Source organism: Streptomyces sp. NPDC050085 (genome assembly GCF_044460595.1).
Classification (GTDB): Bacteria; Actinomycetota; Actinomycetes; order Streptomycetales; family Streptomycetaceae; genus Streptomyces.
Window position 1 is genome coordinate 1,728,226 of sequence record NZ_JBITJZ010000001.1, and the last position, 57,671, is coordinate 1,785,896.

At 69.7% G+C, this 57,671-nt stretch carries 36 protein-coding genes and 1 pseudogene (2 of these 37 only partly in view); 12 read left to right on the plus strand and 25 right to left on the minus strand.

The window, feature by feature from the left end; genetic code table 11:
• Positions 1-577, plus strand: partial view of an ATP-binding cassette domain-containing protein gene (locus ACIBUY_RS07500; protein WP_365580425.1) — the 3' portion only. Its footprint begins 236 nt before the window's first position; 577 of the gene's 813 nt are visible here — the last part of the coding sequence; its start codon lies beyond the left edge, outside the window; it ends in the stop codon at positions 575-577.
• On the plus strand, positions 574-1,026 hold the full coding sequence (locus ACIBUY_RS07505; RefSeq protein WP_399152063.1) for a DUF3237 domain-containing protein: 453 nt from the start codon (positions 574-576) through the stop codon (positions 1,024-1,026). Before ACIBUY_RS07500 ends, ACIBUY_RS07505 begins: the two co-directional genes overlap by 4 nt.
• A 19-nt stretch (positions 1,027-1,045) precedes the next feature.
• On the opposite strand, the gene ACIBUY_RS07510 is transcribed toward ACIBUY_RS07505, so the two are convergent.
• The 4 genes from ACIBUY_RS07510 to ACIBUY_RS07525 all read right to left on the minus strand — a co-directional run bounded on the left by ACIBUY_RS07510 (position 1,046) and on the right by ACIBUY_RS07525 (position 5,040).
• Positions 1,046-3,454, minus strand: a complete 2,409-nt coding sequence (locus ACIBUY_RS07510; protein WP_365580429.1) for an excinuclease ABC subunit UvrA — start codon at positions 3,452-3,454, stop codon at positions 1,046-1,048.
• A gap of 137 nt (positions 3,455-3,591) precedes the next feature.
• The gene (locus ACIBUY_RS07515) at positions 3,592-4,002 is read right to left on the minus strand and encodes a VOC family protein (RefSeq protein ID WP_399152064.1); all 411 of its coding nucleotides are present in this window, start codon (positions 4,000-4,002) and stop codon (positions 3,592-3,594) included.
• Positions 4,003-4,098: 96 nt separating this feature from the next.
• The gene (locus ACIBUY_RS07520; protein ID WP_399152065.1) at positions 4,099-4,368 is read right to left on the minus strand and encodes a GlsB/YeaQ/YmgE family stress response membrane protein; all 270 of its coding nucleotides are present in this window, start codon (positions 4,366-4,368) and stop codon (positions 4,099-4,101) included.
• Positions 4,369-4,674: 306 nt separating this feature from the next.
• A complete protein-coding gene (locus tag ACIBUY_RS07525; protein ID WP_365566453.1) occupies positions 4,675-5,040 on the minus strand; it encodes a metalloregulator ArsR/SmtB family transcription factor in 366 nt (121 codons plus the stop codon).
• Positions 5,041-5,169: 129 nt separating this feature from the next.
• On the opposite strand from ACIBUY_RS07525, the gene ACIBUY_RS07530 reads away from it, so the two are divergent.
• Positions 5,170-6,453 carry an MFS transporter gene (locus ACIBUY_RS07530; RefSeq protein WP_399152066.1) on the plus strand — a complete coding sequence of 428 codons (1,284 nt, stop codon included), beginning with the start codon at positions 5,170-5,172 and terminating at the stop codon, positions 6,451-6,453.
• Here the strand turns inward: ACIBUY_RS07530 and ACIBUY_RS07535 are convergent.
• The 8 genes from ACIBUY_RS07535 to ACIBUY_RS07570 form a co-directional block, all read right to left on the minus strand.
• Positions 6,429-7,685, minus strand: a complete 1,257-nt coding sequence (locus ACIBUY_RS07535; RefSeq protein WP_365566455.1) for an MFS transporter — start codon at positions 7,683-7,685, stop codon at positions 6,429-6,431. The two genes, ACIBUY_RS07530 and ACIBUY_RS07535, sit on opposite strands and share 25 nt — an antisense overlap.
• A complete protein-coding gene (locus ACIBUY_RS07540; protein ID WP_399152067.1) occupies positions 7,682-8,818 on the minus strand; it encodes a PLP-dependent cysteine synthase family protein in 1,137 nt (378 codons plus the stop codon). The genes ACIBUY_RS07535 and ACIBUY_RS07540 overlap by 4 nt, the downstream gene beginning before the upstream one ends.
• Before the next feature lie 105 nt (positions 8,819-8,923).
• A complete protein-coding gene (locus tag ACIBUY_RS07545) occupies positions 8,924-9,364 on the minus strand; it encodes a hypothetical protein (RefSeq protein WP_365566457.1) in 441 nt (146 codons plus the stop codon).
• Between the two features lie 36 nt (positions 9,365-9,400).
• Positions 9,401-10,198 carry a methyltransferase domain-containing protein gene (locus ACIBUY_RS07550; protein ID WP_365566458.1) on the minus strand — a complete coding sequence of 266 codons (798 nt, stop codon included), beginning with the start codon at positions 10,196-10,198 and terminating at the stop codon, positions 9,401-9,403.
• A gap of 141 nt (positions 10,199-10,339) precedes the next feature.
• Positions 10,340-10,867, minus strand: coding sequence for a hypothetical protein (locus tag ACIBUY_RS07555; protein WP_365566459.1), 528 nt, complete (start codon positions 10,865-10,867; stop codon positions 10,340-10,342).
• A gap of 410 nt (positions 10,868-11,277) precedes the next feature.
• Positions 11,278-12,624, minus strand: a complete 1,347-nt coding sequence (locus tag ACIBUY_RS07560; RefSeq protein ID WP_399152068.1) for an MFS transporter — start codon at positions 12,622-12,624, stop codon at positions 11,278-11,280.
• Between the two features lie 130 nt (positions 12,625-12,754).
• The gene (locus ACIBUY_RS07565) at positions 12,755-14,518 is read right to left on the minus strand and encodes a sulfatase-like hydrolase/transferase (protein WP_399152069.1); all 1,764 of its coding nucleotides are present in this window, start codon (positions 14,516-14,518) and stop codon (positions 12,755-12,757) included.
• A complete protein-coding gene (locus ACIBUY_RS07570; RefSeq protein ID WP_399152070.1) occupies positions 14,515-16,110 on the minus strand; it encodes a sulfatase in 1,596 nt (531 codons plus the stop codon). Before ACIBUY_RS07570 ends, ACIBUY_RS07565 begins: the two co-directional genes overlap by 4 nt.
• Positions 16,111-16,386: 276 nt before the next feature.
• Here ACIBUY_RS07570 and ACIBUY_RS07575 point away from each other — a divergent pair, with 276 nt between their 5' ends.
• Positions 16,387-17,379 carry a formylglycine-generating enzyme family protein gene (locus ACIBUY_RS07575; RefSeq protein WP_399152071.1) on the plus strand — a complete coding sequence of 331 codons (993 nt, stop codon included), beginning with the start codon at positions 16,387-16,389 and terminating at the stop codon, positions 17,377-17,379.
• Between the two features lie 50 nt (positions 17,380-17,429).
• Positions 17,430-18,053, plus strand: coding sequence for a PadR family transcriptional regulator (locus tag ACIBUY_RS07580; RefSeq protein WP_365566464.1), 624 nt, complete (start codon positions 17,430-17,432; stop codon positions 18,051-18,053).
• A 126-nt stretch (positions 18,054-18,179) separates the two neighbouring features.
• Here ACIBUY_RS07580 and ACIBUY_RS07585 read toward each other — a convergent pair whose 3' ends face one another.
• The 7 genes and pseudogenes from ACIBUY_RS07585 to ACIBUY_RS07615 form a co-directional block, all read right to left on the minus strand.
• Entirely contained in the window at positions 18,180-20,369 is a 2,190-nt protein-coding gene (locus tag ACIBUY_RS07585; RefSeq protein WP_399152072.1) for a carbohydrate-binding protein, read from the minus strand.
• Between the two features lie 50 nt (positions 20,370-20,419).
• On the minus strand, positions 20,420-22,801 hold the full coding sequence (locus ACIBUY_RS07590) for a non-reducing end alpha-L-arabinofuranosidase family hydrolase (protein WP_399152073.1): 2,382 nt from the start codon (positions 22,799-22,801) through the stop codon (positions 20,420-20,422).
• Between the two features lie 179 nt (positions 22,802-22,980).
• Positions 22,981-24,492 (minus strand): sigma-70 family RNA polymerase sigma factor, encoded by a 1,512-nt coding sequence (locus ACIBUY_RS07595; RefSeq protein WP_365566467.1) that lies wholly within the window; start codon positions 24,490-24,492, stop codon positions 22,981-22,983.
• A 551-nt stretch (positions 24,493-25,043) separates the two neighbouring features.
• Entirely contained in the window at positions 25,044-26,528 is a 1,485-nt protein-coding gene (locus ACIBUY_RS07600) for an amidase (protein ID WP_399152074.1), read from the minus strand.
• A gap of 75 nt (positions 26,529-26,603) precedes the next feature.
• Positions 26,604-27,266, minus strand: a pseudogene (locus ACIBUY_RS07605) (alpha/beta hydrolase); the annotation flags it as partial.
• Between the two features lie 207 nt (positions 27,267-27,473).
• On the minus strand, positions 27,474-28,781 hold the full coding sequence (locus tag ACIBUY_RS07610; RefSeq protein WP_399152075.1) for an amidohydrolase: 1,308 nt from the start codon (positions 28,779-28,781) through the stop codon (positions 27,474-27,476).
• A complete protein-coding gene (locus ACIBUY_RS07615; RefSeq protein ID WP_365566470.1) occupies positions 28,778-30,028 on the minus strand; it encodes an MFS transporter in 1,251 nt (416 codons plus the stop codon). The genes ACIBUY_RS07610 and ACIBUY_RS07615 overlap by 4 nt, the downstream gene beginning before the upstream one ends.
• A gap of 68 nt (positions 30,029-30,096) precedes the next feature.
• Between ACIBUY_RS07615 and ACIBUY_RS07620 the strand changes: the two genes are divergently transcribed.
• Positions 30,097-31,188, plus strand: a complete 1,092-nt coding sequence (locus tag ACIBUY_RS07620) for an Lrp/AsnC family transcriptional regulator (protein WP_365566471.1) — start codon at positions 30,097-30,099, stop codon at positions 31,186-31,188.
• A gap of 940 nt (positions 31,189-32,128) precedes the next feature.
• On the opposite strand, the gene ACIBUY_RS07625 is transcribed toward ACIBUY_RS07620, so the two are convergent.
• The 4 genes from ACIBUY_RS07625 to ACIBUY_RS07640 all read right to left on the minus strand — a co-directional run bounded on the left by ACIBUY_RS07625 (position 32,129) and on the right by ACIBUY_RS07640 (position 35,665).
• Positions 32,129-33,271: a hypothetical protein gene (locus ACIBUY_RS07625; protein WP_399152076.1), complete on the minus strand. Its 1,143-nt coding sequence runs from the start codon at positions 33,269-33,271 to the stop codon at positions 32,129-32,131.
• 180 nt (positions 33,272-33,451) lie between these two features.
• A complete protein-coding gene (locus tag ACIBUY_RS07630) occupies positions 33,452-34,438 on the minus strand; it encodes a tyrosine-type recombinase/integrase (RefSeq protein ID WP_399152077.1) in 987 nt (328 codons plus the stop codon).
• Between the two features lie 162 nt (positions 34,439-34,600).
• A complete protein-coding gene (locus ACIBUY_RS07635; RefSeq protein WP_399152078.1) occupies positions 34,601-34,807 on the minus strand; it encodes a helix-turn-helix domain-containing protein in 207 nt (68 codons plus the stop codon).
• Between the two features lie 228 nt (positions 34,808-35,035).
• Positions 35,036-35,665, minus strand: coding sequence for a tyrosine-type recombinase/integrase (locus ACIBUY_RS07640; RefSeq protein ID WP_399152079.1), 630 nt, complete (start codon positions 35,663-35,665; stop codon positions 35,036-35,038).
• A gap of 857 nt (positions 35,666-36,522) precedes the next feature.
• On the opposite strand from ACIBUY_RS07640, the gene pglW reads away from it, so the two are divergent.
• From pglW to ACIBUY_RS07670, 6 genes are all read left to right on the plus strand, one after another.
• Positions 36,523-41,259 (plus strand): BREX system serine/threonine kinase PglW, encoded by a 4,737-nt coding sequence (gene pglW / locus ACIBUY_RS07645; protein ID WP_399152080.1) that lies wholly within the window; start codon positions 36,523-36,525, stop codon positions 41,257-41,259.
• A gap of 109 nt (positions 41,260-41,368) precedes the next feature.
• The gene (gene pglX / locus ACIBUY_RS07650) at positions 41,369-45,103 is read left to right on the plus strand and encodes a BREX-2 system adenine-specific DNA-methyltransferase PglX (RefSeq protein ID WP_399152081.1); all 3,735 of its coding nucleotides are present in this window, start codon (positions 41,369-41,371) and stop codon (positions 45,101-45,103) included.
• 27 nt (positions 45,104-45,130) lie between these two features.
• Entirely contained in the window at positions 45,131-49,033 is a 3,903-nt protein-coding gene (locus ACIBUY_RS07655; RefSeq protein WP_399152082.1) for a phage resistance protein, read from the plus strand.
• Positions 49,033-51,924 carry a BREX-2 system phosphatase PglZ gene (gene pglZ / locus ACIBUY_RS07660; protein ID WP_399152083.1) on the plus strand — a complete coding sequence of 964 codons (2,892 nt, stop codon included), beginning with the start codon at positions 49,033-49,035 and terminating at the stop codon, positions 51,922-51,924. The genes ACIBUY_RS07655 and pglZ overlap by 1 nt, the downstream gene beginning before the upstream one ends.
• A 121-nt stretch (positions 51,925-52,045) precedes the next feature.
• A complete protein-coding gene (gene brxD / locus ACIBUY_RS07665) occupies positions 52,046-53,398 on the plus strand; it encodes a BREX system ATP-binding protein BrxD (RefSeq protein WP_399152084.1) in 1,353 nt (450 codons plus the stop codon).
• A gap of 94 nt (positions 53,399-53,492) precedes the next feature.
• Positions 53,493-55,649, plus strand: a complete 2,157-nt coding sequence (locus ACIBUY_RS07670) for a DEAD/DEAH box helicase (RefSeq protein ID WP_399152085.1) — start codon at positions 53,493-53,495, stop codon at positions 55,647-55,649.
• Positions 55,650-55,698: 49 nt separating this feature from the next.
• On the opposite strand, the gene ACIBUY_RS07675 is transcribed toward ACIBUY_RS07670, so the two are convergent.
• On the minus strand, positions 55,699-57,018 hold the full coding sequence (locus tag ACIBUY_RS07675) for a hypothetical protein (RefSeq protein ID WP_399152086.1): 1,320 nt from the start codon (positions 57,016-57,018) through the stop codon (positions 55,699-55,701).
• A protein-coding gene (locus tag ACIBUY_RS07680; RefSeq protein WP_399152087.1) for a hypothetical protein crosses the window boundary here: on the minus strand, positions 57,015-57,671 show its 3' portion. The gene runs 132 nt beyond the window's last position; the window shows 657 of its 789 coding nt (coding positions 133-789); its start codon lies off the right edge, out of view — the gene reads right to left on this strand; the stop codon is at positions 57,015-57,017. The genes ACIBUY_RS07675 and ACIBUY_RS07680 overlap by 4 nt, the downstream gene beginning before the upstream one ends.

The window sequence follows — 57,671 nt, forward strand, 5'->3', positions numbered from 1 at the left end:
CCGCACCGCGGAGCGGCGCCGCGCCGCCCGCGAGATCCAGCTGGTCTTCCAGGACCCGTACGCCTCCCTGGACCGCCGCCAGCGGGTGCGCGACTGCCTCGCCGAGGTCGTCGCGCTCCATACGGACCTGCGCGGCCCCGACCTGGACCGGCGCGTGGCCGAACTCTGCGACCAGGTGGGCCTGGACGAGCGCCAGGCGGCCGCGCTGCCCCGCTCCCTGTCCGGCGGCCAACGTCAACGGGTCGCTCTGGCAAGGGCGTTGGCGGTGCGCCCCAAGGTCCTCGTCCTCGACGAGGCCGTCGCGGCGCTCGACGTGTCCGTCCAGGCGCAGATCCTCACGCTGCTGCGCGAGATCCGCGAACGGACGCCGGTGGCCTATCTGTTCATCACGCACGACCTGGGCGTGGTCCGGCACGTCTGCGACGACATCGTGGTCATGCGCGGCGGCAGGATCGTCGAACGCGGGCCGGTACGCGCCGTGTTGACCGAGCCGACGGCCGCGTACACGAGACAACTGCTCGACTCCGTGCCACGCCCGGGCTGGAAGCCCACCCGCCACCTGAAAGGAACCCCATGAACGACGCTCCCACCCTGACCTTCGCCTTCGAGATCCGGGCGGAGGTGGCCCCGCCGCTGCACATCGGCCACGGCAGCGGCGAACGCACCGAGTTCACCCCCATCACCGGCGGCACGGTGCGGGGCCCACGGCTGAACGGCACCGTCATCGCGGGCGGCGGCGACTGGTCCGAAACCCGGGGCGACGTCTGCCAGTTGGAGGCCCGCTACCTGCTGCGCGCGGACGACGGCACCGTGATCGACATCGTCAACCGGGGCTACTACGTGGAGTCCGAGGCGGGCGTGTACTTCCGCACCGCCCCGGTCTTCCGCACGGACGCCCCCGCCCACCGCTGGCTCACCTCGACCGTCTTCGTCGGCCTGGCGCACGCCGAGGGGGATGAAGACGGTGATGCTGATGGTGGCGGTGACGGGGTCGCCATCGTGATCCGCTGCTACAGCCTGGACTGAGCCGGGCTGGGGACGGGCCTCAGGCGCCCACGTACTGCGCCAGGTGCTGACCGGTGAGGGTCTTCTTGCGGGCGGCGATCAGCTCGGCCGGGGTGCCCTCGAAGACGACGGTGCCGCCGTCGTGTCCGGCGCCCGGGCCGAGGTCGATGATCCAGTCGGCGTGCGCCATGACGGCCTGGTGGTGCTCGACCACGATCACCGACTTGCCGGAGTCGACGAGCCGGTCGAGCAGCCCGAGCAGCTGCTCGACGTCGGCGAGGTGCAGCCCGGCGGTCGGCTCGTCGAGGACGAAGACGGCACGGTTGCCGCCCTTGTCCGCCATGTGCGTGGCCAGCTTGAGCCGCTGGCGCTCGCCGCCGGAGAGCGTGGTGAGCGGCTGGCCGAGGGTGAGGTAGCCGAGCCCGACGTCACGCAGCCGCTCGAGGATCTTGTGCGCGGCGGGCGTGCGCGCATCGCCCGTACCGAAGAACTCCTCGGCCTCGGCGACCGACATCGCGAGCACCTCGCTGATGTCGCGCCCGCCCAGGTGGTAGTCGAGCACGGAGGCGTCGAACCGCTTCCCGTCACAGTCCTCGCACGTCGTCGAGACACCGGCCATCATCGCCAGGTCGGTGTAGACGACGCCGACGCCCTTGCACGTGGGGCACGCGCCCTCGGAGTTGGCGCTGAACAGGGCCGGCTTCACCCCGTTCTCCTTGGCGAACGCCTTGCGGATCGGCTCGAGCAGCCCGGTGTACGTCGCCGGGTTGCTGCGCCGCGAACCGCGGATCGCGCCCTGGTCGACAAAGACGACGCCCTCCCCTGCCGGGATCGACCCGTGCACCAGCGAGCTCTTGCCGGAGCCTGCGACGCCGGTGACGACGGTCAGGACGCCGAGGGGGATGTCGACGTCGACCTTCTTGAGGTTGTGCGCCGAGGCACCGCGGATCTGCAGCGCGCCGCTGGGCTCGCGCACGCTGGACTTGACCGAGGCCCGGTCGTCGAAGTGCCGCCCGGTGACGGTGTCGGCGCCACGCAGCCCCTCGACGGTCCCCTCGAAGCAGACCGTGCCGCCGCCCGCACCGGCGCCGGGCCCGAGGTCGACGACATGGTCCGCGATGGCGATCATCTCGGGCTTGTGCTCGACGACGAGCACGGTGTTGCCCTTGTCGCGCAGGCGCAGCAGCAGCTCGTTCATCCGCTGGATGTCGTGCGGGTGCAGTCCGGTGGTCGGCTCGTCGAAGACGTACGTCGTGTCGGTGAGCGACGACCCGAGGTGGCGGATCATCTTGACGCGCTGCGCCTCACCGCCGGACAGGGTCCCGGACGGCCGGTCGAGCGAGAGGTAGCCGAGCCCGATCTCGACGAACGACTCCAGGGTGGCGAGCAGCGTCTCCAGGAGAGGAGCCACGGACGGCTCCTTCAGCCCGCGCACCCACTCCGCCAGGTCCCTGATCTCCATCGAACAGGCGTCGGCGATGTTGATCCGTTTGATCTTCGAGGACCGGGCGCCCTCGTTCAGGCGGGTGCCCGCGCACTCGGGGCAGGTGTCGAAGGTGACCGCGCGCTCCACGAAGGCCCGGATGTGCGGCTGAAGTGCGTCGACGTCCTTGGAGAGCATGGACTTCTGGATGCGCGGGATCAGCCCCTCGTACGTGAGGTTGATGCCGTCGACCTTGATCTTGGTCGGCTCCTTGTACAGCAGGTCGTGCAGCTGCTTCTTCGTGTACTTGGCGATCGGCTTGTCCGGGTCGAAGAAGCCGCAGCCGGTGAAGATGCGGCCGTACCAGCCGTCCATGCTGTAGCCGGGGATGGTCAGCGCACCCTCGTTCAGCGACTTGCTGTCGTCGTACAGGGCGGTCAGATCGATGTCGGTGACCGCGCCACGGCCCTCGCAGCGCGGGCACATGCCGCCGGTGATGCTGAAGCTGCGCCGCTCCTTGACGTCCTGCCCGCCGCGCTTGACGGTGACCGCGCCCGCGCCGCTGATCGAGGCGACGTTGAAGGAGAACGCCTTGGGCGAGCCGATGTGCGGCTTGCCGAGGCGGCTGAACAGGATCCGCAGCATGGCATTGGCGTCGGTGGCCGTGCCGACGGTGGAGCGGGGGTCGGCGCCGAGCCGCTGTTGATCAACGGTGATCACGGTCGTCAACCCGTCGAGCACATCGACCTCGGGCCGGGCGAGCGTCGGCATGAAGCCCTGCACGAAGGCGCTGTACGTCTCGTTGATCAGCCGCTGCGACTCGGCGGCGATCGTGTTGAACACCAGGGAGCTCTTGCCCGACCCCGACACCCCGGTGAACACGGAGAGGCGGCGCTTGGGGAGCTCGACGCTGACGTCCTTCAGGTTGTTCTCCCGCGCCCCGTACACCCGGATCAGGTCGTGGCTGTCGGCAACGTGCTGCGCAGGCGACTGCGGGGCGGCGGTCTTCCTGGCCTTGCTGGTCATCGTCTCTCCCTGGATCCCTGGGTCACGCGCGGTCTTGCGGTGGTCCATCCGCAGTATCACCGGCAGCCGCCCGTCGCCGCAGGCGGACGACGGACGGCCGTGGTGGTGCGGCCCTGCTCAGCTCAGCTCAGCTCGGTTCAGCTCAGTTCGTTGATGCGGATCATGTTGCCCGCGGGGTCGCGGAAGGCGCAGTCGCGGACGCCGTAGGGCTGCTTGATCGGCTCCTGCACGACCTCGGCGCCGCTGGCGAGCACCCGCTCGAAGGTGGCGTCGAGGTCGCGGGTGGCGAGCACGATCCGGGCGTAGTTGCCCTTCGCCATCAGCTCGACGATGGTGCGCCGCTCGTCCTCGGTGAGGCCCGGGTCGGCGGCCGGCGGCTCGAGCACGATCGACGTGCCGGGCTGGTCGACGGGCCCGACGGTGAGCCAGCACTTGTCGTCGTAGCGGACGTCGTTGCGCACCTCGAAGCCCAGGCCGTCGCGGTAGAAGGCCAGGGAGGCGTCCGGGTCGTCGTGCGGAAGGAAGGTCCAGTGAATGGTGAGGTCCATGCCGTCGACGCTAGGACGGGCACGGGTCCGGTGGCTTCTCCATTCCTGACCGCTTCCTGACCGCTTCCTGACCGGTGTGGGGCCCGGGGCCCGATGTCACCGGCGGCCGCGCACCGTGAGCCGCTCCATGCCCGCGACGCCCACCGCGGCGAGGCCGATCTGCAGGGCCAGTTCGACCCAGTCGACGCCCCGGGTGTCCGCGACGCCGAGGGCCCCCGCGACGGCCGTGCCGACGAGCGCGGCGACGATGCCGACCAGGATCGTCCAGAGCACCCCGATGCGCTGGCGCCCGGGGATGACGAGCCGGCCCAGGGTGCCGAGCACGATGCCGATCAGGATCGCGGTGAAGATGCCGGAGATCTCCATGCCTGCATGCCTCTCGTCGATGCGCCTCGTCGAGCAGATGTCGGTGACGTGGCCCCTGGCAAGAGGACGCGGCCACGCGCCCCGCCGGTTGAGAGCAGCGCGAGCCCTAGGGCGTGTCTTCAAACTCCCTCCCCCAGCCTTCGGCCGGGGGGACCCCCACGCCCGCAGGGCGGCCGCGCGGCGTCTGGTGCGTGCTCTCGGCGTGCCGGGTGCAAGGCCTCGTACTGGATGTACTTGGCCTTACGCCCGGTGCGGCGAGAGTGCGTGCCAGGCGTCGTGAGGCAGACGGGAGTTTGAAGACACGCCCTAGTCGTGCGACGCCTGTCCGCTGACCCGGTGGTCGGCATGGCTCAGCGCCTCCATGACCAGGCGGCGCAGATGGCCGTCGGTCAGGCGGTAGTGCACGTGGCGGCCCTCGCGGCGCGTCTCGACGAGTCCGGCGAGGCGGAGCTTGGCCAGGTGCTGGCTGACCGCGGTGCGGGAGGCGTCGCACCGCTCGGCGAGCGAGCCGACGTCGGACTCGCCCTGCGCCCCCGCGAGCAGCCAGAGCACGTGCAGCCGTGTCGTGTCCGAGAGCAGGGCGAACACCCGCGTCGCCGCGGCCAGTCGGGCCGTGTCGGGTTCCCGCAGGTGCGCATGGGGCGCAGCTGGGACGGGCTCGCGTTCAGGCATGGGGCCAGCGTACGGCTCGGGATGCACGCGAGCGCACATTCGTCATGTGCGCAGATGCGCACATGACGACTACACTCACCGGAACCCGAAGTCGTTCAGGAGCCCCGCCCCGCGCACGGGAGCCGCCGCATGCCCATCACCCGGCCGACCACCCGGCCGACCACCCTGCCGACCGTCCTGCGTCACCGGACGTACCGCCGCCTGTTCACCGCCCAGGTCGTCGCCCTGACCGGCACCGGCCTCGCGACGGTGGCGCTGAGCCTGCTCGCGTACGACCTCGCGGGCGCCCGCGCCGGAGAAGTGCTCGGCACCGCGCTGGCGATCAAGATGGCGGCGTACGTGCTCATCGCCCCCGCCGTCGGCGCGCTCGCCGGCCGGCTGCCGCGCCGCACCCTCATGGTGGGCGCCGATCTGACCCGGGCGGCGGTGGCGCTGTGTCTGCCGTTCGTCGGGCAGATCTGGCAGGTGTACGTGCTGATCTTCCTGTTGCAGTCCGCGTCGGCGGCGTTCACCCCGGCCTTCCAGGCGGTCCTTCCCGACGTGCTGCCCCAAGAGCGCGACTACACGCGGGCGTTGTCGCTGTCCCGTCTCGCCTACGACCTGGAGAGCCTGTTCAGCCCGGCCCTCGCGGGACTGCTGCTGACCGTGATGACGTACGGCTGGCTCTTCACCGGCACGGTGCTCGGCTTCCTCGCCTCGGCCGCGCTCGTGGTGTCCGTCGCTCTGCCCGCGCGAGTGACGGCCGCACCGGTCCGCGCCAGGGCCACGGCGGGCAGCCGCCGCTTCTTCCAAGTTCCGCAGCTGCGCGCGCTGTTGGCGCTGAACGCGGCCGTCGCGGCGGCCGGCGCGATGGTGACCGTGAACTCCGTCGTGTACGTCCGGAGCGTCCTCGGGCTCTCCCCCGGATCGGTGACGGTCGCGCTCGCCGCGTACGGAGGCGGGTCCATGGCCGTCGCGCTGGTACTGCCGCGCGTCCTGGACCACGTACGCGACCGCACGGTGATGCTCGGCGGGGCGCTCCTGATCGTGGTCGTGTTCGCCGGGCTCGGGGTCGACACGGCTGCGCAGAGCGGGAGTTGGCGGCTCCCCGCGCTGCTCGTGGCGTGGGCGGTGTTCGGGGCGGCGTGCTCGATGGTGCTCACGCCGACCGGTCGGCTCATCCGGAGCTCGACTCCCGCCGAGGAGCGGACGGCGGCGTTCGCGGCGCAGTTCTCGCTGTCCCACGCGTGCTGGTTGCTGACGTATCCGCTCGCCGGATGGCTGGGCGGGGCGGCCGGACTCGGCTGGGCCGTGGCCGCCCTCGGGGTCGTCGCGCTGGTCGCGGCGGTGGCGGCGACGCGACTGTGGCCCGCGCGGGAAGCCGGACGCCTCCCGCACGGTCCCGCCCCTCAGCCCACGGGCACGGCGGCCTGACGCGCCGCGGTCCCGGGCTCCAGGTGTCCGCCGCGGTGCAGCCACGTCACGGCCGCGGCGCAGCCGAGCCCGGTCGCCGCCAGCGTCAGCCACGGCAGCCAGGGCACCCCGGTGTCGAACAGCGCGCCCACGGCCAGGTTCCCGGCCGAGATCGCGATCCCCGAGGCGGTGTTGTAGGCGCCGTAGTACGTGGCGACGAGCCGGTCCCCCGACAGGCGCACCACGGTGTCCATCTCGAAGGGGTAGAGCAGCGCCCCGCCCCACGCGAGCAGCGCCGCGCACGCGGTCAGCGCGAGGACGCCGAGCGCCGGGGAGTCGAGGCTCGGCAGCAGCGGCAGGAACGCGGCGCCCATCACCGCGAGCCCGCAGGCGATGGCCCGCGGCCCCGGCATCGTCCGCTTCGCCCACGCCGTGAGCTTCAACTGCCCCGACAGCGCGGCCAGTGCGGACACCGCGAAGATCGCGCCGGTCACCGTTCCCGTACGGTCGCCGAACAGGTCGCGGGCGCGCAGCGGCAGCGCCAGATAGACCTGGAAGGCGAGGACGTACGAACCGGTCATCGCGACGGCGAACAGCACGAAGGGACGGTTCGCGGCGACGGTCCGCCAGTCACGGGCGACGGCCCGCCAGGCCGGCTCACCGCTCCGGTCCCGCGGCGGACGGGCGGGCAGGGCCCGCCACTGCAGCAGGGCGAGCGCCCCGAAGATGACGGCGGCGGCCCCGCACACGGCCCTGAAGTCCCAGGCCAGCAGGGCGAGTCCGGCGAGCGGGCCGACGAGGATGCCTGCCTGGTAGAAGACGTTGAACGTCGCGAACGCCTCGACGCGGCGCTCCTCCCCCGCCTGCGCCGCGAGGTACGCGCGCACGGCCGGGTTGAACAGCGCCCCCGCGAGGCCGGTGGCCGCCGACGCCGCGATCAGTGCGGGCAGCGAGTCGACGAGGCCGAGCAGCGCGAAGGCGACGGTCCGCAGCGCGCAGCCCGCCAGGATCATCGGCTTGCAGCCGTACCGGTCGGCGAGGGTGCCGCCGACGAGGAACATGCCCTGCTGGGAGAGGTTGCGCACGCCGAGCACGAGGCCGACCGTCCACGCGGCGAGGCCGAGGCCGTGGGCGAGGTGGTCGGCGAGGTACGGCATCAGCAGGTAGAAGCCGAGGTTGATGGCGAACTGATTCACCATCAACAGCCGGGCGGGCCGGTCGAAGGACGCGAACTGGGCGCGGAAGTTCCTCATCGGACGGCGCCCTTCACGGTGTCGGCGGGCCGGCCGAGCGGGTCGCGGACCTTGTCGCAGCGGGTCCAGGACGTGAACTCGTACGCGTCCTGCGCGGCGGCCTCGTCCGGCGCGCGGGGCGGCTCGTGCCCCTGGCCGTCGGGCCCGAGCAGGCCCCTCTCCCGGCACCAGGCGTCGTTGTAGACGGTCTCCAGGTAGCGGTGCGGCCCGTCGGGGAAGACCGCGGCGACGCGGGTGCCGGGCGGGTACGTCCGGGCCGCCCACCCCGCGACGAGCGCCACCGCGCCCACGCTCCAGCCCCCGGAGGCGTAGTGCCGGCGGGCGAGTTCGCGGCAGGCCCACACCGCCTCGCCCGGGGCCACCCAGTGCACCTGGTCGAAGGCCCCGTGGGCGACGTTCGCGGGGTGGATGCTGGAGCCGAGCCCGCGCATCAGCCGGGGCCGTGCGGGCTGCCCGAAGATGGCGGAGCCGATGGAATCGACCCCGATCAGCGCCATCCCGGGGAACGTCTCGCGCAGCACCCGGGCCGTGCCCGCCGAGTGCCCACCGGTGCCGACGGCGGCCACCAGGACGTCGATGCGGCCGAGTTGGGCGATCAGCTCGGTGGCCAGGGGCGCGTACGCGGCCGCGTTGTCGGGGTTGTGGTACTGGTCCGGGCAGTACGCGCCCGGGGAGGCGGCCAGCAGTTCGGCGACCCTGTCGCGGCGGGCCCGCTGCCAGCCGCCTTCGGGATGCGGGGCGTCGACGTGCTCGACGCGGGCGCCGTACGCGGTCAGCAGCCGGACCACGGCCGGTTCCATGCCGGGGTCGGACACGACGGTCACCGGATGCCCGTACGTCAGCCCGGCCAGGGCCAGGCCGAGGCCGAGGGTGCCGCTGGAGGACTCGACGACCGGGGCGCCGGGCGCGAGGTCGCCGCGGCGCCGCGCTTCCCGGACCATGTGCAGCCCCGGCCGGTCCTTGATGCCGCCGGGGTTGGCGCCCTCCAGCTTGGCGTGGAAGCCGAGCCCGGACGGGGCGAAGGGTTCGTCGATCCACAACACCGGGGTGTTGCCCACCAGTTGGGCCGGGCGACGGGCGGTGAAGGGGGCCGGGGCGAGCGCTCCGACCGGGTTGAGCAGGGACAGTTCCATGGGGGTACGGCTCCTTCGCGCCCCGGCCCGCGAGAGGGCGCGGAGCGGCGGGTCGATCCTGGTGTGGGGGCACGCGGGCACGCGCGAAGGCGTGCGGGATCGGCCCTATTGGCGCCAGACGCCGAGGAGCGAACGGGCGGCCGCGGGGTGCGCCGCGCGGGGCGGGTCGAGCCCCGGGAGGAGCAGGTGACGGGAGCCGGGGACGGCGGCCGGGGCGACGGGCACCGGCGGCGGTGCGTCGGGCCCGGGCACGGACGGACCGTCGGGTCCTGTCGCGCGGGGCCGGTCGGCCAGGTGCTCGGCGTGCCCGTCACCGCTGGAGTGGTGGTGAGCGGGGAGCGGCCCGGCGACCCGGTGCGGCGACGGCTGCTGCTGCGCCTCGTGCCCGCACGCCGTGACCGTGACGTCCAGATGGCTGCCGGCGGGCGTGGACGCGTGCACCGTACCGGCGAGATGCGCGATGACCAGCACGACGAGACCGATCACGGACGCGAGACGGCCCCACCGCCCGGAGGGGGTGGCGGGGCCGACGCGGAATCCGATCACTGACCCACCGTATGCGATCACTCACGCCGGGTCACATCACCGTGCGGCTGCTCCCTGTCCCTGGCCCTTGCTGAAGACGAGCACCTCGGTGGAGGCGACGCCCATGGGCGCCACGAAGCTGGCCTCGAGGCTGCAGCCGAGTGTCTCGAAGAGGTCCACGCAGGTCCGGCGGGGCATGGCGGCCGGGTAGGAGTCGTGGCCGACGCCGCCCTGCGTCGCCCAGGTGCGCATCGTGGCCGGGTCAAGGCAGGTCTCCGTCATGACGTCGAAGACGATCCGGCCGCCGGGCCGCGTGACGCGCGCCATCTCGAAGAAGTAGCGGGAGGCGCCGAGAAAGGTCAGCGTGTTGAAGACCTTGTGGGCCTGGACGAGATCGATGCTGCCGTCGGGTGTCGCGGCGAGGCTGGCGCCCTCGGTGGGCTGGGCGACCACGCCGAAGGTGTCCACGAGGTAGTCGGCCCAGGGCGCGGCCGTCTCGTAGATCTCGTACCGGTCCGGCGAGCACTCCTTCAGCGTCTTCTCGAGGTACCGCCCGGACCCGGGGCCGATCTCGAGGACCCTGTTCGGCTCGGCGGCGAAGACGCCGATGGCGCGCAGTTCGTCGATGGTGGACCGGGTGGCGCCCGGCGTACCGTTCATCACCTCGTCGATGTAGTCGCCGACCGACAGCCCGGCCGCTCGCGCGGCGCGCATCGTGGCCTCGAACGGGATGAAGTCGTCCACTCCCCCACGGGAGTTGGTGCTGCGCACGATGTCGAACCCGGCGCGTCCCAGGAGCCGCTTGACCCCCGACTTCCAAACTGACGTCCCTTTGTTGCGGAACGTACGAGACATGTGGAATTCCCCCCTGGCGCGGCGCTCGCGCAGAACCCGCGCTCCGGCATGGACGTAAGGCGTACGGATCGAAGACCGCCGCGCGTCGAACTGCCGTCCCCCGAGCCTGGTCGGACCCGGACTGCGAGAACGGACTCGGACTCAGACGGCGAGCGGCGGCGGAGGAAGCGGAGGCCCGCGCCGAACGACCGTGCCCACGAGGACAGTTCGGGTGGGCGGCGCGCGACCTGGCCCCGGGCTCGCCCGCCACACGGCACCGACGGCGGTCAGGTCCAGCGGGGTACGGACGGGCCCGAGCAGACACCGCAGCAGGGCGCGCAGCACCTCCCACTGCCGGCCGGCGGCGACGAGGACTCCACGCCGCCCGGCGTCGATGCCGTGCAGCAACACGGCGCACAGCACGGTCAGCACGAGATGCGCGACCACGACGGGCCATCCCGCGTGCACGGCCGACGGCCACATCGCGGGCACGGACACCCCGCCGTCCAGCCGCAGGAACCCGTAGCCGACGACGGCCTGACACCCGACGGCCAGCACCAACTGCCGCCCCAGCGGCTTGTCGTGGCCCGCGCCCGGCAGCGCGGCGCCGAACAACACGAGCGCGGCGAGCGCCCGCGATCCCCACGAGGGGCTGGAGCCGAACGCCAGATGGTGGACGGTGACGGACACGGACGTCCCGAGGACGGAGAACAGCCCCGCACGAGCAGCCGCGACCGGCACCGGCCGCGGCAACCCCCTGCGCCGGCACAAACGGGACGCACGCCTCGTTCCCCCCATGACCCCACCATGATGGGGCGTATGCCGCCCGATGTCACCACCGCCGGGTGGGGGCGGGCACCATCTCCGGCTCCTCGTGGAAGTCCAGGTCGACGCCCGCCGCCGTGGGAGACCTCCGCGACAGGGGTCCTCGGCGCAGCGCGCGCCGGCCACGGCGGGCCCGGGGGTAGACGGGCCATCCGGCCACCCGGCGTACGGCGAGGTCGACCGAGCGCTCCGGCCCGGCCGGAGGTGCGTACGGGACAGGCCGCGGACAACGGGCGCGGACCTGTGCCCGGACGGACTCCACCGAGCGGGCCGGTCTATCCGGCGAGAGCCGCCTGCCGCCGGTCCTCCAGGGCGCTCTGGACGCGGGCCACGTCCGTGGCATAGGTGCGGTGGAGGAGCGTGAGGAAGATGCCGTTGACGAGCACGAGGACGACAAGCACCCACAGGAACACCGGGCGCAGCCCGAAGACGTCGCCGAGGAAACCGGCGCCGAGGCTGAACGCGGCGATGGCGACGGCCTCGAAGAGGCTGAGGTAGATGGCGAAGGCCGCGCCACGGAGTTCGGGAAGGGTCACAGCCATGATCATGGGCCGGTTGACGACCGGGTTGATGCCCTGAGCGAGGCCCATGAGGGCGAAGAAGACGGCGAAGACACCGATGCCGCCCCAGTCGCATTGGGTGCCGAAGAAGGCCATGGTCGCGAAGGCGAGCTGAGCGGCCTGGAGAACGACCACGAGACCGTGGCGCGGGTTGCGGCGGACGGCCCAGTCGGCGAGGAAGCCGCCGAGCACGGTGCCGGTGAAGAAGCCGATGCCCATGGGGAAGAGGACGACGGAGGCGACCTGGGTACTGAATCCGTAGACGTCCACCAGGAAGATCACGCCGAACGACGCGGCGAGGAGCTGCCCGGACAGGAGCCGGGAGACGAGCAGGATCACCAGGCTCGGGATCCGGAAGAGAGCGGTCACCTGGTGGAGGGTGACCTTGGAGTGGGCCTCGCGTGTCGTGCGGTCGAGGCCGGCGAGCTGCTGCTCGGACGCGCCCCGGCCCGGGTCGCGCATCCAGAGCAACAGGGCGAGCCCGAAGAGGACGTTGACCGTACCGATGGCCCACAGGCCCCAGCGCCAGCCGTCGTCGAACCCGGCGAGCTGACCCTTCAGGGTGGCGAAGAGGGAGGCGGCGAGGTTGATGACGCCGTACAGCATGCCGACGGCGCGGCCCCGGGACTCGTGGTCGAAGAGGTCGCCCAGGATCTCGGTGGTGAGCGGTCCGGAAGCGGCGTACCCGGCGGCGAGGACGGTGATCAGGACGACGAGTTGGGCGAAGTTCTGGGCGAAGCCGGCTGCTATCCCCCACACTCCCCAGAATCCGGTGGCCAGGACGAGGACGCCCTTGCGGGACCAGCGTTGAGCGACCCACACCCAGAACGGTCCCGCGAACACGCCGACGATCCGGCCCGCGGCGGTCAGGACGCCGAGGGCACCGAGCGAGACCCCGAGCGACTGGCGGATCACCGGGAACAGGCCGCTGATCAGGCTGGCCTCGGTGTTCTCGACGAGCATGGTGCCGCCGAGCAGGGACAGTTGGCGCCAGCGGCCCCGCACGGGAGGCGGCTTCACGTCCTTCGTGATGCCGACGGGTTCCTCGGTAAGCTCTGGCACGACGCCACCTCTCGTCTTCGCTTCGTTCTTCGCTGGATGGGTGCGAGGAGAGGAAGGCGGGCCGGTGACGGGGTAGCCGCCCCGTCACCGGCATTCACCTGGCCTCCCAGTGGGTTCCGGCAGCCGGGTCTCAGAGCTCCGCGAGTTCCTCGGCGACCAGGCGCAGCCCGTCGGGCGGGATCCTGCCGCCGGACATCGCGGCGATGTCGATGAGCGGTGTGGGCCCCAGGAACTGCAGGAGTTCGGAGTCGGCGACCCCGGGCAGGTGGCGCTTCAGCACCTCAAGGGCCACCGGGTCGCCGATGAGCGTGGCGAACGGCGTACGCAGGGACAGCCGGCCCTCCGGATAGTCCTCGGCGCGGGGCAGCGGTGTCGCGGCCCGTCGGGCCTGGTCGCGTTGGGCCCGGACGAGGAGGTGCGCGTCGGTCACCGGCCCCTCGGCGGGCAGCCCGAGACGTTCGTACTGGCTCGGCGGGGCCTCGGTGCGCCGCATCAACTCCACGAGCAGGGTGGCGAGTTGCCGTTCCACCGCGTCGTCGACGAGCGGGTGGAGCTGCCCGGGGTCGTTCTCCAGGTCGAACAGCAGGGTGCCGTGGTGGTGCGGGTTGACGAAGGTCCTGCCCGGCATCCGCAGGGTGCGCACCCCCTTGGTGAAGCCGAACGGTTCGGCCAGTTCCACGTCGGCGAGTTCGGCAGGGCTGAACCGCCCCCGCATGTGCGTCGGCATCAACGTGTGTTCCTCCAAAGGTGAGTTGGAGGCGTCGACGGGCGCGCGCATGTAGACGTAGCGGCCGTCGGTGACGTTCACGTGTCCGCCGTGGATGCCGAACAGCCCGGCCTCGCGTACGGAGGTGTCCACGGCGACGGGCAGCGGCACGCCCTGCATGTCGTCCGGTCGCTCGACGCCGAAGTACTCCAGGAGCGTGGGCGCCAGGTCGATGGTCTGCACGAGGGCGTCCCGCCGCTCGCCCGCGCGGCCGGTCCGCGGATCCCAGACGAACAGCGGCAGATGGACCAGCTCGTTGTACCAGGGCTGGACGGACTTGCCCCACCAGCCCCGCTCGCCGAGCAGCAGGCCGTGGTCGGTGTTGACGATGAGGAGGGTGTCGTCCCACATCCCGTACTCGTCCATGGCGTCGAGGACCCGGCCCAGTGAGTGGTCGCACATGGACAGCAGAGCGGCGTACTCGTACCCGGCGTGCGCCACCTGTTCGTCGGTCTCCACCACCTGCTTGTAGTCGGGCCAGTCGAAGTGCGGCCCGGCGTAGGCGTGCGGGTACAGGTCCTTGTACTTCTGGTGGCTGAAGAACGGCTCGTGCGGGTCGAAGGTCTCGATCTGCACGAACCAGCGGTCCTCGGCCCGGTTGGTGCGGAGGAACTCAAGGCCGGCGTCGAAGGTGAGGGTCTGCGGGTGCCGGTCCTCCGTCGCCATGTGCGCGCGGTTCACCCAGTCCTGCCGGTACGCGACCGAGCGCATCCGCTTCAGGTCCTCGGGCATCTCCGGATCGGCGACCTGTCCCTTCCACGGGTCGCCCTCCTGGCCGCGGAAGAACTCCCAGGAGTTGTAGCGGCCGTGGTAGGTGGCGCCGCCGTCCTCCCAGTAGTGCGGGTGGTCGCTGGCCAGGTGCGTGTACACGCCGTTCTGCTTGAGCAGTTCGGGCATCGAGTCGTCGAACGGTTCGAGCGGGCCCCAGCTGCGGTGCAGGAAGTTGTGGCGTCCCGTGTGCAGTTCACGGCGGGCCGGCATGCAGGGCATCGACCCCGCGTACGCGTTGTCGAAGGTGACGGCCTTCTCCGCGAGCCGCGCGAAGTTCGGGGCGTGCGTCCAGTCGGCGCCGTACGGCGGCAGCATGCGCCGGTTGAGACTGTCGAACATCACCATGATGGCCCTCACCGGACCGCCTCCTCTTCGTTCGTCTGCCGCGCGGCACGTTCCTGGAAGATCTCCATCCACCGCCCGAAGACGTCCGCGGAGCGCGGTGGTGCCGTCGCGTGCCAGGGGACCGGCACCGCCGCCCGGGGCGTGTTCAGCCGCTGTTCCAGGTCCTTGGCCAGGTGGGCGCGTCCGGTGTCGCGCAGGTGCTGGGCGTAGCGGGTGGGGTCCGCGTAATAGACGGGCCCGGCCTGGAGGTTGCTCTGCATCGGGTCGGGCAGACAGCCGGGCCGGCCGGCGTGCTCGTGCCACCACTCGGCCAGCCGGGAGCGCATCGTGGCGGCGAGAGCGGGCTCCGCGTCGAGGAGGTCGCGGGTCAGGTACGGGTCGTCGGTGACGTCGTAGAGCTGCTCCCACTCCGTCTTGAAGCTGCCCGGGTGGTAGGTGCGGATGTAGAGGTGGTCGCGGGTACGGACGGCCCGTTGGTAGGTGTGCGCGCCGTGGCCGAGGACCAGGTACGGGCGCGAGCCGGTCTCCTCGCCGCGCACCGCGTCCGCGAAGGAGGCGCCCTGCCATCCCTCGGGTACGTCGAGGCCGAGCAGGTCGCACAGGGTGGGCGCCAGGTCGATGTTGTAGAGCAGGGCGTCGTTGCGGCGGGCCTCGTCCGGGAGGGTGTCGGTGAGTCCGGGCCAGTACACGACGAGGGGGATCCGCTGGACGGACTCGGTGGCCAGTCCGTGTTCCGCGTACATGCCGTGCTCGCCGAACGCCTCGCCGTGGTCGGCACTGACGACGATCGCCGTGTCGTCCGCGATGCCCAACTCCTCCAGGGCGGCGAGGAGTTGACCGAAGTGGTGGTCCCAGTAGGCGACGGCGCCGTCGAAGCCGTTGATCAGGTGCTCGAAGTCGGCGCGGGAGCGGATCGCGTCGGGCATGTTGTGCGGCACGGGCGAGGCGCCGCCGCCGCCCGTGAGCGAGTAGTGCAGGTCCAGGGCGCTGCGCGGGCCGTATATCTCGGCGTGCTCCTGGATCGTCTGCTCGTCCGGCCAGGACCGTACGGGGCCCGAGGCCGCCATGCGGTCGGTCCATTCGGCGGGCTGGGTGTAGTCGGTGTGCGGGTCCCAGTAGGTGAGGTGGAGGTACCAGTCGTCGTCCTCGGCGTGCCGGCGGATCCAGTCGAGGGCGGCGCGGTTGACGTCGGCGGCGTCCTCGTCGCCCCAGTTCCCCGTGGCGCGGACGGACTCGCGGAAGTTGCCGTGGAACCAGTACGCGCGGTGGCGCTCGGCGAAGACGGAGACGGCCGCGGTGTAGTAGCCGTCGAGCTGGAGGCGCTGGCCGAGGAGCGGCCGGTCGGGCTCGGGCCCGTGCCCGGAGTCGAGCCGGAACTGCGCGTCGGCGCCGTAGTGGCCGATCACCCCGTTGGTGATCCCGAACTGGCCGCTGGTCAGGGCCGTCCGGGACGGCAGGCAGGGCGAGTCGGAGCAGTAGTAGCGGTCGAAGACGACCGACTTGTCGGCGAGCTTCTGAAGGTGGGGCGTGGTGGGCCGGTGGTAGCCGTACGGGGTCGTGTGGTCGGCCCGCAGGGTGTCGACGTCCACATAGATGATGCGCAAGGAGAACTCCGGGGGAAGGCGGGAGCCGCAGACGGCCGGCATCCATCGAGCGCTCCGACGCATATGTGCGTCAGCAGCTATACATCTCAGGTTTCAGGGACGTTGCCGACAGTGTCAAGACGTCGCACCACAGTTCTCATACTTGCAATACCTCAGCATCAGTTCGCCGCCTGCGACCGCCGACGCCCAGCCTTCCACTCTCTGACGCTTGTCAGGTTCATAAGTTCTGGCGTACATATGGAGTGGAGTGCACACGGCGACGAGGAGTGGCCCATCATGGACGATTGCTGCGCCCCGGGCCGCCCGGCCGGGCACGAGCGCACGGCGCTCCTGCCGGTGCCGTCCGTGCCGGCCCCGGTCCACGCACACCCCGCCGGGCGGCCGGAGCTCGTGGACCTTCCCGGCGGGGAGTTCCTCATGGGCGACTCCTTCGGTGAGGGCTACCCCTCGGACGGGGAACAGCCCGTGCACCGCGTGGAGCTCTCCCCCTTCGCCATCGCCGCCACCGCGGTCACCAACGCCCAGTTCGCCGCCTTCGCCGCCGCGACCGGCCATCGCACGGACGCCGAGCGCTACGGCTCGTCCGCGGTCTTCCACCTCGCGCTGCGCGCCCGCGCCCGGGACGTCCTGGGGCGCGCTCCCCGCACCCCCTGGTGGCTCGACGTCGCCGGCGCCGACTGGGCCCACCCCGCGGGACCGCTCTCCCACTGGGAGGAGATCCCGGACCACCCGGTCGTGCACGTGTCCTGGGACGACGCGCTCGCCTACTGCCGGTGGAGCGGCGCCCGCCTGCCCACCGAGGCCGAATGGGAGTACGCGGCCCGGGGCGGGCACCGCGGCCGACGCTATCCCTGGGACGACGCGCTCACCCCCGACGGCGAGGACCGGTGCAACATCTGGCACGGCACCTTTCCCACCCACAACACCCTGAGCGACGGCCACCTCACCACCGCGCCCGTGCGCTCCTACCCGCCCAACGACCACGGCCTGTACGAGACGGCCGGCAACGTGTGGGAATGGTGCGCCGACTGGTTCTCCCCGGCCTACTACCGCCGCTCGCCCCGCCACGACCCGCTCGGTCCGCGCACCGGCACCGCCCGCGTCACCCGCGGCGGCTCGTACCTCTGCCACGACAGCTACTGCAACCGCTACCGGCTCGCCGCCCGCTCCGCCAACACCCCCGAGTCCTCCGCCGGCAACTGCGGCTTCCGCATCGCCCGCGACCTCACCCAGGACGCCAGGACCCGCCCGGCGGATGAGCTACGGTGAGCCGCTCTTCGCCCCGCCCGCCCCGCGCCCCGCTTCGTTGAGGAACCGTCATGCGTCTGGAACACGTCCTTCTCGGCCTGCTGGCCCTGCGCCCGTTCTCGGGCTACGACATGCGCAAGTGGATGGACGGCCCGGGCAAGTACATCGGCTACGGCGTGCAGTTGCCCCAGATCTACCGCGTCCTGCCCCGCCTCGTCGCCAACGGCTGGGCGGAGTTCGAGGTCGACCCCCGCGACGGGAAACCCGACGCCAAGATCTACCGGCTCACCGACGCGGGCCGCGACGAACTCCTCACCTGGGCGCGCTCCCCGTACGAACCCTCACCGCGCCCCATGGACCCCGACTTCAAGCTCCGGTTCCTCTTCGCCGGGCAGCTCGGCCCCGACATCACCCGCGACATCCTGCGCACCGAACTCGACTACCGGCTCGCCCAGCTCCGCGAACCCGGCTGGATGGACTTCACCACCGTCGGCCTCGATCCGGTCCCCGAGATCGACCTGCCGTGGGCCCGCACCGTCCAGCTCGCGGCCCACGAGTTCGGCTACAGCAACACCGCCGCCTACATCGCCTGGCTCCAACTCACCCTCGCCAAAACGGAGATGGCCGCGGGCCGACCCCCCGGCGACACGCCCTACCGCGGCGGCGCAACCACTACCGACGCACCCGAACAGTAGGCGGAGCGAGCGGCTGCCCAATGGCTCCGAGTCCATCCGCCCGCGGCCCGGCACAGCGCCACCGCCGGCCGGAGCGGCGGTGGCGCTGTCACAGGTGACGCGCAGGGAACAGGCGACGCACAGGGATCAGGACGGATCGCCGTACTGGAGGCCGCGGCCGTTGGTGCCGACGTAGACACGGCCGTACGTGTCGGGGTCGCCGGTGACGACGCCCTGGCTGCCGATGGCGCCCCACTGGTGGGCGTCGTCGTTGACGCGGGCCCAGGTGGCGCCCTTGTCGGTGGAGCGGAAGACACCGGTGACGCCCTTGACCGTGCCGATCAGGTACAGCGTCTGGTACGAGGCGCGCGGCGCGGCCTTGCCGAAGCCGACCGCCGAGGCGGACGTCACCGAGGTGAGCCGGGTGAACGTGCGGCCACCGTCCGTGGAGTGGAGCAGGCCCTTGCCGCCGCCCGTGATCCACAGGTCGCCGGCCCGGCCCGGGAGGGCCTTGAGGCGGCCGTCGGCGGGCAGGCCGGTCCCGCGAGCCGTGAAGGTCGCGCCGCCGTCGGTGCTGGCGTAGAGGGTGCCGCCGGTCAGGGAGTAGAAGGTGCGGGCCGAGGAACGGTCGGCGACGACCTCTGCCCCCGTGCCGAGCCCCCGCACCTTCGTCCAGGTCGCTCCCTTGTCCGTCGAGCGGTACGGGGACTGCCCGGCCTGGGTCCACACCAGGGTGGAGCCGTCCGCCGCGAGGGCGATACGGCCGCTGTGGGCGCCGGCCACCGGTTCGGCGGCGAAGCCCTTCCAGGTGGCACCGCCGTCGGTGGAGTAGGCGCCGTCCTGCTTGCCGCCCGTACCGACGCGCGCCATCACCGACGGCTTCTTCTCGGCGTAGTCGATGTCGGTGCTGTTGCTCATCAGCGGGTTCGTCATGCGTCCGGCCGGCACCCGCGTCAGGTCGGTGTGGCGGAATCCGCCCTGGTCGCCCATGGCGGTCAGGACGGCAGCGCCGCCGGGCGGGGCGATGGCGTCGAGGATCGCCGTCTCCTCGAGTCCCTTGGCCCCTACGGTCCAGTGGCTCGTGGCGGCGTCGGCGTCCTGGCTCCGCCAGATCCCGTTGCCGGTGCCGTACAGCACGTGTCCTGAGTCGAACGGGTCGATCGCGAGGGCCGTCATCCAGTGACCGGTGTGGGTGCCGACGTACGGCGCGCCGGAGGCGTTCCGTACGGCCTTGCCGGCGAGGGCCTTCCAGGTCGAACCGCCGTCCGTGGTGCGGTAGATCTCGTCCTCGGGGTACCAGCGGTCCAGCGTCGTGACCATCACCGTGGACGGCTTGCGCGGGTCGACCGCGAGCCCCGAGAAGCCGTAACCGCCCTTCGTGGGGGACACGTCCCGCCAACTGCCGCTGTTCGGGGTGTACTTGTGGACGGACCCGCCGGTGACGCCGTTGGGCCCGAGGTTGTCGGTGTACGTCACATAGAGCGTGCCGTCGCCCGTGACGACACCGTGCTGCGGCAGTTGACCGGTCGGCTGCCCGGCGACCGCCTGCCAGGTGGCACCGCCGTCGGTCGACCGGTACAGGGACCTGGCCTTGTCGGCGACACCGACGTACACGGTGCCGCTGCCCTTCGGCCCGTACGTCACGAACGAGATGCCGGCGCCGCTGCCCGCCCCGTCCTTCACCGGGAAGGACTCGACCTGGCGCCAGGTCGCACCGTGGTCGGTGGACCGCCACAGCCCGTTCTTGCGGGAGCCGAGGAGCAGGTTCGCGTTGTCCGAGGGGTCGACGACGAGGCGTTCGCCTGCGCCGCGGCCGTCCTCGTTGCCGCCGATCTTGAAGGGCAGCTCGGTGCGCTGGAAGGTGCGGCCGCGGTCGGTGGAGCGCAGGATCGCGCCGTTGCCCGCCCAGTCGTTGGTGTACGTGCCCGCGCCGAGGTAGAGCCGGTCGGGGTCGACGGGGTCGGTGGCGAGGGAGTCGATACCGAGCAGGTTCCAGTCCTTCTCGCCGAGCCAGTCGGTCAGCGGGATCCACTTCTTGGCGCCGGTGTCCCAGCGGTACGCGCCGCCCATGTCGGTACGGGCGTACAGCAGACCTCGCTCACGCTGGTTGAAGACGAGGCCAGGGACGTAGCCGCCGCCGACGGTCTGCGCGTTCTTCCATGCGTACGGTGCTGCCGCGGACGTCCGGGCCTTCGCCGCCTCGGAGTCGTCCTGCGTGAGGAGCAGGTACGGCACGGCCGCGGCGGGCACCGCGAGCAGCAGGGCGATGGCGCCCCGGCGGCGACGGTGCAGACCGCGCCGCCGGGAGCCCGTGCGGGTGGGGGGAGGGGTGTTCATGGGGGCTGTGCTCCTTGCGAATAGCTGTCTGTGGCTTTCTGAGAAGCGGCTCAGCGCTGCAGAGTCAGCACACCCGGCCGGTAGGGCAGCGCGTCGTAGGGGGCGTTCGACTTCGGGTCCTTGCCCTGGTAGAGCAGCTGCAGGTGGCACGGGTCGACGGTCATGGTCTGGTCCGGGTTGGAGCGGATCAGGTCGCCGTGGCTGATGTCGTTGGTCCAGGTCGCACCGCTGTTGGCCTTGCCCGCGAAGGGGTTGGACTCGGTGGCGGCCTGCGGGGTCCAGGTGCCGTTCAGGCTGGTCGCCGTGAAGGAGCGGAAGTAGCGGTTCTCGTTCGCGCCCCGCGCCTCGACGATCATCAGGTACTGGTTCTGGCCCTGGACCTTGTAGACCTGCGGTGCCTCGAAGAGGTTCTTGACCGTGTCGCTCATGACCGTCGTGTACGACGAGCCGAAGTTGCCGGGGAAGTTCCCGATCGGCATGGACGCCCGGTAGATCTTGCCGTTGTCACCGGCGAAGAAGAGGTACATGTTCTGGTCGTCGCCGATCAGCGTCTGGTCGATCGGACCGGTGCCGGCGTCGGGCAGCTTGCCGGTGAACAGGGCCTGCGGCGCGGACCAGCCGTTGGGGTTGGTCGGGTCGGCCGAGGTGCGGTAGCTGAAGGGCGAGGCCCCCCACTGGTAGGTGAGGACCCAGATCTTCTTGGGCGCGAAGTAGAAGAGGGTGGGCGCGACCGCGTTCTGGCTCATCTTCGTCTGCGTGGCCTTGCCCATGTCCGACCAGTCGCTGAACGGGGCGAACGCCATCGAGCCGTACGAGGTGCCGGTCGACAGGGACCCGTAGACGAGGTGCTTGCCGTTGTACGTGACGTGGGTGAAGTCCTTCAGCGAGGCCCAGCCGTTGGCCGGCTGCGCGAGGGCGCCGGTCGAGCTCCACTTGTACGTGGACGGCAGCGTGCACGCGCCACCGGCCGACCCGGAGGGGGCGGACCACTTCTGGTTGTCGACGCCGGCACAGGTGTACAGCTGGATCTTGGTGCCGTTGGACGTGCCGGCACCGACCGCGTCGAGGCACTTGCCGGACTGGACGCCGGAGATCGAGCCGTTGGCGTTGACGTTCCACTGCTGGTTCGTGCCGGTGTTGCAGTCCCAGATGACCACCTCGGTGCCGTTCGCCGTGCCCTTCGCCTTCGCGTCCAGGCACTTGTTGCCGAACACCTTCAGCTGCTTGGCGGCGGTGTGCGTCCAGCTCTGGTGGGACTGCCCGTCGCAGTCCTTCAGCTGTACCTGAGTGCCGTTGGCCGTCGAGGAGTCGGGTACGTCGATGCAGCGGCCGGAGGCCGCGCCCTTGATCCGGCCGGTGCCGTCACCCGGGTCGGCCGGGGTCGTACCGGCCCCGGCGCCGAACGCCTTCTTGACGGCGTCGTACGCGGGCTTCGGCTTGCCGGCCGCGTCGAACAGCAGCGGCTTCTCGTCCGCGCGCCACGAGTCGCTGTCGCGGACGCCCCACACCGTGATGCCGGTGCAACGCTTCACGCCGAGGCAGGCGTTGACCGCACTCGTGTAGTGCGCGGGAGACGCCTGGGCGATGTCCAGCTCGGTGATCTGCACGTCGACACCGAGGGCGGCGAAGTTCGCGAGCGTCGTCTGGAAACTGGCCGGCGGGCCGTCCGTCCCGAAGTGGCTCTGGAAGCCGACGCAGTCGATGGGGACACCGCGCGCCTTGAAGTCCTTGACCAGGCGGTACACGCCCTGGGTCTTGGCGGCCGACCAGTCCTCGATGTTGTAGTCGTTGTAGCAGAGCTTCGCGGCCGGGTCGGCCGCGCGGGCGGTGCGGAACGCCTCCTCGATGAAGCCGCTGCCGAGCACCTTCTTGAACACCGAATCGCGCAGCGCGCCACTGGGGCCGTCCTGGAAGGCCTCGTTGACGACGTCCCAGGCGTAGATCTTGCCCTTGTAGCGGCCGATCGTGGTCTTGATGTGGTTGTTCGTGACGCTGCGCAGGGTGTTCGGGTCGCCGATCGCCTTGACCCAGTCCGGCAGCTGGGAGTGCCACACCGTGGTGTGGCCGCGCAGTCGCTGGCCGTGCTCCAGGGCCCGGTTGACGATCTTGTCGGCGGCCGCGAACTGGAAGTTCCCGCGGGACGGCTCCACCGCGTCCCACTTCATCTCGTTCTCCGGGGTGATCATGTTGAACTCCCGGTCGGCGATCGACGTGTACGTCGAGTCGCCCAGCCGCCCTGCGGCTATCGCGGTGCCGAAGTACCGGCCCGACGCGGACGCCTCGTCCTCCAGGCTCGCGGCCCCGGCGGAGTTGGGGAGCAGGGTCACGACTCCGGCCACCAGCGCGCAGCCGGTCAGCCCGATCGTCAACGTCCGGCGGGGCCGGCGGAGCCGGTGCAGGCCCTTGCGGGGTTCGTCGGTGTTTCTGGTCATGGGGAGTGGCCTTCTTCAGGGGATGGATCAGCGGGGACGCCGGTGAAGCGGCACCCTGAAGAGGAGGCTGGGGAAGGTGGGACGGCATAACGAAAAACATGCGCACCCACGCGGTGACGGATCTCGCAGCGGAAAAGCGTAATCCGGGGCCCACTTCTGAAGTCAGCGGATCCCGCTTCTCACGTCAGCGGCGCGCGGACGACGAAAGAGGCCTGGCCGGTGAAGGCCCGCGTGCCGTTGGAGCCGTCGAGGCGGATCGATCCGTCACGGGGCCGCAGGGCGGAGCCCGGGTAGTTGTGCGCGTGCAGGGTCACCGATCCGTCGACCGTCCCGGGGCGCGGGCAGAAGGTGGCGTCCTCCCGGAACAGCCGACTGCCGTCGTCGGCGCTCAGCCGCAGCCGCAGCTCGTAGTGGCGCAGATACCGGCCGTCGGCCGCCCGGAACGTGACACACCGGCTGTCCGCGAGCCCCTTGCTGACGGTGAAGGTGGCCGCAACGCTGCCGAGCGTCGCGAAGTCACCGGCGTACGCGAGGAACCGGCCGGGCCGGTCCACGGATTCGAGGGACCGCAGGCCCAGCGGAACCACGGCCGGACCCGAGGGCGACGGCGATGGCGTGGCCGCTGGAGCCGGGGTGCTCGTACCGGCCGTCGGCGCGGCGACGGCACGGGGCGCCCGGTGCTCCGGTTCGGGCCAGGCGACGTACGTGGCCGTCCCGGTGACGAGCACCGCGCCGGTGGCGAGCGTCGCGATCGGATGGGCGGTCAGCGCGCTGACCTTGCCGAACACGGCGCCGCCGCCCCCGGCCGCCGTACCGGTAGCGCTCGCGGTCGCTGCCGTCGTCGATGCCGTCATCGATGCCGTCGCCACCGCCGAACCCGACAGCAGGCCCTTCGCGATCAGCGCCCCGACGAGTGCCGCCGGTACGGCCAGCGGCGTGAGGCCGGCCAGGAGCAACTCGGCCGGAACCCGCTCGACGGCCGTCGCCGTACATGTCGCGCAGTCACGCGTGTGCCGGGCGATCCGCTTGCGCCACACGGACGTTCGCGCACCGTCCCAGTCGGAGACGGTCGCGCTCAGGCCCGGACAGCGCGGCTGCGCCGCCAGCGCGGCGACGATCGTCCGGCTCAGTTCCAGCTGCTCACGCATGCGGTGCAGGCGGACCCCGGTGTGGGCGACGCTGCTCCCCGTCGCGTCGGCGATGTCCTGGCGGCTGAGCAGCCCGGCGCACTCCTGCCACCACAGCGAAAGCAGCACCCGGTGTTCCGCGTCGAGCCAACGACCGGCTTCGACCGCCTGTCCGCGCTCGTCCGACATGCGCAGCCGCAGGATCGTCATGTCCTCCAGAGGGGCAGCGGCGTCCGGCACCGGGAGCGCCTCGTCGATGAGCGTGGTCCGGTCGGCGAGGGTGCGCTGCCGCTGCCAGTACGTGTTGATCTGCCGGAGCGTGATCGACACCAGCCACGACCGGAAGCTCTCCGGGGCCCGCAGGGCGGGCAGGTCGCGTACCGCGCGCAGCAGCGTCTCCTGGACGACGTCGTCCACGTCGGCATGGCCGCCCAGCGCCCGCCCGACGATGTTGTACAACAACGGCAGATATGCGGACACGAGCTCCTCGCGCGCCCGCTGATCACCGCGCTGCGCCGCGACGACCAGCCACACGTGATCCGCGTCCATGAGCACCGGTCCCATCTCTTCAGGGGAGTGATCCGCCGAGTAAGGCGCCACACCCTAGCCGTGTGGACCCCGACGTCATCCCCCAGGGGGCGACGCTCACGCGACGCGCGGGTCAGTTGCCCTTCTCAGCCGGCTCCAGGATCGCGACGCACTCCGCATGATGCGTCATCGAAATGATGTGAATCAAAAACATGTGCAAGGAAGCCGCAGTTCATCGGTGCACCAGGAACAAAACGGACCCTGGATTGATGTGCGCTGTGGGCATTACGTGCGATCTCTTGACGCACGTTCCAGCCCAGTGCGAACACACCTCCGGCTCACCACGTGAGCAGGTCGGCAAGCGCGGCGTACCCGCGTATCTGGAGAAGGCGCCATGACGTCAGATCGAGCGCGACGACCTGGACGAGCTGATCGCCGACTTGGACCCGCGCAGCGGCCGGGCAGATCCGAGAGCCGTGGTCGTCAAGCAGGCCAAGCTCCCCGGGGCCGCCTCCTCTTCCGGTGCTGGGGCGGCCGCCTGAGCGGCGCTCTGGTCCTGGACAGCGAAGGCCCGGCAAGGCCGACGATCAACCGGCGGCCGACTGTACGAGAGGCGTTGGCAGAGCGGTCGGCCGGTGGTTCGGGGTGTAGGCCCAGGGGTGGAGTTGCTCCAGTGCCTTGCCGATACGGAAGACGGTCGGGTCGTCGTAGGTGTGGCCGACGATCTGGACGCCGGTCGGAAGGCCCCAACTGGAGTGGCCGCTGGGCACGTTGAGGACGGGGCAGCGGTTGCTGATGTTGAAGGGCAGGGTCATCGCCGCCCACAGCGGCTCGCCGTGGTCCTCGCCGTTCACCACCAGGCGGCCCAGGAGGTCGTCTCCAGCGGGCTGTCCCGGGACGGCCGTGGTCGGGCAGATCAGGGCGCCGAAGGGGGCCATCGCCTCGCCCAGTTCGCGCTGCAGCCGGGTCTCGACTCGCAGGCCGTCGAGGTAGGTGACCTGCTCACGGGCGACTGCCATGGTGTCGGCGAAGGCTGCCGCGTACGGCGACATCTGGTCGCGGTGCTGCGCTTCGATCTCCCGGACGAGGGCGCCGAAGATGGTGGAGAAGTGTCCCGCGCCGCTGATGAGGAGGTCGTCCTTGGTCCACGGGAGTTCGATCTCCTCGACGATCGCGCCGGCGTCGGTGAGGGCGCGGGCGACGGCGCGGGTGTTGGCCTCGATCTCCGGGTGGACGTCGTAGGCGCCCAGCCGGAGGCACAAGGCGATGCGCATCCCCGTGACCGCTTCGTACTCGGCCGGCAGGACGAGCTTCGGACGCAGCGACACATGGTCGCGCGGGTCCGGACCGACCAGGACGTTGGCGAAGGTGATGCAGTCGTCCACGGTCCGCGCCATGGGGCCGTCACCGCGGTAGTGGTCGGCGGACAGCGGTGCCACGCCGGGAATCCGGCCGTACGGGGCCTTGTAGCCGACGGTTCCGGTGAAGGCGGCGGGGATACGGGTCGAGCCGCCGATGTCGGACGCGGAGGCGAGCAGTGCGGTACCGGCGGCGAGGGAGGCGCCGGCGCCTCCGGACGAGCCGCCGGGGGTGAACTCGGGGTTCCACGGATTGCGGGTGACACCCCACAGGCGGCTGTGGGTGAAGGTGGCGATGGAGAACTCGGGGGTGGCGGTGCGGGCATGGATGATGCCGCCCGCGTCCAGGATCCGGTCGATCACCGGGGCGTTCTCGCTCGCCGTGTTGCCGACGTTGACGAGGGACCCCTCAGTGAGGGAGCGCCCGGCGATGGCGTGCTTCTCCTTGGTGGCGACCGGGATGCCTTCCAGCGGGCGCGGCGTCAGTCCGCCCTTGCCGAGGAAGCGGTCCTCGGCGTGCCGGGCCTGTTCGAGTGCCTCGTCGAAGAACTGCTCGGTGAAGGCGTTGACGACCGGTTCGGTCTGTTCCGCGCGGTCGATGACCGCGTGCATCAGCTCCACCGGGGAGAGTTCGCGAGCGTCGAAGAGCCGTCGCGCCTCGGTGGCGCTCAGGTAGACGAGATCGAGATCGGTGCTGGAGGCGTTCGAGTTCATTGCGGACGTCCCTTTCGGATGAGGGGAGGGAGAGGGAGGGGGTGGCAGTCGGCCTCGTGGCGGTGGCTGACCGTGTCAGCCGATCAACCGTTTGAGTGCGGTGTTGATCCAGGTCGTCGCCTCCCCTGCGGCAGGGCTGAGGTGGCCCATGCCGTAGAAGCCGTGGACGAGGCCGCCGAACCGCCGGTGTTCGACGCGTACGCCGGACCACCGCAGCGCTTCGGCATACGCGTCCCCCTCGTCGCGCAGCGGGTCGTACTCCGCGGTGGCCACGACGGCCGGAGCGAGCCCGGCCGGATCCTTCGCCCGCAGGGGTGCGACCCGCGGGTCGGCGCCGAATGCGGCGGAGGCGGGATCGGAGCCACTGACGCCGAGGTACTGCTCGAAGAACCAGTGCACTTCCGTGGTGGTGAGGAAGTAGCCTTCGCCGTTCTCGGCCCGCGACGGGTACCCGGCGACCATGTCCGTGCTCGGGTAGACCAGCAGTTGGGCGGCCAGCCGGGTGGGGTCGCCGCCGAACGCGTCCACGTGCCGTGCGATCCAGGTCAGGGAGGAGTACGCGTCGTCGACCGCGGCGGGGAAACGATGCTCGGGCGCGAGCCGGTAGTCGACGCTGACCACGACGGCGTCGATGTCGCGGCACAGGGTCCGCGCATGCACGTCGTGTGTGTCGAGGTCGCCGGCCACCCAGCCGCCGCCGTGCAGGTACACCACCGTCGGCACGGGCGTCGCGGTGTGCGGCCGGAAGACGCGGGCCGGGAGGAACCGGCCACCACGGTGGAGGCCACCTCCGCGACCTCGGGCCTGGTGGCCGGGTCGCGCCGGCCGACGGTCAGCGCCCGCAGCCGGGCTCTGGCTCGTGCCGCGTCGCTCTCCCCTCCCCCGGAGGCGTCGAGTTGCTGGAGGCTTCGCAGGAAGGCGGCGATGTCCGGGTCCAGGGGCATGTCACTGCTCCTGCCGGTCGCGGGGGCCGTCGCCCTCGGCACACAGCCAGTGCGCTGCCGCCGCGAGCAGCGCCGTCACGCCGGTGCGGATCGTGGGTTCGGGTACGAGGGCGAAGTGCGGGGAGTGGTTGGCGGGAATCGTGTCGGGCAGGCCGTCCGTCAGCAGGGTGTCGGGGTCGATGTGCTGGAAGAGGGCCGGGTCGGCGCCGCCGAAGTGCCAGAAGACCGAGGGGACTTCGAGGGCCGTGCCGAAGGTGCCGAAGTCCTCGCTGCCGGTGAGGGGTTCGGGCAGGGTGAACACCCGTTCCCTGCCCAGGACTTCGGCGATCGCGTCCAGTACCGCCCCGGTGGCCGCGGCGTCGTTGACGGTGACCGGGAAGGAGTTGAATCCGGTGATCTCGGGTTCCTTGGGTGCACCGGAGGCGGCGGCCTCGGCGCGGACGATCCGTTCGACGGCTGCCAGGACCCGGTCCCGTACCGCGGGCGTCGTGGAGCGGATGTTGATCCGCAGGTCGGCGGTGTCGGGGATGATGTTCTCCTTGGTGCCCGCGTGCAGCGAACCGACGGTCACCACGGCGGTCTGCGTCGCCCCCACCTCCCGGGAGACGACCGTCTGCAGCCGCATGACGACCGCGGCGGCCATGACGATCGGATCGACGGTGGTCTCGGGCGTGGAGCCGTGTCCGCCGCGGCCGTGCAGGCGCACCCGCAGGCTGTCGGAGGCGGCCATCACCGGCCCGGGGCGGGTACCGACGAGACCGACGGGGGCCGGGGACACGTGCTGGCCGAGGCAGACGTCGGCGCGCGGGAACCGCTCCAGGAAGCCGTCCTCGATCATGGCCGGTGCCCCGCCGACCTCCTCGGCCGGCTGGAACACGGCGACGACCGTGCCGCGCCATTGCGCACTGGAGACGGCGAGTTGGGCGGTCGCGCCGAGCAGACAGGTGACGTGCATGTCGTGGCCGCAGGCGTGCATGACGGGAACTTTGTTGCCCTCGCCGTCGACGGCCGTCTCCTGGGAGGCGTACGGCAGTCCCGTCCGCTCCTTGACCGGGAGCCCGTCCATGTCGGCGCGGAGCAGGACCACGGGGCCCTCGCCGTTGGCCAGGACCCCGACAACGCCGGTGCCGCCGACGCCCTCGGTGACCTCCCAGCCCTGCTTGCGCAGCCGCTCGGCGACGACTCCCGCCGTACGGAACTCCTGGAAGGACAGCTCGGGATGGGCGTGCAGGTCCTCGTAGAGAGCGCGCAGGCCGGGCAGTCGGTCCGGGAAGCCGGACAGCAGGCGCGTGACGGAGGCCGTGGTCATGAGTGCTCCTTTGCAGAGGTGGGCAGGTCGGACGCGCCGGTGGCAGCCCGGAAGGAGACGGCGTCCTGCGGGGTGAGGAGTGCCATCACGAGTGCGATGGCCGCGCCGAGCACCAGGGAGGCGAAGGCCACCTTGAAGGAGAAGGCGTCGGCGAGCGCGCCGATGACGGGCGGGGCGACCATGCCGGCCACTTGGCCGCCGAAGACGATCGCCCCGCTGCCCACGCCGACGTCCTCGGGCGCGAGGCCGCCCAGCGGCACGGCGAGGATCGGCATGTAGCAGAGGGAGACGGCGGTCGTGGCGAGCGTGCCGAAGACGACGAAACCGGTGAGCGTCGGCGCGAAGGCCATGAAGAGCAGCGTGACGGCAGCCACCGTCATGCCGGGCACGATCACCCTGCGGTGGTGGCCGCCAAGACGGTCCGCGAGCCGGCCCCCGACGACGATCGCGCCGGTCGCGGCGAGGCCGGGGATCGCCACGAGGGCCCCGGCCGAGGTGAGGGAGACGCCGTACTCTTCGCTGACGTAGGAGGGGATCCAGGTGGTGAGACCCCAGACGATCAAGCTGTAGCCGAACATCATGGCGCTGAAGCGCCAGATCACGCCCTTGCGCAGGACACCCCCCGCGCGCCGCCGGGGGACGCGGGTCTCCGGCTCCACGAGCGGCAGCGGAGCGGGGAGCCACACCCGTATCGCCACCAGGACGAAGACGCCGAGGGCCGCCGTCGAGAAGAACGCCGAGCGCCAGCCGAAAGCGGCGATCAGGGGCGCGACGAGGAGCGGGGTGAGGACCCCGGCGAGGGCGTTCGAGCTCATGATCAGGCCGTTGGCGCCCATCCGCTCGGCCGGCGTGGTCCGCTCGACGAGGACCTTCATCGAGGAGGGCGGGAAGATGCCTTCGGCGGCGCCGAACGCGAACCGCATGAGCAGCAGAACGGCGAACGACCAGGCGAAGCCGGTCAGTGCGGTGAACACGGACCAGGACAGCAGCGCCCAGAGCACGACCCGCTGGGCGCCGTGCCGGTCGGCGAGCAGCCCGCCGGGTATCTGGCACAGGGCGTAGGCGAGGAAGAACGCCGAGACGACCAGGCCCTGCTGCCCGCGGCCCACGTCGAACTCGTCGCCGATGGAGGGCAGGGCCAGGTTGATGACGAGCCGGTCGGCGTAGTCGACCAGCCAGGCGGTGAACAGCAGGACAATCGTGATCCGGACGGTTCTCCGGGTGTACTTCGAGGGCGGAGCAGACACGCGGCACTCCTTCGGCTCCGGGTGACCGGGGCTGGGCATCGACCGGAAGTGCCCCTACGATCCGGTCCGTGACCGGAATCTCTGGAGAATTGCAGGAAAACATCTCGGAAGGAGCCGCAGCACCTGATTCCCGCGAGACAGGCGGGGGTGCTCCGTTCTCCGAACTGGACCTGGCCCTCGTCGATGCTCTCCAGGCCGCTCCCCGGGCACCGTGGTCCCGGATCGGCCGGGCGCTCGGCGTGGACGCCACCACGGCGGCCCGCCGCTGGGAACGACTGCGCGCGAACGGCCTGGCCTGGGTCAGCGCGTACGACTCCGCGAAGGCGGCCACCGTCGCCTACGTCGAGGTGAGGTGCCGGCCCCGGGCCCTGGAATCCGTCGGCGCCGCCCTGGCCGACATGCCCTGGGTCTTCAGCGTCGACGAGACGGCCGGCGACTTCGATCTCCTGGCGTCGGTCGTCGCGGCCGACCTGCCCGCCCTCGGCCGCTCGGTGCGCGGCCTGATCGGCGGTCTGAAGGGCGTACGGTCCACTCGCACGCGCCTCGGCATCACGCTGTACAGCGAAGGTGGCGACTGGCGGATGCGGGCCATGGAGCCCTCCGGCCACGCGGAGCTCTCCACCGCGCGCACCTCACACCCGACCACGTACAGCGCCCACATGCACCATCGACCGCCGCCCGAGGACCAAGCCCTCCTGGAAGTCCTCGGCCGCGACGGACGCCTCGGCTACACCGACCTGGGCGCCACGACCGGCATGAGCGAACACACCGCCCGGCGCCGGCTTCAGCGGATGATCCGGGACGGGGACATCACCTTCCGCTGCGACTTGGCCCACCCCCTCGCCGGGCTCTCGACGGTCGTGCTCTACCGCACCGCGGTCCCGCACACCCACCTCGAAGCCACGGGCAACGCGCTGGCCCGGATGGAAGAGGTGCGCCTGGCCGTGTCCGTCAGCGGTTCCGACAACCTGCTGGTGATGGTCTGGCTGCGCGGCCTGCACGCCATCGACCCCTTCGAAGCGCACCTCGCGGAACGCCTCCCGCATCTGAAGGTCAGCGACCGCACCGTCTTCCTCCACTCCCGCAAACGCATGGGCCGACTCCTCGACACCACCGGGCGTGCCGTCGGGCACGTCCCCTTCTCCCTGCCGCAGGTCTGACCCCGGTGCCTGCCGCGCCTCACACTCTCCCCGCCCCATCTGCCGAGAGCCGTCCGCCGCCGGTTCTCCAGGGCGTTCTGGACGCGGGCCACATCAGTGGCGTAGGTGCGGTGGAGGAGCGTGAGGACGATGCCGTTGACGAGTACGAGGACGACGAGCCCCCACAGAAACACCGAGCGCAGTCCGAAGGCGTCGCCGAGGAAGCCAGCCCCGAGGCTGAACGCGTCTGGCGATGACGAGGGCCTCGAAGAGGCTGAGGCAGACCAAACGCCGTGGCCTGGCTCGCGTTCACGGACGCGTACCTCCGACACCTCACCGAGTCCACCTCAGCGCCGAAGCCGCCTACGCCGCCGAAGGCCAGTAGGGCCGCCCTCGAGCGTTTCCTCGGCCACTGGAGCCCCTACGGGCCCTGCTCCTACTGAGCCCTCAACGCCACCAATGACCCGCGGATTTTCACCAAGGGACAGCAAAGCCGGAACCCCGACAGTCATACCCGACCTACCGTCACCTGCGCGAACAGCCGCCTGATGCCCCATCGGAACGTACGTCAAACGTGCGTCACGTGCGTCGCAAATGCGTCAAGATATCGCCCGTAACGCCCACAGCGCACATAATGCACACTCGGCGAAACCGCAGGTCAGGCGCCCTTCTCGGCAGGCTCAAGAATCGCCACGCACTCCACATGATGCGTCATCGGAAACACGTCACATCACGAAGGACATGGCATACCTGCAGGTCAGGTGCCATTCTTCGACCTGCCAGAGGAGCCTTCGGGTGCTTCGAGCGTCAAATGAGCGTCACGACAGGCCGGAGCAGCTTCCTCACGTAATCGCTTCGACCAGGACTGCCGACAGGGCGTCGGCCGTTCCACGCCTTGCGGAACTCCTTCCTGTCTCGGTGGCTGTCGCGCCACACGTAGGCGCAGTAGAACAGGCTCATATCACCCTCGCCCACGCCGTTCCGGTCCGTGAGGGCTCCATCCCCTGAGGTGTGGTTCAAGCTCCTCTGACGTGGCTTCACGCGTGCGGGGCATGCCGGGAAGTCCACTCAGAGGGTCCACCGACTTTACATATGCCCATGCCCACTCCAACCAGCGTCGGGCTGAGTCCAGTGCCGGCTCGTCCGCGGTACCGTCCAGTTCTTGGATACGACGTTCCAGCGCCACGCAGTACGCGCTGAGGGCGGCCGCTTCCTGCCACCCTCTGGCCTCTTCACGCAGCACATGGGCAAGTTGTTCGCGAACAGCTTGTTGCTTCGCCACAGCCAAGGCCGCCCGCCAACGAACCTCACGTTCTGCCATGGCCTGCTGTTCATCCTGCCGACGCTGATTGTCCTGGGCGGCTCGCGCTTCAATCTCCCCGAGGATCACGCCGAGGGCTTCTTCAAGTGTCCGGCTCTTCCGGTCCCGCCAGCGACCGGGCCTGTCGCCCAGACCGTGGGCAAGCTCCAAGACGAGACGGGCAGAGCGCTCCGGATTCGTGGACTCTGGGAACTCCTGCCTAGCGGAGACGGTGTACGCGAGGCCGTCGACAGTGACGTCCACTCCGCCCTCGCGCGGGTGGAAGGCGGACCCCGCCTTCCGCACCTCATACCCTCGCCGTACCGCCTCAGCCGCGAGCCCCTGCAGCAGCAGAAGCGCCCTGCGGCGCAACGCAGGCGGCATCACCAGCCGAATCTCATCGTCTTTGAGCGTCGCCACCACCGGATGCAGGTGTCCCAGGCGTGCGGGAACCGGTGCTGGTTCTCCGGCTGCCTTCGGCCGCTGACTCCGCGCGTTGGGATGCGGGCCGTCCGCAAGGAACAGCTCCAGCCCCGGCCCACCGTAAGGGACCTTCTCGATACGCCGGCCCGCCGGCTCCATGCCGTGACGCTTCGCATAATTGACGACGCGCCGCCACTCCGCGACCTCGTCGTCATCCGGCTCGGCGATCCGCACGCGTCTCTCGGCGACGAGCCGCTCGATCAGTTCCTGCGCCTTCGCCCGCCTGGCACGCGCGACGGGTCGCTCGCTATAGGGCGACCGAGGCTGCGCAAGCTCCGTCGGCTCACCGCCGTCAGCGACCACAGAGTCGTCGTCGATCATCAGGAAGCAACGATCCCGCATCGCAGCGGTCGAACGCCAGCCACTTGACATCAGGCGTCGAGCAATCTCGTCGACAACGGAACTCTTGGCGAGTCTCCTGCGGCGGTTCCATCCGGGCCGATCACCAGTGCACCCGCATACGACTTCGCCCCGTCCGCTGCGGACGGGGCGAAGCAACGTTTATGCGGCGATGGTGAGTGGTGCCTCCATGCGCTCCCAGGCGCCGAGCACGGCCTTGTGCGCGTCGGGCTGGAGGTGTGCGTAGCGCTGGGTGGTCTGGAAGCTCTCGTGGCCGAGGAGGTGCTGGACCTCGTACAGCGAGACGCCCTTCTGCACGAGCCACGAGGCGCAGGTGTGGCGCATGGAGTGGGGCGGGTAGTGCGGGACGAGCTGCTGCTCGCCGTCATCGTCGAAGTAGTAGGCGTTGTCGACGGTCGGCCACCAGATCTGCCGTCGCCAGTTTCCGTCGTTGAGGAGGCGGCCAGCCCGGCCCTTGGTGAGGGTGGTGAACACCACGGCATCCCGGTCGAGCCGGTGAATGTGGCGCTCCAGCGCCTCCAGGACGTGCGGCGGAAGCGGCACTTCGCGGCGGCTCTTGGAGCTCTTCGGGTACTCCTTGATGCCGCTCTTGGTGTTGACCTCGACGACGAACAGACGGGAGCGGCGCTGGTCGATGCGGTGGCGGTGCAGCCCGGAGAGCTCGCCCCATCGCAGGCCGGTGTAGAAGCCGAGCAGGCACATCGTCCGCCACACGGTGGGGAGTTCGTCCAGGATTCTCTGCGCCTGGTCGAGCGTGAACCACTGCGGCGGTTTGACGGCGATCTGAGGCAGGTCGATGCTGCGGCAGGGGCTCACCGCGATCACGTCGTCGTCGACAGCCGCGCGCATGATGGAGGAGGTCAGGTTGTAGGCCCGCTTGATGGCCGCCGCCCCGGCGCCCTTGTCGATCAAGGAGCGGATCCAACTCTGCACATCCATGCGGGTGATGGCCCGCATCTCCCAGTCGGCCCAGTGGGGCATGACATGGTTCTTGATACTCGACCCGTCACCCTGCAAGGTGTGGGGCTCGACGACGCGGGCGTCCCACCACCGGTCGTGCCAGTCGCGGAAGGAGGTCTCACCCACGCGCGGGTCACGCAGACCCCCGCGGGCGAACTGGGTCTCCATCTCAAGCCCCCAGGCGCGCGCCTGCGTCTTGAGGGGAAACGATTCGCTAAAACGATCACCGAGCCGGTTGCGTACCGTCGCCTGCCAGTTGCCGGTCTTCAGCTTGCGTAGGTACAGCCCAACTCCTCATGTCGGTACGGAAGGCCCTTCGGTGGGCCGGGGTCAGCGGCGCGGTCTCGGTGCTGCGACGGCGCGGCTGGAGATGAATTCGTCGAGGCCGGCGGCGGGGACGCGGATTCGCGAGCGGCCCGTGCCGGTGCGCAGATCGACGACTGGAAGGTCGCCTGCGGCGATAAAGCGGTAGATGGTGCGGCGGTCGACGTCCAGGGCGGCGGCGACGGCGGGGATGGACAACAGGCGTGCGGGCATGGGTGAGTCCTTGGCGGGGAGACGGGAAGGAGCGCGGCGCACAGGCGGCCGCGTGGCCGGTCCGGGTGAGGCAGGCCGTCATGCCCTCAGTCGGGGACGGGGCGCGGCACGTCAGGGGAGCGGCAGGACCCCTGAAAACAGGAGCCAGACAGGAATGGGCCGGAAGGCGTGCGGAACGGGTCCGCGGGCGGCGGCGCTCCCCCGATCGACAGGAGCGCCGACCTGAGTTCACCGCGTAGTCGGCTCCAGAAGGCAAGCTGCCTGAGCAGCGGGCTCCGAGTCGATCTCGGTCGCTTCGAGACGGAAGCAGTACGGGTAGCGGAGCGCCAACCAGGCCGGGGTCACGCCGGCGAGCTTGGCCACCTTGGCGACGTCGACGCCCAGCCTTAGCCACCGCACCAGGGAGGAGTCCCGGAGGATGTCGACCGGCTCCCCCAACCGCCAGTCCAGCAGCTTGTCGTGCGGCAGCACGGCCTCTTGCGCCTGCTCCCACACCCGCTCGTACGCGGCTGCCGTAAGTCGTCCACCGCGCGAGCCAGGGAACAGCAGATCGTCGTTCTGGAGGCCATCCTCGTCGATCCACCCGCGCACGAACGTGGCGAACTGAGGTCGCAGCTGAACCACTCGATCCTGACCTCGATGGCGAGCTGTCAGCTCGCCAGAACCACCCGAATGAAGGACAACATCGCGAACACGCAGGGAGCGGGCTTCACTCGGACGAAGTGCCCCCTCAGCCAAGGTGGCCAGGAAGGGGTACACCGAGCGACTCCCGCCCGCCTGCTGGCGTATCCAATCCAACAGCGAGAGAACTTGCCTCTCGGAAAGTATCCATTCCTCATCCAATGCATCGACCAGCACAGCAGTGAACTCCTCAGGGAAATAGGGGATTCGTCGCACGAGGACCGCTTGACAAGGACAATCGTCCACACAATCCCCGGTTTCGGTAACCGGGGATCCCGTGCTACAAAGACAGGGGCCCGTCCATTGGCCCGTGCGGAGTTTCCCGTCGCGTCATGCCGATTGCATGCACCCGCGACTAACCCGCCGACATCAAGGTTCACTTGAAGCAGCCGAACTAATCCAGTCCCTTGGCGACCCAATACGTCTGCCGTCGGCGAACTGCTCCTGAGGCAGAATTCACTGCACAAAAGTTGCTAAATTAGGGCAAACTGCACCGCAGGGCTCGCGAGCAGGGTAGGCGCCTTCTAAGCGCCTGCCCTATCGGTCACCCCACCGACGCACCGTTCAGCTCGTCCAGCACACACAAGTGCGCACCAAGCGACAGCATTGAGGAATTGGGCAGCTGCCACCACCGACTGCCCCTTTTCTGTATAGCGCCTCATACGCGAGGTTGACCGCATCTTCTCCTCAGTCGAAAATCGACCAGGCATTACCCTCCAGCACGGGCAGAATTTCACGCACAGTCGACCCGCCAGCGTTTTATGCCCATCTTCGGGGATCGTCAGGTCGCCAGCCAGGCGGTCCACCGCCCGAAGTCGCGGGCACTCCCGCTTGCAGCAACCGCAGCACGTGGCCGTCCGCCGGAACCCTCACATCGCGGTCGTTCGCGCGGCCCGTGGCCCATGCAGCACGCACTCATGACCGATCCATCCCCCTGTGTCAGTCCCTCCCCTTAGGATTTGCAGGGGTTCAGTTGAGGCGGTGTCGCCTGTGAGAATCCGGCGGGGTAGGCGCGCGAGCAGACGGAGAGCGGCATGCGGGAAGACCGGTGGACGACAGTCACCGAGTCCGAGTACGAGCACGAGCGCCGCGGCCTTGAGGCGATCCGTCGGCGTCTGCCGGACGAGGAACCTTGGCGTGCCTGGTCGAACTTCACGTTCACTGCGACCAGCGGTCACGTGCGGGAGATCGATCTTCTGGTGACGGCTCCAGCCGGGGTGTTCCTGATCGAGCTGAAGGACTGGCACGGCTCGGTACGCGGCGGTGGCAACGACTGGGTGCAGACCACGCCCGGCGGGACGATGCGACGGCACGGCAACCCACTGCACTTGGCGAACCGTAAGGCCAAGGAGCTGTCGGGGCTGGTCAACGGCGACGCACGGGGCCCTGGGTCCCGGCCGCGAATCTGGGTGGGTGAGGCAGTCTGCTTCACCGACGACAGGCTGCAGCTGACGCTCCCGACCGCCGACATGAACGGCGTGTTCACGGTCAAGCAGCTCGTGGAGATGCTCGCCGAACCCCCGTCCGACGCCCGGCACCGGATCACAGCGGAGACGTCCCGTCGCGTCGAGGCCGCCCTGAAGAGACTCGGTATCGCCTCGATCCGCCGCCAGCACGAAGTCGGCGGATATCTCCTCGACGCCAAGGCGTTCGACTCCGGTCCTACCTGGGCCGACTATCGCGGTCGTCACTCCCAGCTGCACGACCTGGCGAGGGTTCGGATCTTCCTCAGCGAACGGGGGGCTTCCGACGACGCCCGCCGCTCCGTGGAGCGGGCCGCCGCACGCGAGGCCACGGTCCTCAGCCGGTTCCGGCACCCCGGTGCAGTGCAGCTGAAGACCTATCTGCCCTCCGGGCATCCGGCCGGTCCGGCGATCCTCTTCGACTACCACCCTGAGACGCTGCGCCTGGACGATTACCTCGTTGAGCACGGACAGCGGCTCAACCTTGAGGGACGCCTCGCCCTGGTACGCCAGCTCGCGGAGACGGTGCGCTCCGCGCACTCCCGCCGGATTCACCACCGGACTCTGTCGGCGCACGCCGTGCACGTCGTACCACAGGACCGCGGGCCGCGCGGGCGGGAGCTCGGCGAGGAGCAGCGTTGGCTCCGGCCGTGGATGCAGATCGCGGACTGGCAGATCGCCACAGGGCAGAGCGCGAGCAGCGGTCGCCCGCTGACCCTGGCACCCACCCATATGTCGGGTTCCCACGTCTCTGAACAAGCCGACCCGTATCTGGCCCCAGAGCTGCGTCTCCCGAAGGCCGATCCAGTGCGTCTGGACGTGTACGGGCTCGGGGTGCTCACGTATCTGCTGATCACCGGGCAGGCGCCGGGCGCGAACCAGGGAGAGGTCCTGGCGCACCTCGAAGCCGGCGGAAGCCTGCGTCCCAGCGCGCTGGTCGACGGACTGCACACTGACATCGACGAACTGGTCGAGGCGTCTACCGCGTACGAGCCGAGCCGACGACTGTCCACGGTCGACGATTTCCTCGAGATGCTGGAGTACGTCGAAGAGGCGTTCGCCGACGAAGCTTCGGCGGACGACGACAAGGCCGTAGGCGCTACCAGTAGCGGGGCTGGGAACAGCGGTGACGGTGCAGAGCCCGGTGGAGAACCGGACGAGCCCGAGAGGGACCCGTTGGAGGCGGTGGCCGGCGACGTGCTGGCAGGCCGCTGGGAAGTCCTACGCCGACTCGGCACGGGATCGACGTCGCGGGCGTTCCTGGTGCGGGACCTGGCAGGCGAGCCGCGCCGCAGCGGTGCCCTGCCGGTGGCAGTGCTCAAGGTCGCGCTGAGCGACGCCAAGCACTCGGTTCTGGACCGGGAGGCGGAGGTCCTGGGCCGTATCCACCGGGACTCCAGCATCATCTCGCTGTACGAGCCGGAGCCGCTCACGCTGGCGGGGCGCCGCGTCCTGGTCCTGGAATACGTGGGCGACAGCCGCGAGCACCGCGAGGACACCACAGGGGCGGGCGGCGTGGCGAAGGGACCGCGTCGCCGCGAGGACACCGTCGCCCGCCAGTTGCGGGACAACGGCCGCTTGGGCATGGACCAGTTGGAGGCGTACGGGAAATACCTGTTCGGCGCGGTGGACCACCTGGAGGCGGAGGGGATCTGGCACCGCGACCTCAAGCCGGACAACATCGCGATCCGTATCCGTGGCAACGGCACCCGGCAGCTGGTCCTGATCGACTTCTCACTCGCCGGCTACCCGGCCAAGGAGATCGAGGCCGGCACCGAGGGATACCTCGACCCGTTCGTGGGCGTCGTCACGCGCGGTACCTACGACGGGCACGCCGAGCGTTACGCACTCGCGGTCACCCTGCACGAGATGGCGTCGAACGAGTTGCCGCGCTGGGGCGACGGCTCGGTAACCGCCCGTCAGACGGACGCGGAGAAGTGGCCGTACCCGCAGCTCGCCGCCGACGCCTTCGAACCGGCTGTGCGAGACGGTCTGGTGGCGTTCTTCCGCAAGGCGCTGGCCCGGGATGTGAAGGACCGCTTCAGTGACCTGAAGCCCATGGAGCGTGCCTGGCAGCGCATCTTCCTGGATGCGCAGCGCACGACGGCGCCGAGCAGTGGTCACACGGAACAGTCCGGGCGCAACGCGGCGGTCGGACAGGACGAGACGGCGAGTGGTCATCCGCAGCGTCAGGCACAGATCGGGAGGGAAGACGACGACGCCTCCGCCGAGCAGATCCGCGACCAGCAGGCCGAGCGCGCTGACCGCTCCACGTCACTGTCGGTGGCTGGTCTGACGCAGTCGGCGCAGTCTCAGCTGTTCGCCATGGGGCTGAACACGGTCGGGGACGTCCTGGACTACTCGGCGCGCAAGTTCCTCACCGCGCCGGGCATGGGCTCGCGTACCCGGGAGGAGATCCAGCGCCGGCAGAAGGAGTGGAACGCCCGGCTGGGCAAGGCCGCCCCCGCGCCACTGAGTCCGGAGGCCCGCAAGGCGGCAGGCCAGGAGCTTTCGGAACTGGAGCGCGCACTCGCCGACACCGTCGCGGTCGCTGGCGAAGGAGTGCGCTCTCCGCTCGTGCTCGGCGCACTCAGCCTGGATGCTCTCGCCTCCCGCCTGGTGCCCAAGCCGTCCGGTGGCAGCGCCAAGTCGAACGCCACCGAGCGCGAAGCGATCCGGCTGCTGCTGCGACTGCCCGACGAACGGAGTGTGCTGCCGGGCGACCTGGCCTGGGTCCGTCAGCTGGACGTGGCCGACGCGGTAGGGCTGACGCGGGGCCGCATTCCGCAGATCGTGAAGAAGGCCCGCGAGCGCTGGTTCAACGATCCGGCACTCGGCCTGCTCCGCGACGAACTCGTGGAGCTGCTCGCCGAGCGTGGCCGGGTCGTCCCCGCCGTTGAGATCGCCGACGCGCTGATCGCCCGGCGCGGCACCCAGCTGCCCGAGCGGCGCGAGAGGCGGGCATTGGCCCTGTCAGTCCTGCGCGCGCTGGTCGAGCGGGAGAGCTGGGACAACGAGACACCACAGCTCTTCCGCTACTTCCACGCCCGCATGCCCAGGGGAGCCGCCCCGGTACTTGGGCTGCTCGCCCTCGATGTCCGCGAGGGCGTGGACGGCCCGGACACTCCGACGGGGCCAGCCCTGCAGGAGTACGCACTGAACCTGGGCGCGAAGGCCGACAAGCTGGCGGCGCAGGAGTCCTTGCCGACGGCGAGCACGGTCCTCACCGACCTCGACGCGGTACGCCGCCCGCCCGGCACCCTCAACTGGGACGAGCGCCGCACCGCCGAAATCGCGGTCGCCGCCTCCACCCAGGCCGCACTCACCCCCCGCCTGGAGATCTATCCGCGCGACCTGGGCCTGGTCCGTGCACTGCGCATCACGCAGGCCGGTGTGGTCGCCGTGCAGCCGGGCGTCGAAGAGGACCGACAGCCGGGCCTGACCGTGTCCGACCTGCACAAGCGGGTCACCACCCGCTTCCCCGAGCTGGGCACCGACCCTCTGGCTCCGCGCGAACTGCCCACTGGCAGCGCACTGGTACGAGACCTGAAGCAAGCCGGTTTCGAACTGAAGCTGGCCACCCGCTATGACGGCGTGCTCCGCCTGATCCCCGACCGCCCCGCTGATGGCTCTACCGCGGGTCTCACCTCGGCGAGCTGGGGCGCATCAGCGGCCCGGCGATCCGCCCCGACCCGGTACGACGAGGACGCTGCGGTCGCCGCCGCCGTCAAGGCCGACCAGCGTCTGGTCCACTCGGCCCGGCAGGACGGCTTCCGAATTCTGACCGTGCCGCAGCGCCGAGTCGAGGAAGCGGTACAGCGACTGTCCGAGGCGCCGTACGGGGCCCAGCCGCTCTCACTCACCGGGGTGTTCGTCACCGAGCTGCGTGGTGTGGTGGGCGAGACGCCGAAACCGACCTGGGAAACCGTGCTCAAGGCGGACGCCTCCGAGGCCGGCAGCCGTCCGCACCAGCAGCTGCGGGTGCGTACCGACAAGGCGTGGGGGCGGGTCGAACCGAAGCTGCGGGAGTGGTTGGCGACGGCCGGCTCCGCTGGCTCAAGTTCGGGTCCTCTGCTACTCACCGACACGGCGGCCCTGGCCCGGTACGACGCGCTCGACCTGCTCAGCCGCCTCGCGGAGACCGCACGGGAGGGCGGCCGTCCGCTGTGGCTGCTCGTCGCCGCGTCCGACCCGGCGCGTGCGCCGCGCCTAGCCGGGCAGAGCGTGCCGTACCAAGCGGGGTTCGACGAGTGGATCGTCGTGCCGGACGCGTGGGTCGGGCGCCGACATCTGGCGCCAGAGGCGTGAGCTAGCGACTCCGGCGGGGCCGTTAGACCCAGTCCTTGGTCCTGGTTCTCGCCGTTGTTCTCGTCCTTATCCTTGTTTGTTCCGTATCACTTCACTTCGGGAGCCGTTCGTGATCGACCGCAAGAGCCTCCTCGCCGATCTGCAGAAGCAGGTCAAGGCAGCGGAGAGCGATCTTGAGCAGCAGGTCAAGGCCGTCCCCGAGGTTGGGACGAAACTGCGCGGCGAGTACGACACAGCCCGGAAGCTGGGGCGCACGGCGGCCACCTGGAACGCGTGGTTGGGCGAGCGGGTCACGCAGGTGGCGGTGGCCTGGGTGCTCGGCACGGTCTTCGTCCGGTTCAGCGAGGACAACGGGCTGATCCCAGAGCCGTACATCACGGCCCCGGATGTAGAGGGCCGGGAGGTCGCGCAGGCACGGTACGACGAGTACCTGGAGAAGGACGCCGACCCCACGTACCGAGGGTGGCTGGAGACCGCGTTCGAGGAGCTGGGCGCGGGGCAGGCCGGGCGACTGCTCTTCGATCCAGACCACAATCCGCTGTTCCAGATTCCGCTGTCGCATGATGGTGCCGGGGCGCTGTTGGCGTTTTGGCGAGAGCAGCGGGTGGAGGCGGGCGACGGGGAGGACGGCGCGGCTGACCATGTGCTGGTGCACGACTTCCGTGACCCGCTGAGTGAGGACGGTACGGAGGGTTGGGACACCCGCTTCCTGGGTGACCTGTATGAATACCTCAGCCAGGCCGCTCGGGACACGTACGCGCTCCGGCAGACTCCCGAGTTTGTGGAGGAGTTCATCCTCGACCGGACGATGACGCCGGCGTTGCAGGAGTTCGGTTTCGCCGAACTGAAGATGATCGATCCGACCTGCGGGTCGGGGCACTTCGTGCTTGGGGCGTTTCGGCGGCTGCTACGGATGTGGGCCGAGAAGCGGCCGGAAGCCGACGCGTACGAGCGAGTGCGAGCGGCGCTGGAGTCGGTGCACGGGGTGGACCTCAACCCGTTCGCGGTAGCGGTGGCCCGATTCCGGCTGCTGGTCGCGGCAATGGCGGCAAGCGAGATCAGGACGTTCGCGGGAGCGCGGGCATACGACTGGCCGATTCAGCTGGCAGTAGGCGACTCTCTCATCAAGGATCGGCAGTTGGAGCTCCAGCTCGGAATCGGGGATGAGCAGACTGGGGACCCACTGGCCGAGTTCTCGTACGCGACGGAGGACGTGCACGAGTACGAGCGGATCTTGGAACCCGGCCGATACCACGTAGTGGTTGGTAACCCTCCGTATATCACGGTCAAGGACAAGAACCTGAATCAGCTATACCGGGAATTGTATGACGCGTGCGCTGGGACGTACGCGCTGTCGGTTCCGTTCGCACAGAGATTCTTCGAGCTCGCTAAGCGAGGCACGCCCGACAGTGGCGGCTACGGCACCGTCGGCCAGATCACGGCAAGTTCCTTCATGAAGCGTGAATTCGGCGCGAGGCTCATCGAGGAATTTTTCGCCCACAAGGTCGAGCTCACTGAAGTCATTGACACATCAGGCGCATACATCCCCGGTCATGGAACACCAACCGTAATCCTGGTGGGACGGCCGAGAAGCGGGTCGAACCGGCAGATGACAGTTCGGACGGTGCGTAGCGTACAGGGGGAGCCGTCAGCTCCAATCAAGGCAGAAGACGGCCTAGTCTGGCGGGCAATTTCCGAACAAATCGATTCGCCAGGGTCGACAAGCCAGTGGGTGGCAGTTGACGACCTGGACCGTCATGAGAATTTTGCGCTGCACCCTTGGATCCTGAGCGCAGGCGGCCTAGAGATCGCCACTTCTCTCGCAGCCAACAAAGTGAAGCTCCAGGCCGTCACGCAACGTATTGGCTACACAGGCCAAACAAACGCCGACAGCATGATGCTTACCACGCCAATCAGCTGGCGACGGCGAGGAGGAGAAGCAGAGCTCGGCCGCACTGTCGTGCTAGGCGACGAATTGCGCGATTGGGTACATACCGAGGAAACCTTCGCATTCTTTCCATACAAGGAACAGAATGGGAAGTTTGAACTAGTCACCTTGAACCCTACGTCCGCCGCGTACAGGTGGATGTGGGCTGGACGCACCACCCTAGGAAACCGCGCAACTTTCTCGAAAGGAACCTATTTTTCAGACGGCCGCCCTTGGTATGAATGGCACCAAGTAACCTCGAGCCCCAAGAGCCACCCTTGGTCGATCTGCTACGCGTTCGTAGCCACACACAATCACTTCGTACTAAATCGCGACAGTAAGGTATTCAAGCAATCGGCCTTGATCCTCAAGCTGCCTCAAAGCGCGACTGAAAGCGACCACCTGAACCTTCTCGGCCTTCTAAACAGTTCCACGGTATGCATGTGGTTGAAGATGGTTAGCCACAACATGGGAAGCACAGTGGACTCTTTGGGCGCACGACAATCTACGTTGCCGTTCGAAGATTTTTACCAGTTTAACGGGGCCAAGGTTGGCGAGCTTTCTCTCCCGATCCATTATCCCACGGCGCTTGCGGCCGAGTTGGACTCTCTAGCACAGCAGCTTTCAAAGGCAACGCCAGTTGCGCTCGCAGGTACAGCCGTCCCCACTGCCGCTGCTCTCCGTGACGCCGAGACTCTCTACGCCTCCACCCGCGCCCGCATGATTGCCCTCCAGGAGGAACTGGACTGGCAGGTCTACTCCCTCTACAACCTGCACTCCGAGGACCTCCGCCTCCACGAGGTCAAGACCGACCCCTCCGCCGCCCTCGACTCCGGCGCCGTCCCCGAACTCGCCCTTGGCCAGCGCGCCTTCGAGATCCTGCTCGCGCGCCGCCTCGCCGCCGGGGAGGCCAGCGACGAGTGGTTCAAGCGCCACGGATCCACCCCCCTCACCGAGATCCCCGCCCACTGGCCCGACGACTACCGCGCCCTCGTGCAGAAGCGCATCGACGCCATCGAGTCCAACCGTGCCATCGGCATGGTCGAGCGCCCCGAGTACAAGCGGCGCTGGGCCACCGAGGGCTGGGACGCCATGCGGCAGAAGGCCCTGCGCGCCTGGCTCCTCGACCGGATCGAGGACCGCTCGTACTGGTTCGATGAGCAGGGCAATCCGACCGTCACCACGCTCCCCCGGCTCACCGAAAGCCTCTCCACGGACGAGGACTTCACCGCCGTCGCGGAGCTGTACGCGCCCCGGCAGGACCTCGCCAAGACCGTGCGCGAGCTGCTCGCCGAGGAGCACGTCCCGTTCGTCGCCGCCCTCCGCTACAAGCCCGCCGGGCTGAAGAAGCGCGCCGACTGGGAACATGTATGGGGCCTTCAGCGAGAGGAGGACGCAGCGCCCGACGAGCCTGCCAAGCGGAAGATCCGCGAGCGCACCCCCGTACCGCCGAAGTACACCTCGGCCGACTTCCTCAAGCCGAGTTACTGGCGGGCGCGCGGCAAACTGGACGTGCCCAAGGAACGGTTCGTGTCGTACGGGACGGTCAACGCGCAGTCGCCGGAGCTGTACGGGTGGGCCGGCTGGGACCACCTCGAACAGGCCCTGGCACTCGCCTCGTACGTCCAGACCGCCGGCCTGAACGAAGACGACCTCCTCCCCTACCTCGCCGGGCTTCTTGAGCTTCAGCCCTGGCTCGACCAGTGGTACAGCGAGTACGACCCGGAGTTCGGAGCCTCGCCCGCAACGGAGATCCTCGCGTTCCGGCAGCAGAAGCAGGGTGAACTCGGGCTGACCGACGACGCCTTGCGCGACTGGCGTCCGCCCGCCGCCACGCGTGGGCGCGGCGCCGCGAAGAAGGCCGCACCCAAGCAGCAGGCCGCGCAGACCACCATCCCCGCCGCCGAATCCGACTGATCAGGGCCAGGAGCAAAGAGACCCACCATGGCGTTCATGAGCAGGCAAGCCCCCCGCCCCGAGGACCGTCCGCTGCTGCGCGAGCTGATCGACATCCCGGAGTCGGTGTCGACCTCCGACTTCGTGCTGAAGCTCAGCGAGGCGGTTACCCCCGTGGGCGCCAAGGCGGCGCTGAAGGACTATGTCGTAACCGACCGCCTCGTCGGCAACTTCACCCAAGCTCTCGACCTCATCAAGGCAGCACAGGACAGCCACTCCTCCAAGGCCGCATACCTGCACGGTTCCTTCGGTTCCGGTAAGTCGCACTTCATGGCGGTGCTGTACGCCCTGCTCTCCGGAAACTCGGCCGCCCGCGCTCGCAGGGAGCTCGATCCCGTCCGTGCCCAGCACTCCTGGCTGGACGCCGACGGTCGGAAGTTCCTCTTGGTGCCGTACCACATGCTGGGCGCCAAGTCCCTTGAGCAGCGGGTGCTCGGGCGGTACGTGGAGCACGTACGCAAGTTGGATCCGAACTGCCCGCTGCCGCAGGTCTATCTGACCGAGGGGCTCTTCGAAGACTTCGACCAGCTGCGTCGGCGGAACGGTGACGGCTGGGTGATCGCGCAGCTCGCCGACGCCGGGGACGGTGACGGCGAGGACGAGTGGGGCGAGTCGTTCGCATGGACCACCGAACTCCTCGACACCGCGGTGAGCGCACCCGAGGAGCACGAGAACACCAAGCAGCTCGATCTCGGCAATCCCTCTACGCCGCGTGAGCTGCGGGCCCGACTCGTACAGGATCTGACGCAGACCCTGTTTCCCTCCTTCGCCCGGTCCGCGTCCGAGGACGCCGATGGGTTCGTATCCCTGGATAAGGGGCTCGGCATCATCGCCGCGCACGCGAAGTCGATGGGCTACGACGGACTTGTCCTGTTCCTGGACGAGTTGATTCTCTGGCTGGCCTCCCGTATCCACGACCAGAAGTTCGTCTCCCGTGAAGCCGACAAGATTGCGAACTTTGTCGAAGGCGCTGACGAGCGGCGAGCCATTCCGGTCGTATCGTTCATCGCCCGCCAGCGCGACCTTCGTGAGCTGGTCGGAGAGGAGATGTCGGGAGCGGCCGAAGCTGCCGTTCAGGACAGCCTGCGACACAGCGGCAGCGGACGCTTCGACAAGATCGTCCTGGAGGACCGCAACCTGCCGCAGATCGCCCGCGCCCGCGTGCTGCGGCCCCTGAGCGATGAGGCCGAGGCCAAGATCGAGGCTGCGTTCGCCGACGCCAAGAAACTCGGGCCGGACATCTGGGACACCCTCCTCGGGCACGACAAGTCGACGACCGGCGCGGACGAGGACGCGTTCCGCAAGACATATCCGTTCCCGCCGGCGTTCATGGACACGCTGGTGCACATCTCCTCAGCGCTGCAGCGGTCCCGTACCGGTCTGAAGCTCATGAGCCAACTGCTCGTCGACCACCGGGACGAGTGGCGGCTCGGTCAGCTCGTACCGCTCGGGGATCTCTATCCGGCGATCGCGGGTGGCGGCGACAAGGCGTTCAGCGGCGAGACGCATGTGCACTTCGAGGCCGCCGACAAGCTGTACCGGGACAAGCTGCGCCCGTACCTGCTCAGGACCAACCAGGTCACCGAGGACCAGGTGGAGGCGTACCGGCGCGATCCGGCGAGCCTGGGCGATCCTCAACTGACCGCACGCTGCCGTGACTTCACTGGTGACATCCGGCTCCTACAGACGCTGCTGCTGTCCGCACTCGCACCGAGCGTACCCGCGCTCGCCGATCTCACCCTGGCCCGACTGAACGCACTCAACCACGGCTCCATCACCACCCGTATCGCAGGTACCGAGGTCGGCCGCCTTGAGCAGAAGGCCAAGGAATGGGCGGCGACCTTCCCCGAGATAAAGGTCGTCGGCACCGGTCCCGGTGCGGTGGTTCGCCTCGAACTCACCGGTGTCGATCTGGACGCGGTGCTCGCCAATGCCCAGGTGCACAACAACCAGGCCAGTCGGCGGGCCAAGATGCGGGCCCTGCTCAAGGACGCGCTCGGCGTCAGTGACGGGCCTGGCGGCTTTGACCCGTACGACGTACTCGACCTGGTGTGGAAAGGCACCGAACGGCAAGTCGAGGTGGTGTTCGGCAATGTCGCCGACGCCGACTCCCTGCCCGAGTCGACGCTACGGCCCAGCCAGGACGACGCTTGGCGGCTCGTCGTCGACTTCCCTTACGACGAGGGCGAGTTCGGGCCGATGGACGACGTCCAGCGGCTGCGTGCGCTGCGCGAGAAGCCAGGGGGCGAGGGCCGCACCCTGGCCTGGTTGCCCACGCATCTGACGGACGCGACGCGCGGCGACTTCGAACGTCTGGTCGTCATCGACAAGGCCCTCGCCGACGACGCCCGCTTCGACTCCGAGTACGCGCGCAGCCTCGGCGCCGACGACAAGGCTCGCGCCAAGTCCATGCTGGCCTCGCAGCTCGACATCCTCACCGAGCGGGTCCACCAGGCCCTGCGGCAGGCGTACGGCCTTGCGCAGAAGCAGGAAGGGGTCGTCGACCTCAGCTTCGACACGCATCTGGTGGCCCAGCAGGAGGTGGCCGAGCTGCGGCTGCCGCTCGGTGCGGCCCTGGATGTGGCCGCCCGGGAGCTCGCCGGGAAGCTGCTCGGCCACCAGTTCCCGGCGCACCCCGATCTGGACCCGGAGAACACCGGGAAGCCCGTCAAGGCAGCCGAGATCCGAACGGTTTTCGGGTACGTGCGCAAGGCCGCCGAGCACCGTGACGGACAGGTGGAGGTCGAAGCCAAGGACCGCAAGGTCATGGGCAGGATCGCCGGTGGGCTCGGGCTCGGTGTGATGCGGGAGGCGTACTACCGGCAGGCGAGCCTGTGGGCCGACCATTTCACCGCGCAGGCGCGACGGGACTCCGTCGCCGAGCCGACGCTGGTCCGGCTCTCCGACTGGAGTGACCTTCCCCAGCCGCGTGGGCTGCCCGAGCCGCTGCGCAGACTGCTGGCCGCCGCGTACGCGGAGATGACCGACCGAGTGTGGGTGCGCGGCGGGGTGCCGGTGGAGCCCGCGCCCGCGCCGCACGAGCTGAAGCCGGAGTTCGCGCTCCGCGAGCAGCCGCGGCCGGACGACGGCGACTGGGAGCGGGCGCGCGAGCGTTTCGAGACAGTGTTCGGCGGTGTTGCGCCGCAGCAGAACCGCGGCCGGATCGTGAACCAGTTCGCGGGGCAGATCAGGCAGGCCGCGAGCGGCCTCGCGCAGGACGCCGGCCGTCTTGTCACCGAGCTGGAGAAGCACCGCGCCTTCCTGCAGCTGACCGACGACTCGCCGCGGCTCGTCCTGGCACGGCAAGCCCAGGAGCTGCTGCGGCAGGTCACCGAGACGGGCGTCGAGGCCAAGTCCGTCGTGGAGCGGCTCGCCCGCTTCGATCTCGGCGACTACACCGCGCAGCGGTACGGGATGTCCCTCAAGAGCGCCGGGAAGGTCGCCGGAGCACTGCAGAACACCAGTTGGGACCATCTCGGCCTGGCCTCCACCACGGGAGTGGAAGGCGAGGCAGTTCTGACGCGGATGCGGGAGGCCGCTTCCGGTGACCCGGGGGATTATCCCGACCTGCCCGGAGTGCTGAGCGCCTGCGGCAAGGAAGTGGTGGCCCTACTGAGGTCCCGTCAGGCTCCGCCGCCGCCCGCTCCCCCCGTCTCGACGACGCCAAGCTCCGAGGACGTCGATCTGGGCGGCGGCTCCGCCCATCCCCAGGTGCTGCCCGAACCGCCGGCCCAGCCTGGGCCGAGCGCGGGGGCGCGTTCCATTGCCCGGAGTGGCGGCGGACGGACCACTGCGTCCCGCGCCGCGGCCGAACTCCAGGCGGAGATCGCGGCGCTCGCGGCCGATCATCCGGACGCTGTCGTGGAGGTCGTCTGGAAGGTCGTGGACTGATGACGCCCATCACCGCGACCTCCACCGCCTCCACCGCGGCCCCTCTACCGGCGGGTCTGGCCCGGCTGTCGGCGGGGACCGTCCGCCAGTACCTGGCCGCCCGTAGCCGGCTCGGCGACGGCGCGGTCCGTGTCCTGTTGCTGCGCGCCGCTCCCATCTGGGACGCGCCCGCCATCCAGCGCACGGCGGGTGGCCTGCACGCCCGAGTGTCTGTCGCACCGTCCGTACTGGCCGTGCACGAGCTGATCCTGGAGCACCTGGACCACCCGGCTGACGGGGCGCCGCCCGATCCGCGGGTCCTGGTCGTGCTTACCGACTGCGAGGACACCGAGCTTGATCCCGGCCTGCTGGCCCGGGTCTACGGCGGCCGGATCCGTTCCGTGGACAACTGGGAGGTCGTACGGGAGGCGTTCGACGCCCGCGTGATCGACGGGCGGCTGCGTGCGGAGAGCTGGGCTGCCGAGGCACTAGTGGACGCCGCCGCCACCCGACGCTGGCCCTCGCTCGGCAAGGGGCTGCTCTCCCGTGACGAAGCGCTGACTCGACTGGCCAGGCGCCGCCTGCGGCTGACCCGCGACGACACCGACGCCCTGGGTGCCCCGGCCGCGCTCGACGACAGCGACCGCGTCGACGCCGTCGCGCTGCTGCGCTGGACGCTCACCCCCGGCGGCCCCGGCCTGTTGCGCGAGCTGCGCGGACCGGAACGCGCCGGCCTCGCCGCCTTCCTCGGCGAACCCGAGCAAGCCGGTTCGGCGGGCCGGATCATCACCGCGCTCCTGGAGGCCGAGCACGGGGTGGACGCGGCGGCGTACGCGGTGGTGTGCGCAGCCCTGTGGGAACACGCCACCGCCGATCAGGACACCTACCGGGCACGCGGGCGCGCCGAACGGTGGCTGGGCGAGCAGCCGCCCGCCCAGGGCGACGACCTTGACCGGCTGGTGACGTCCTTCGCACGCAGCGGCGAGGCGTACGTACGCGGTCTGCTGGAACGGGGCGAGTATCGCCTGGCCGACCCTGTGCTGAACCGGGCCGGGCAGCTGGTCGTCCAGTTCGGTGCGCAGCGTGCCGCGGCGGCCAGCCCGCTGCTCATGTCCGGCCTCGACACGCGTTTCACTGCGGCAGGGCACGCACTCGCCGCAGGCAGCGCTGAGAAGATCACCGGTGCTCTCGCCGTGCTGGCAGAGCACGCGCTCGCCGATGCCGACACCACCCCTGCCCGTATCGAGCGCGTCCGGATGGCGGCCCGGTTGCAGCGATGGATCGCTTCCCAACCCACGAACGAGATCCCGTCCGTGGCCGAGGGGATCGCGCGGCAAATCCGTGAACTCGGCTGGGTGGACCGGGCGTTGGAACACCTGGAAGCGGGCGGCGACACGGACCCCGTGCTCGCCGACGCGTACAGTCGGCTTGGCGAACAGGTCCGGTCCAAGCGCCGCACCTTGGACCGCGCCTTCTCCGAGCGGCTTGCGGTGTGGACGGCGGACGGCACCGCCCCCCGCACCATGCTCACCGTGGAGAGCTTCCTGGAGCGCGTGGTCGCCCCCATAGTCGCCTCGCCAGAGCATCGAGTCCTGCTGCTCCTAGTGGACGGGATGAGCGCGGCGATCGCCGCCGAACTCGGCGAGGAGCTGCGCGCCCACTGGTCAGAGTTCGATCCACTGCCCGAGCCGGGCGGCACGCCGACCCGTCGGGCGGTGGCCGCGGCGTTGCCCACGCTTACCACCGTTTCGCGTACCTCGCTGTTCGCTGGCGCGCTAATGAAGGGCGACCAAGGCGACGAGAAGCGGCTCTTCCCTCAACACGCTTGCTGGAAGGGTGCCCCTGCCCAGGTGTTCCACAAAGACGATCTGCGCGGCCCGGACACCGGATCGCCGTTCTCCACTGCCCTGAGTGAGGCCCTGGCAGACGAGCGCACACATGTCGCGGTGGTCCTGAACACCGTGGACGACCGGCTCGGCAAAGAACAAAAGCTGGGCGACGGCGCCTGGCGGATCAAGGAGATTAGCGGTCTGGAATCACTCCTGCGGGCCGCTCGAGCGGGCGGCATGACCGTCCTGATCACCTCAGACCACGGACACGTGATCGAACGGCGCGGCAACCGGGCCGATGCCCCCGCAGGCACCGTCGCCTCGGCACGCCACCGCCTGCCCGGTGAACCGCTCGCCCCGTCCGAGGTGGAACTGTCCGGCCCACGGGTGGTCTGGCCCGAACCCGGTGCGCGCATCGTCGCACTGCGCGACCACGACGCCCGCTACACAGCGATGAAAGCCGGCTACCACGGCGGAGCCACCCTCGCAGAATTCGCCATCCCCCTGCTCGCTCTCCTGCCGTTCGGCGCCGAACCGCCAACAGACTGGTTGGAGTTGGGGGAGCCGGCCCCCGCGTGGTGGGGTACGCAGACCAGTGCCGCACCCTCGGCAGTCGCAAGCGACGCGGGAACTGTCGAAATTCCTGGAGCCGCATCGCGCCGCAAACAGACGACCAAGCAGACGAAGAAGGCCGCCGCCTCGGCCGAACCGACCCTGGCTCTCTTCGAAGAGCAGCAGGCGACGCCGCCCGCCCCCCAGGGCCCGGACTCTGGCGACCCGGCTACCACCCTGGTGGAACGTCTGATGGCCACCGAGCTGTATGCGGCGCAACTGGACATGCTGGCCCGTAAGTCCATGGCCAAGGGCGCTCAGCCCGCGTTGGTCGCACTTGTCGAAGCGGGCACCCTGCCGATGACCGCCCTGGCGGAGCGTGCCGGCCAACCGGTCGGCCGCGCACGTGGGTTCGCCACGACACTGGCCCAGCTCCTCAACTACGACGGCGCCCAAATCCTGGAGATCCTGCCTGACAACCGCACGCTGCGTCTGCACCGGGACCAGCTGATCGAACAGTTCGGGCTGTGAGATTCGGGATGTGTGGCTGCCGGAGGACGCGGTCTCGCACGCGTGAGCAGGGCCACCGCCGCAGCTCGGCTCAGCTCGAACACCGGCCACCACAGCCGCGACCGAATGGGACACTGTCCAGGTGAACGCCGATCGATCTTCAGCACCCAGTGCCGGTCCCCAGGTCGGCGCGGTGCGACGCCGGGCCGTGGTGGACGCACTGCGGCGCGGCGCCGTCCCCGAGAGCGGCCTGGACCTGCTCGCCACCGGCCTCAACCGTTTCGAGCGGGCCGTCGACGAGGAACTGGATACGGTTGCCGCCGGCGGCTCGGTCTTCAAGGCGGTGCGCGGCGAGTACGGGTCCGGCAAGACCTTCTTCACTCGCTGGCTCGGCGAGCGTGCCAAACGCCGCACCTTCGCCGTGGCCGAGGTGCAGGTGTCCGAGACCGAGACCCCGCTGCACAAGCTGGAGACCGTCTACCGACGCCTCACCGAGCGCCTGACCACGTCGAGTTTCCCGCCCAGCGCCCTGCGCCCGGTTATCGACGCCTGGTTCTATGCGCTGGAAGAGGACGCGCTCGCCGACGGCGTAGCAGAGAGCGAACTACCCGAGGCAGTGGACCGACTGCTCACCGCCCGCCTGGCCGAGGTCTCCCGGCACGCCCCGGCCTTCGCCACCGCCCTGCGCGGCTACCAGCAGTCCCTGGAGGCCGGTGACGAGGCCACCGCCGCCGCAGTGCTGTCCTGGCTCGGCGGCCAGCCGCACGTCGCCGCGTCCGCCAGGCGCAGCGCCGGCGTCCGCGGCGACCTCGACCACTTCGGCGCCTTCGGCTTCCTACAGGGCCTGCTCACTGTCCTGAGGGACGCCGGACACGCAGGTCTCGTCATCGTCTTGGACGAGGTGGAGACCTTGCAACGAGTCCGCTCCGACGCCCGCGACAAGGCCCTCAATGCGCTGCGGCAGCTCATCGACGAGGTCCACTCCGGCCGCTTCCCCGGCCTGTACCTGATCATCACCGGCACCCCCGCCTTTTACGACGGGCAGCAGGGCGTACAACGGCTCGCGCCGCTCGCCCAACGCCTGGCCACCGACTTCACCACGGATCCCCGATTCGACAACCCTCGGGCCGTACAGATCCGGCTGCCGGGATTCACCGAGCAATCCCTAACCGGCCTTGGCGCCACGATCCGCGACCTGTACGCCGAAGGTTCCCAGGCCCCCGACCGGATCAAGCAGCTCGCCGACGACGCCTACCTCGCCGACCTGGCACGAGCCGTGGGCGGCGCACTCGGCGGAAAGGTCGGAGTCGCCCCACGTCTGTTCCTGAAGAAGCTGGTCGGCGACGTCCTGGACCGCATCGACCAGTTCGACGACTTCGACCCACGTACGCACTACCAGCTGACGGTGGGCAGCGGTGACCTCACCCCCACCGAGCGGAACTACGCCGCACCAGCACCGGCCGCCTCCGCAGACGATCTCGACCTGGAGATCTGAGGAGCCGGCGCTCCGCTCGGAACTCCGCGAGCAGACCGCCAGAGCCTCATCTCCGCAACCCCGAACTCCGTAGACCAGCACAGGAGTCACCAGCGTGCAGGAGCAGCCTCGCGGAACCGATCCGTTGGACCGCCTCGACCCGGTGGTCCTGCACCACATCGTCAACACACTTGGCTGGCCCGACCTGCGACCCTTGCAGAAGGCCGCCGTACATCCGCTGATGGACGGTGAGGACGCGATCCTCCTCGCGCCGACCGCAGGCGGAAAGACCGAAGCCGCCACCTTCCCGATGCTCTCCACAATGCGCGAGAAGCACTGGACCGGCACCTCTGTGCTCTACCTCGCGCCCCTCAAGGCCCTCCTGAACAACCTGCTACACCGCGTCGACAGCTACGCCCAGTGGCTGGGACGCCGAGCCGCCCTGTGGCATGGCGACACCCCTGAATCCGTACGCCGTCGCATCCGCACCGAATCCCCCGACTTCCTGCTCACCACGCCGGAGTCACTGGAAGCGATGCTGATCAGCGTCAAAACCGACCACGTACACATGCTCGGCAGCGTCCGGGCCGTCATCGTCGACGAAGTACACGCCTTCGCCGGGGACGATCGAGGATGGCACCTGCTCGCCGTCCTCGAACGTCTGGAGCGACTCGCCAGCCACCGCATCCAGCGCATCGGCCTCTCGGCGACTGTCGGAAACCCCGATGCCCTCCTCACCTGGCTCCAAGGCGCGACCCCGGCCATACGGCAAGGCCGCGTCGTCGCGCCGGGAGTCACGCTGCCCGCCACCCCGAACGCCCCGAGCGCTACCGACCTCCCGCGCCCTGCAGGGGAAGTGGAGCTCGACTACGTGGGCTCGCTCGGAAACGCGGCCAAGGTGATCTCCGCCCTGCACCAAGGCGAGAAACGGCTCGTCTTCTGCGACTCTCGCAAGCAGGTGGAAGAACTCGGCGCGGCCCTACGCGCCCGCGATGTAACCGTCTTCCTCTCCCACGCCTCCCTCTCCACCGACGAACGCGCCCGCTCCGAGCAGGCGTTCGCCGAAGCGAGAGACTGCGTCATCGTTTCCACCTCCACCCTGGAACTCGGTATCGACGTCGGCGACCTCGACCGCGTTGTCCAGATCGACGCACCAGGGAGCGTGGCCTCCTTTCTCCAGCGCATCGGCCGCACCGGACGACGCGCTGGAACCTCCCGCAACTGCCTGTTCCTCGCCACCCGCCCCGACACACTGCTCCAAGCAGCCGGCCTGCTGTCCCTGTGGGCCCGCGGCTGGGTGGAACCCGTCACCCCGCCGCCCTCACCGCGCCACCTCGTCGCCCAGCAGCTCCTCGCCGTCGCCCTGCAAGAACATCGCATCGGTGATCGGCTGTGGCCCGAGCAGTGGAACGGCCTCGCTCCCTTCGATCGCTCCGCCGCCCCGCTCCTGTCCCATCTGCTTTCCGAGGGCTTCCTCGACAGTGACGGCGGCATGCTCTTCATCGGGCCCGAAGCCGAAAAGCACTTTGGCCGACGCCACTTCATGGAACTGACGGCTTCGTTCACTGCGCCCCCCGAATTCACGGTCCTCGCCGGACGCACCGAGATCGGTACGACCGACCCCTCCGTCCTCACCGAGGAACGTCAGGGCCCACGCCGCCTGCTCTTGGCGGGCCGCAGCTGGCAAGTCACCTTCATCGACTGGGCACGGCGACGCGCCTTCGTCGAACCCGTCGAGGACGGCGGCGTCGCCAAATGGCAAGGCAGCGAAGCACGCGGCCTGTCGTACGCCCTGACCCGCGCCATGCGCGACGTCCTGCTCGGCACGGACCCCGAAGTCAAACTCACCCGCCGTGCCACGACCACCCTCGCCGAACTCCGCACGGACCGCGCGCCCCACGAAGTACACCCGGCCGGCACCTTGCTGGTGCGCGACGCGGACGCAACCCGCTGGTGGACCTGGGCCGGCTACCGCGCCAACGCCACCCTCGCATCGTCCCTGGGCAACCTCGCCGACCCGGTACAACGCCCCACCGACACCCACGTCCGGCTCCGTCAGGACCTTTCCGCCACGGACTGGAAGGCTGCCCGCGCCGAACTTCCCGACTCCCTCACACTGCCCACCGTCGACCCTCGCGCCGTGCGCGGCCTGAAGTTCTCGGTGGCTCTGCCGCCGAGAATCGCCACATCCACTCTCGCCGAACGTCTAGCCGACTTCGACGGCGCCTTGGCTGTGGCCCGCGAGCCCGTACGCGTCGAATGGCCCGCCTGACCAGGGCAGTATGAGTGAGGGCAGATCGCACGAGGCGCCCCAGCACTCACTACGCCACGTCGGCGTCCGTCGTGCCCACGAATGGCAGCAGCCGGGCAAGCTCGCCCCTCCCACGCCTGATCAGATCGAAGGCAGCTACAGGATCCATCGCCGATGGCAACGGCGTATCGGTGACCAGATCAGTCAGGGTGTACGGACCGAGCAGCCATCGCTGCAGTGCACGCCAGTCCGCGCCCCGGGCGAAGGGGAGATCGTCGACCCAAGGGTCCGTCTCGTACTGGGTACCATCAGCGCCATTGGCATGAAGCAGTCCGGAACGACGCACCAAACAGGGAAAGCACACACCGCAGTTGGCGATCGGCGGTCCGCCACTTCGCCGGGTGGGCGGCTTGCCACAGCTCAGTGTGGTTTCCAGATCGGACCGTGTGAGACCGGAATCCCTTCCCATCGCGCACACCTCGCCCTTCGTCAGCTGCGCCCAGGGATTGATCACTCTCACCGCGCCGCTGCGCTCGCCAATGGCACCGACCACGGCATTCAGGTGAGCAAGCGTCCGCGGGTGAACGGAGCGCGTGGAGCAGGCAGCCGAACGAGCAGGGGTTAAAGGCGGGTTGAGAGCAAGCTGGCCATTCTCAGGTATGTGGACTGTGGCCACGCCATGTGCGGCGGCAGCACGTATCGCACCCGCCGCATACAACAAGCCGCGAGTGCGGGAAGAGGTTTCAAGCCTGAGCCCAGATCCGTCACCCCTTGGGGTCTGGCTCATCTGCAGAAGCGTCACAGGTCGTGATTCACTCAGTTCTTCGACGGCCCTATACACCCGCTTCTGCAGGCGCAGCAGTCCGATTTCGCGGAACATCACCAGAAGGAGCGGACGCGAGTCGGAAGCCCGCGAGCGTGCCGCAGCCCAGCTGACGGAGTCCAAGCCCCCGGAGAACAAGGCGACTTCTGACGCACGCGGAGCGTCGGGGAAAATCATCGCGTCGCTGACCTGATGACCCGTGAGCGGTCGAAACTCAATGTTCCACAGATCCCCCGTGAGGATCTGGAGCAGCCCGACAAGCTGGTGGTGGACCGCCTTGCTGTCCCATCGCTCGTACTCCGAGACAGGCACAGACAGGTGGATGTGTCGCATCCACCTGTCTCCTGCTCCGGTGCGGCGTACGTACTTGTCCGCAATGAACGCGGCCCGAGCAATTCGGAGGAGATCCTCGGCCCAGTCGGGAACCGGGCCGGGCAGACGGTGGCGACCATGAGTACGGTGCTCGTCCTCCTGGAAGGCGTCTTCACCGATATCCGCCCAGCGGCCGTCGAGAGGCCGATCGCGGTGGTGGCCCCGCCACCACAGAAGATGCTCGGACGACGTCATGCCGCGGCTCCCCCTTCGCCGACGACTTCATCAGTGATCAACCCGAGCACCCTGCCAACGGCCTTCGGAACCAACCCCTCGGCAACCTTGGACAGCACGGCGGACGGATCCTCCGCAGCACCTACAACCGATTGCGCGGTGTCCACGGCTTCTGCAAGTTCCGCTGCCTCGACGGACTCCTCGCACGGGTTCGGCACAAGATCCACCAGCCTCTCCGCGACCCAGTCGGCGATCCTGCCTTCCGGATCGGTTGCGACGAGCACCGGTACGGCCAGCTTCACGTGCTCGGCGACAACTGACCGGAGAAATTCCCCCACCATGTCGGCGAAGAACACTTGATAGAGATCGCAGAGTATGTCCCAGGCGAAGCCGCCCCCTGCTGATGCCGCCTCCATGGCGTCGTCCAGCTCAGGGTGTCGGCCTCGAACATCACGGACGGCCTCGGCCACTCCCCTTCGCACTGCGGCGTCAGCCAAAGTGCCTCCGCCACCGCCGACCTCCGAGACGAGACGGGCAAGGAGTTCACCCTCCGACTGGGCGCCGTCCACAGCCAAGGAACCCAGCGCTCCGGCGAGCCGCTCACCAGCCGCACACGCCGTGTCGTACAGACCGAAAGCTGACCGGTCATCACGGAGCGTCTCATGCAGCGCGCG

Bases quoted from the DNA above. Each gene is read 5' to 3' on its own strand.
- ACIBUY_RS07505 (WP_399152063.1), top strand. From the start codon at position 574: ATGAACGACGCTCCCACCCTGACCTTCGCCTTCGAGATCCGGGCGGAG.
- ACIBUY_RS07510 (WP_365580429.1), bottom strand. From the start codon at position 3,454: ATGACCAGCAAGGCCAGGAAGACCGCCGCCCCGCAGTCGCCTGCGCAG.
- ACIBUY_RS07515 (WP_399152064.1), bottom strand. From the start codon at position 4,002: ATGGACCTCACCATTCACTGGACCTTCCTTCCGCACGACGACCCGGAC.
- ACIBUY_RS07520 (WP_399152065.1), bottom strand. From the start codon at position 4,368: ATGGAGATCTCCGGCATCTTCACCGCGATCCTGATCGGCATCGTGCTC.
- ACIBUY_RS07525 (WP_365566453.1), bottom strand. From the start codon at position 5,040: ATGCCTGAACGCGAGCCCGTCCCAGCTGCGCCCCATGCGCACCTGCGG.
- ACIBUY_RS07530 (WP_399152066.1), top strand. From the start codon at position 5,170: ATGCCCATCACCCGGCCGACCACCCGGCCGACCACCCTGCCGACCGTC.
- ACIBUY_RS07535 (WP_365566455.1), bottom strand. From the start codon at position 7,685: ATGAGGAACTTCCGCGCCCAGTTCGCGTCCTTCGACCGGCCCGCCCGG.
- ACIBUY_RS07540 (WP_399152067.1), bottom strand. From the start codon at position 8,818: ATGGAACTGTCCCTGCTCAACCCGGTCGGAGCGCTCGCCCCGGCCCCC.
- ACIBUY_RS07550 (WP_365566458.1), bottom strand. From the start codon at position 10,198: ATGTCTCGTACGTTCCGCAACAAAGGGACGTCAGTTTGGAAGTCGGGG.
- ACIBUY_RS07575 (WP_399152071.1), top strand. From the start codon at position 16,387: ATGGACGATTGCTGCGCCCCGGGCCGCCCGGCCGGGCACGAGCGCACG.
- ACIBUY_RS07580 (WP_365566464.1), top strand. From the start codon at position 17,430: ATGCGTCTGGAACACGTCCTTCTCGGCCTGCTGGCCCTGCGCCCGTTC.
- ACIBUY_RS07585 (WP_399152072.1), bottom strand. From the start codon at position 20,369: ATGAACACCCCTCCCCCCACCCGCACGGGCTCCCGGCGGCGCGGTCTG.
- ACIBUY_RS07590 (WP_399152073.1), bottom strand. From the start codon at position 22,801: ATGACCAGAAACACCGACGAACCCCGCAAGGGCCTGCACCGGCTCCGC.
- ACIBUY_RS07595 (WP_365566467.1), bottom strand. From the start codon at position 24,492: ATGGGACCGGTGCTCATGGACGCGGATCACGTGTGGCTGGTCGTCGCG.
- ACIBUY_RS07600 (WP_399152074.1), bottom strand. From the start codon at position 26,528: ATGAACTCGAACGCCTCCAGCACCGATCTCGATCTCGTCTACCTGAGC.
- ACIBUY_RS07610 (WP_399152075.1), bottom strand. From the start codon at position 28,781: ATGACCACGGCCTCCGTCACGCGCCTGCTGTCCGGCTTCCCGGACCGA.
- ACIBUY_RS07625 (WP_399152076.1), bottom strand. From the start codon at position 33,271: ATGATCGACGACGACTCTGTGGTCGCTGACGGCGGTGAGCCGACGGAG.
- ACIBUY_RS07630 (WP_399152077.1), bottom strand. From the start codon at position 34,438: ATGGAGACCCAGTTCGCCCGCGGGGGTCTGCGTGACCCGCGCGTGGGT.
- ACIBUY_RS07635 (WP_399152078.1), bottom strand. From the start codon at position 34,807: ATGCCCGCACGCCTGTTGTCCATCCCCGCCGTCGCCGCCGCCCTGGAC.
- pglW (WP_399152080.1), top strand. From the start codon at position 36,523: ATGCGGGAAGACCGGTGGACGACAGTCACCGAGTCCGAGTACGAGCAC.
- ACIBUY_RS07655 (WP_399152082.1), top strand. From the start codon at position 45,131: ATGGCGTTCATGAGCAGGCAAGCCCCCCGCCCCGAGGACCGTCCGCTG.
- pglZ (WP_399152083.1), top strand. From the start codon at position 49,033: ATGACGCCCATCACCGCGACCTCCACCGCCTCCACCGCGGCCCCTCTA.
- ACIBUY_RS07675 (WP_399152086.1), bottom strand. From the start codon at position 57,018: ATGACGTCGTCCGAGCATCTTCTGTGGTGGCGGGGCCACCACCGCGAT.